Annotated in this window: 46 protein-coding genes and 1 pseudogene (1 of these 47 only partly in view); 19 read left to right on the top strand and 28 right to left on the bottom strand. The window is 61.3% G+C overall.

Annotated features, from left to right (window positions below; all coding sequences use genetic code 11):
* Both TU75_RS08795 and TU75_RS08790 read right to left on the bottom strand, forming a co-directional pair.
* On the bottom strand, positions 1 to 1,234 hold the start of the coding sequence (locus TU75_RS08795; protein ID WP_060548703.1) for an NEL-type E3 ubiquitin ligase domain-containing protein. The gene continues 3,791 nt to the left of window position 1, outside the view; 1,234 of the gene's 5,025 nt are visible here — the first part of the coding sequence; it begins with the start codon at positions 1,232 to 1,234; its stop codon lies off the left edge, out of view.
* 138 nt (positions 1,235 to 1,372) lie between these two features.
* On the bottom strand, positions 1,373 to 4,444 hold the full coding sequence (locus TU75_RS08790; protein WP_060548702.1) for a transglycosylase domain-containing protein: 3,072 nt from the start codon (positions 4,442 to 4,444) through the stop codon (positions 1,373 to 1,375).
* Between the two features lie 540 nt (positions 4,445 to 4,984).
* Between TU75_RS08790 and TU75_RS08785 the strand changes: the two genes are divergently transcribed.
* On the top strand, positions 4,985 to 6,397 hold the full coding sequence (locus TU75_RS08785) for an amino acid permease (RefSeq protein ID WP_003231484.1): 1,413 nt from the start codon (positions 4,985 to 4,987) through the stop codon (positions 6,395 to 6,397).
* Between the two features lie 45 nt (positions 6,398 to 6,442).
* Here TU75_RS08785 and TU75_RS08780 read toward each other — a convergent pair whose 3' ends face one another.
* A complete protein-coding gene (locus TU75_RS08780) occupies positions 6,443 to 7,567 on the bottom strand; it encodes an OpgC family protein (protein WP_060548701.1) in 1,125 nt (374 codons plus the stop codon).
* Positions 7,568 to 7,813: 246 nt separating this feature from the next.
* Between TU75_RS08780 and nosR the strand changes: the two genes are divergently transcribed.
* From nosR to TU75_RS08765, 3 genes are all read left to right on the top strand, one after another.
* Positions 7,814 to 9,145, top strand: coding sequence for a response regulator c-di-GMP phosphodiesterase, NosR family (gene nosR / locus TU75_RS08775; protein WP_003231482.1), 1,332 nt, complete (start codon positions 7,814 to 7,816; stop codon positions 9,143 to 9,145).
* Positions 9,146 to 10,117: 972 nt separating this feature from the next.
* The gene (locus tag TU75_RS08770) at positions 10,118 to 10,525 is read left to right on the top strand and encodes an NUDIX hydrolase (RefSeq protein ID WP_060548700.1); all 408 of its coding nucleotides are present in this window, start codon (positions 10,118 to 10,120) and stop codon (positions 10,523 to 10,525) included.
* Positions 10,522 to 11,028, top strand: a complete 507-nt coding sequence (locus TU75_RS08765) for a GNAT family N-acetyltransferase (protein ID WP_060548699.1) — start codon at positions 10,522 to 10,524, stop codon at positions 11,026 to 11,028. Before TU75_RS08770 ends, TU75_RS08765 begins: the two co-directional genes overlap by 4 nt.
* A gap of 21 nt (positions 11,029 to 11,049) precedes the next feature.
* Here the strand turns inward: TU75_RS08765 and metR are convergent, their stop codons facing one another.
* Positions 11,050 to 11,967, bottom strand: a complete 918-nt coding sequence (metR, locus tag TU75_RS08760; RefSeq protein ID WP_003231476.1) for a transcriptional regulator MetR — start codon at positions 11,965 to 11,967, stop codon at positions 11,050 to 11,052.
* A gap of 83 nt (positions 11,968 to 12,050) precedes the next feature.
* Complete coding sequence (locus TU75_RS08755) at positions 12,051 to 17,642, bottom strand: dermonecrotic toxin domain-containing protein (RefSeq protein ID WP_060548698.1); 5,592 nt, start codon at positions 17,640 to 17,642, stop codon at positions 12,051 to 12,053.
* A gap of 214 nt (positions 17,643 to 17,856) precedes the next feature.
* Between TU75_RS08755 and TU75_RS08750 the strand changes: the two genes are divergently transcribed.
* Both TU75_RS08750 and TU75_RS08745 read left to right on the top strand, forming a co-directional pair.
* Positions 17,857 to 18,876, top strand: a complete 1,020-nt coding sequence (locus tag TU75_RS08750) for an alpha/beta fold hydrolase (protein WP_003231469.1) — start codon at positions 17,857 to 17,859, stop codon at positions 18,874 to 18,876.
* Positions 18,877 to 18,929: 53 nt separating this feature from the next.
* Entirely contained in the window at positions 18,930 to 19,583 is a 654-nt protein-coding gene (locus TU75_RS08745; RefSeq protein WP_003231467.1) for a DsbA family oxidoreductase, read from the top strand.
* Between the two features lie 13 nt (positions 19,584 to 19,596).
* Here the strand turns inward: TU75_RS08745 and TU75_RS08740 are convergent, their stop codons facing one another.
* Complete coding sequence (locus TU75_RS08740; protein ID WP_015371342.1) at positions 19,597 to 20,358, bottom strand: MipA/OmpV family protein; 762 nt, start codon at positions 20,356 to 20,358, stop codon at positions 19,597 to 19,599.
* 230 nt (positions 20,359 to 20,588) lie between these two features.
* Here TU75_RS08740 and TU75_RS08735 point away from each other — a divergent pair, with 230 nt between their 5' ends.
* The 6 genes from TU75_RS08735 to TU75_RS08710 all read left to right on the top strand — a co-directional run bounded on the left by TU75_RS08735 (position 20,589) and on the right by TU75_RS08710 (position 27,925).
* A complete protein-coding gene (locus tag TU75_RS08735) occupies positions 20,589 to 21,290 on the top strand; it encodes an HAD-IB family phosphatase (protein WP_003231464.1) in 702 nt (233 codons plus the stop codon).
* Positions 21,283 to 22,677: an aspartate aminotransferase family protein gene (locus tag TU75_RS08730; RefSeq protein ID WP_003231463.1), complete on the top strand. Its 1,395-nt coding sequence runs from the start codon at positions 21,283 to 21,285 to the stop codon at positions 22,675 to 22,677. Before TU75_RS08735 ends, TU75_RS08730 begins: the two co-directional genes overlap by 8 nt.
* Positions 22,674 to 23,567 carry an alpha/beta hydrolase gene (locus TU75_RS08725; RefSeq protein WP_060548697.1) on the top strand — a complete coding sequence of 298 codons (894 nt, stop codon included), beginning with the start codon at positions 22,674 to 22,676 and terminating at the stop codon, positions 23,565 to 23,567. Before TU75_RS08730 ends, TU75_RS08725 begins: the two co-directional genes overlap by 4 nt.
* Positions 23,568 to 23,644: 77 nt before the next feature.
* On the top strand, positions 23,645 to 24,769 hold the full coding sequence (locus tag TU75_RS08720) for a GNAT family N-acetyltransferase (RefSeq protein ID WP_060548696.1): 1,125 nt from the start codon (positions 23,645 to 23,647) through the stop codon (positions 24,767 to 24,769).
* A complete protein-coding gene (locus TU75_RS08715; RefSeq protein ID WP_060548695.1) occupies positions 24,769 to 26,547 on the top strand; it encodes a sensor histidine kinase in 1,779 nt (592 codons plus the stop codon). Before TU75_RS08720 ends, TU75_RS08715 begins: the two co-directional genes overlap by 1 nt.
* Positions 26,537 to 27,925 carry a sigma-54-dependent transcriptional regulator gene (locus tag TU75_RS08710; protein ID WP_060548694.1) on the top strand — a complete coding sequence of 463 codons (1,389 nt, stop codon included), beginning with the start codon at positions 26,537 to 26,539 and terminating at the stop codon, positions 27,923 to 27,925. Before TU75_RS08715 ends, TU75_RS08710 begins: the two co-directional genes overlap by 11 nt.
* Before the next feature lie 32 nt (positions 27,926 to 27,957).
* Here the strand turns inward: TU75_RS08710 and TU75_RS08705 are convergent, their stop codons facing one another.
* From TU75_RS08705 to TU75_RS08655, 11 genes are all read right to left on the bottom strand, one after another.
* Positions 27,958 to 28,287, bottom strand: a complete 330-nt coding sequence (locus tag TU75_RS08705) for a GlpM family protein (protein WP_169896392.1) — start codon at positions 28,285 to 28,287, stop codon at positions 27,958 to 27,960.
* Between the two features lie 8 nt (positions 28,288 to 28,295).
* A complete protein-coding gene (gene aauR / locus TU75_RS08700) occupies positions 28,296 to 29,633 on the bottom strand; it encodes a two-component response regulator AauR (RefSeq protein WP_003231453.1) in 1,338 nt (445 codons plus the stop codon).
* On the bottom strand, positions 29,630 to 31,531 hold the full coding sequence (aauS, locus tag TU75_RS08695; RefSeq protein ID WP_060548693.1) for a two-component sensor histidine kinase AauS: 1,902 nt from the start codon (positions 31,529 to 31,531) through the stop codon (positions 29,630 to 29,632). Before aauS ends, aauR begins: the two co-directional genes overlap by 4 nt.
* A gap of 294 nt (positions 31,532 to 31,825) precedes the next feature.
* Complete coding sequence (locus TU75_RS08690; RefSeq protein ID WP_003231449.1) at positions 31,826 to 32,560, bottom strand: amino acid ABC transporter ATP-binding protein; 735 nt, start codon at positions 32,558 to 32,560, stop codon at positions 31,826 to 31,828.
* Positions 32,557 to 33,228 carry an amino acid ABC transporter permease gene (locus tag TU75_RS08685; RefSeq protein ID WP_003231447.1) on the bottom strand — a complete coding sequence of 224 codons (672 nt, stop codon included), beginning with the start codon at positions 33,226 to 33,228 and terminating at the stop codon, positions 32,557 to 32,559. The genes TU75_RS08690 and TU75_RS08685 overlap by 4 nt, the downstream gene beginning before the upstream one ends.
* Positions 33,228 to 33,974 carry an amino acid ABC transporter permease gene (locus TU75_RS08680; RefSeq protein ID WP_003231445.1) on the bottom strand — a complete coding sequence of 249 codons (747 nt, stop codon included), beginning with the start codon at positions 33,972 to 33,974 and terminating at the stop codon, positions 33,228 to 33,230. Before TU75_RS08680 ends, TU75_RS08685 begins: the two co-directional genes overlap by 1 nt.
* A gap of 195 nt (positions 33,975 to 34,169) precedes the next feature.
* Positions 34,170 to 35,096 carry a glutamate/aspartate ABC transporter substrate-binding protein gene (locus TU75_RS08675; protein WP_060548692.1) on the bottom strand — a complete coding sequence of 309 codons (927 nt, stop codon included), beginning with the start codon at positions 35,094 to 35,096 and terminating at the stop codon, positions 34,170 to 34,172.
* A gap of 284 nt (positions 35,097 to 35,380) precedes the next feature.
* The gene (gene glpD / locus TU75_RS08670; protein ID WP_060548691.1) at positions 35,381 to 36,916 is read right to left on the bottom strand and encodes a glycerol-3-phosphate dehydrogenase; all 1,536 of its coding nucleotides are present in this window, start codon (positions 36,914 to 36,916) and stop codon (positions 35,381 to 35,383) included.
* A gap of 273 nt (positions 36,917 to 37,189) precedes the next feature.
* Positions 37,190 to 37,945: a DeoR/GlpR family transcriptional regulator gene (locus tag TU75_RS08665; RefSeq protein WP_003231440.1), complete on the bottom strand. Its 756-nt coding sequence runs from the start codon at positions 37,943 to 37,945 to the stop codon at positions 37,190 to 37,192.
* A 95-nt stretch (positions 37,946 to 38,040) separates the two neighbouring features.
* The gene (glpK, locus tag TU75_RS08660; RefSeq protein ID WP_060548690.1) at positions 38,041 to 39,546 is read right to left on the bottom strand and encodes a glycerol kinase GlpK; all 1,506 of its coding nucleotides are present in this window, start codon (positions 39,544 to 39,546) and stop codon (positions 38,041 to 38,043) included.
* A gap of 76 nt (positions 39,547 to 39,622) precedes the next feature.
* On the bottom strand, positions 39,623 to 40,477 hold the full coding sequence (locus tag TU75_RS08655; protein ID WP_003231437.1) for an MIP/aquaporin family protein: 855 nt from the start codon (positions 40,475 to 40,477) through the stop codon (positions 39,623 to 39,625).
* A 328-nt stretch (positions 40,478 to 40,805) separates the two neighbouring features.
* Between TU75_RS08655 and ybaK the strand changes: the two genes are divergently transcribed.
* The gene (gene ybaK, locus TU75_RS08650) at positions 40,806 to 41,276 is read left to right on the top strand and encodes a Cys-tRNA(Pro) deacylase (protein ID WP_003231434.1); all 471 of its coding nucleotides are present in this window, start codon (positions 40,806 to 40,808) and stop codon (positions 41,274 to 41,276) included.
* 51 nt (positions 41,277 to 41,327) lie between these two features.
* Here ybaK and TU75_RS08645 read toward each other — a convergent pair whose 3' ends face one another.
* The 3 genes from TU75_RS08645 to TU75_RS08635 all read right to left on the bottom strand — a co-directional run bounded on the left by TU75_RS08645 (position 41,328) and on the right by TU75_RS08635 (position 43,941).
* Positions 41,328 to 42,377 carry an ABC transporter ATP-binding protein gene (locus tag TU75_RS08645; RefSeq protein ID WP_060548689.1) on the bottom strand — a complete coding sequence of 350 codons (1,050 nt, stop codon included), beginning with the start codon at positions 42,375 to 42,377 and terminating at the stop codon, positions 41,328 to 41,330.
* On the bottom strand, positions 42,374 to 43,294 hold the full coding sequence (gene argF, locus TU75_RS08640) for an ornithine carbamoyltransferase (RefSeq protein WP_003231428.1): 921 nt from the start codon (positions 43,292 to 43,294) through the stop codon (positions 42,374 to 42,376). Before argF ends, TU75_RS08645 begins: the two co-directional genes overlap by 4 nt.
* A 467-nt stretch (positions 43,295 to 43,761) precedes the next feature.
* A complete protein-coding gene (locus tag TU75_RS08635) occupies positions 43,762 to 43,941 on the bottom strand; it encodes a hypothetical protein (protein ID WP_032869921.1) in 180 nt (59 codons plus the stop codon).
* Between TU75_RS08635 and TU75_RS08630 the strand changes: the two genes are divergently transcribed.
* Complete coding sequence (locus TU75_RS08630) at positions 43,940 to 46,048, top strand: molybdopterin oxidoreductase family protein (RefSeq protein ID WP_060548688.1); 2,109 nt, start codon at positions 43,940 to 43,942, stop codon at positions 46,046 to 46,048. The genes TU75_RS08635 and TU75_RS08630 overlap by 2 nt on opposite strands.
* Before the next feature lie 86 nt (positions 46,049 to 46,134).
* Positions 46,135 to 46,473, top strand: coding sequence for a Grx4 family monothiol glutaredoxin (gene grxD / locus TU75_RS08625; RefSeq protein ID WP_003231422.1), 339 nt, complete (start codon positions 46,135 to 46,137; stop codon positions 46,471 to 46,473).
* A 68-nt stretch (positions 46,474 to 46,541) separates the two neighbouring features.
* Here the strand turns inward: grxD and bfr are convergent, their stop codons facing one another.
* Together bfr and TU75_RS26345 are read right to left on the bottom strand one after the other, a co-directional pair.
* Positions 46,542 to 47,012, bottom strand: coding sequence for a bacterioferritin (gene bfr, locus TU75_RS08620; protein WP_003231421.1), 471 nt, complete (start codon positions 47,010 to 47,012; stop codon positions 46,542 to 46,544).
* A gap of 201 nt (positions 47,013 to 47,213) precedes the next feature.
* On the bottom strand, positions 47,214 to 47,432 hold the full coding sequence (locus tag TU75_RS26345) for a bacterioferritin-associated ferredoxin (RefSeq protein ID WP_078047118.1): 219 nt from the start codon (positions 47,430 to 47,432) through the stop codon (positions 47,214 to 47,216).
* A 243-nt stretch (positions 47,433 to 47,675) separates the two neighbouring features.
* On the opposite strand from TU75_RS26345, the gene TU75_RS08615 reads away from it, so the two are divergent.
* Positions 47,676 to 48,278, top strand: a complete 603-nt coding sequence (locus tag TU75_RS08615) for a peroxiredoxin (protein WP_003231418.1) — start codon at positions 47,676 to 47,678, stop codon at positions 48,276 to 48,278.
* Positions 48,279 to 48,350: 72 nt separating this feature from the next.
* On the opposite strand, the gene rnt is transcribed toward TU75_RS08615, so the two are convergent.
* Both rnt and pyrC read right to left on the bottom strand, forming a co-directional pair.
* On the bottom strand, positions 48,351 to 49,022 hold the full coding sequence (rnt, locus tag TU75_RS08610; RefSeq protein ID WP_003231417.1) for a ribonuclease T: 672 nt from the start codon (positions 49,020 to 49,022) through the stop codon (positions 48,351 to 48,353).
* Positions 49,019 to 50,065 carry a dihydroorotase gene (gene pyrC, locus TU75_RS08605; RefSeq protein WP_003231414.1) on the bottom strand — a complete coding sequence of 349 codons (1,047 nt, stop codon included), beginning with the start codon at positions 50,063 to 50,065 and terminating at the stop codon, positions 49,019 to 49,021. Before pyrC ends, rnt begins: the two co-directional genes overlap by 4 nt.
* Before the next feature lie 156 nt (positions 50,066 to 50,221).
* Between pyrC and TU75_RS08600 the strand changes: the two genes are divergently transcribed.
* The 3 genes from TU75_RS08600 to TU75_RS08590 all read left to right on the top strand — a co-directional run bounded on the left by TU75_RS08600 (position 50,222) and on the right by TU75_RS08590 (position 53,716).
* Positions 50,222 to 51,130 (top strand): flagellar protein MotY, encoded by a 909-nt coding sequence (locus TU75_RS08600; protein WP_003231412.1) that lies wholly within the window; start codon positions 50,222 to 50,224, stop codon positions 51,128 to 51,130.
* Positions 51,131 to 51,259: 129 nt separating this feature from the next.
* Positions 51,260 to 52,477, top strand: a complete 1,218-nt coding sequence (locus TU75_RS08595) for an argininosuccinate synthase (protein WP_003231410.1) — start codon at positions 51,260 to 51,262, stop codon at positions 52,475 to 52,477.
* Between the two features lie 606 nt (positions 52,478 to 53,083).
* Entirely contained in the window at positions 53,084 to 53,716 is a 633-nt protein-coding gene (locus TU75_RS08590) for a response regulator transcription factor (RefSeq protein WP_060548687.1), read from the top strand.
* 74 nt (positions 53,717 to 53,790) lie between these two features.
* On the opposite strand, the gene TU75_RS08585 is transcribed toward TU75_RS08590, so the two are convergent.
* The 4 genes and pseudogenes from TU75_RS08585 to metG form a co-directional block, all read right to left on the bottom strand.
* The gene (locus tag TU75_RS08585) at positions 53,791 to 53,973 is read right to left on the bottom strand and encodes a PA3496 family putative envelope integrity protein (protein WP_003231405.1); all 183 of its coding nucleotides are present in this window, start codon (positions 53,971 to 53,973) and stop codon (positions 53,791 to 53,793) included.
* A 107-nt stretch (positions 53,974 to 54,080) separates the two neighbouring features.
* Positions 54,081 to 54,719, bottom strand: a complete 639-nt coding sequence (nth, locus tag TU75_RS08580) for an endonuclease III (RefSeq protein ID WP_003231403.1) — start codon at positions 54,717 to 54,719, stop codon at positions 54,081 to 54,083.
* Between the two features lie 35 nt (positions 54,720 to 54,754).
* A pseudogene (rsxB, locus tag TU75_RS08575) lies at positions 54,755 to 55,525 on the bottom strand (electron transport complex subunit RsxB); the annotation flags it as partial.
* A gap of 41 nt (positions 55,526 to 55,566) precedes the next feature.
* Positions 55,567 to 57,618, bottom strand: a complete 2,052-nt coding sequence (metG, locus tag TU75_RS08570; protein ID WP_003231399.1) for a methionine--tRNA ligase — start codon at positions 57,616 to 57,618, stop codon at positions 55,567 to 55,569.
* Positions 57,619 to 57,671 lie beyond the last annotated feature (53 nt).

Raw genomic sequence — 57,671 nt, 5'->3', positions numbered from 1 at the left:
GACGCGCCAGGCGGTCGACATAGGCAGTGGACACCGCCAGTTCGCGGGCGTCATTGACGATTTTGTTCAACTTGACCCGGTACAGGTAGTGCCAGGGAGTGTCCTTCTTCGGGTCGTCCGCGCGGTGGGCGGTGTCCTGGGTGATGTCCAGCAGGCTGAATTTCAGGTTGCTACCCGCTTTCACCTGCGCAAAGAAGGCACCGCGCTCGGCATGTGCCACGAATTGGCTGAAAAATACCGGGTAGTCAGGCCCACCGCGTAACTGGCGCGTCAGCGTTTCGACAAAGGCCTTGGGCGAGGCGTATTGCTTGAGCGGGTGTTCGGGGTCCTGGGGCACCCAGGCGATGACGCGCCCGTGGGCTTGGCGCTGCTCCGGGTCGGTGGTGAACAGCATGACCCCGGCCAATGGGCTGCCGGCCACGCTCAGCGAGTAGCAGCCCAAACGCTGGCCATCGAGTGTGAGGTTGACCGGGTTGTCGATAAAGCCCAGAAGCGCTTGATGCGCATCGGCCGGCAAATGCTCGCTGTGCAGGCCCAGGTGCGCGCTGCTGCGCAGGTCCGCCTTGAGCTGGCTGACCACTTCAGTGCGCACCACGCCGGCCACTGCCGGTTGATCGAAGCCCAGAACAGTCCTCAGTTCGGCCTGGTAACGCCCGCCGATATCCAGGGTGCGGCAGATCGCCTTGAAGTGATCGACCGTGAGTTTTTGCCCGGTGCTCTGATGCCGGATCGAGAGGATCTGGCGCTGGCCCCGGGCATCTTCCGGCCCCATGAAGGCGTGGTCGACGAAGCGGTCGCCGGCGGCGAAGTTATGCAGGGCCATGTCCAGCAATGACAGGGTCTTGCTGTGTACGCCGCCCTTGAGGTTGATCGCCCACCAGGCGACCGGCGCGTTCATATAGACACGCAGCGAGGTGTTGCGCACGTCCACGTCGCCGTAGTGGGGCAGCAACGCGCCCTTGAGCAGTGATTCAGCGAAGGCGCGCAGGTCGTTCAGCGGGCCGAGACGTTTATCCAGCGCCGTCTGGGCCTGCCAATGCTCGGCAACGGCGGTCTTGAGTGCCTGATGCTGCGCGGGCGTGGCCCTGGGGTAGGGCACCGGCGTTCCCAGGCCATTGCGCTGAAGGGCTTGAATGCGGGCCGGCGTGGTGCCCTTGATCCAATCGGGCAAAGCGTTTTGGATCAGCTCGAGATGGCGGCCCTGGAAGGGCGTGGCCGGTAAATCAGTAGGCATGATGTGAACCTGAATAGACCAGTGGAGTACCTGAGTCTATGCAGTCGAGGCGTCTGAAATAAGCTTGAAAATTAGTCGGTTACGCGTGCCTAACGGTCAATAATTCAGCGCTGAACACTACCCGGATGCCACCCTTTTTCAGCGCGCCACACACAGCGTGTTCGCGCCGGGTTGCAAGTACGGCGTGAGGATCGGTGCCATGCCTTTTAGCACCTGCACCGGCAAGGCCGAGGTGAAGGTGAAGCGCTCGGCCGAGGCGCCCGGCACGAAGGCGGTGAGCGTGCCGAAGTGGTGTTCGCCGATGTAGAACACGAACGTCGCCGTACGGTTGATGGCTTTGGAGCTGATCAGGCGCCCGCCCGAGCCCGTGGCCTGGATGCGGTTATCGCCGGTGCCAGTCTTGCCGCCCATCGACAGCGGCGTGCCGTCCGCCAATGTAAAACTGCCCGCCACGCGTTTGGCGGTGCCGGCGTCCACCACTTGCGACAGCGCGCCGCGCAAGGCGGTGGCGACTTCACTGGGCAGTACCCGCCGGGCGCGGTTCGGGTCGCTGACCAGGCGTGTTTCGTACGGGGTGTCGGCGGCAAAGGTCAGGCTGTCGATACGCACCACCGGCAGGCGCACGCCGTCGTTGAGGATGATGCCCATCAGGTCGGCGAGGGCGGCGGGGCGGTCGCCGGAACTACCAATGGCGGTGGCCAGCGACGGCACCAGATGATCGAACGGGTAGCCCACGTCTTGCCAGCGCTGGTGAATCTCCAGGAAGGCTTCGATCTCGAGCATGGTGCGGATACGGCTGTCGCGGGCGCTCTGGTGACGGCTTTTGAACAGCCAGCTGTAAACTTCCTGGCGCTCGAATTCGCTGGCCTTGACCGCGTCGTTGAAGGTTGCGTCCGGGTGGTTGAGCAGGTAACCGAGCAGCCACAGGTCCAATGGGTGCACCTTGGCGATGTAGCCCTGGTCGGGCAGGTCGTAAGCGCCGGGGCCGTAGCTCTGGTAAAGCTTGGCCAGGCGTTGGTCGCTGAGCGTGTCGCCGGTTTTGAGGTGCGCGCGCACAAAACTGTTGAAGCTGCTCTGACTGGCCCGGGGCAGCAGGTAGCGGTGCACGGCGGCCAGGCGGATGGCGGTGGGGTGCAGGCTGTCCATGAAGGTGTCGAGGCGCGCCTGGGTATCCTTGTTGCGGTATTTTTTCCAGAACTTGAGCAGGAACGCGCTGCCTTCGCGGTCGGCAAAGCGGGCCAGGTATTCCTGGCGGCGCGGGTCGCTGTCGTCCTTGAGCAGGCGCGCACTGTTGTCGGCGCCGGCGTAGGTGGTGTAGCGCACCAGGTCGCGCATCAGGCGAATGAACGGCAGGTTGATCGACTCGCGCAGGGCGTCGCGCAGGGTCGGGTTGCGGCCGTTGTCTTCGCTGCGAAAATTGTGAAAGCGGTGCAGGCCGCCGCCGGTGAAGAACGCTTCGCCGGGGTTGGCCGAATAGGTGCGGTCGAGCGCGGCGTCGAGCATCTTCGACAGTGTGCGGTCGGGGTTGCGTATCAGGTAATCCAGGGCCCAGCGCGACAACACATCCTGTTCGGTGGCCGCGACTTTTTTCAGCGTCGCGGCTGGTTGTGCGGCATAGCGCTCGTGCAATTCGCTGATGATCTGCAGGTAGGTGGTCAGCACCCGCAGCTTGGCGGTGGAGCCCAGCTCCAGCTTGCTGCTCTGGTTGATGTCGAAGGGCTGGTCGGTGTTGTCGGTCTGCACGCGCACGCGCGCGCCACCTGGGGTCAGTTCGAACAGGGTAAAGCTGTAGCGCACCTGGGGCGTGCTTTGGGCCGTGAGCAGGCGCGGGCCGAGCAGGCCGATTTGCCCGGCGAAGACCGGGTCTGCCAGCCGCTTGAGGTAGTCGGTGGTCCGGGTTTGCAGGTCATATTGCAGGGTGCTGGTGGCGGCCAGGTCGAGGCGGTCCAGGTCATACAGCGGGCGGTCGAGCAGACTGGCCAGGCGGCTGCGCGCGACGGTGATGGCCTTGTTGGTTTCCACTGGCTGCAGCGTCGGTTGCTGTTGCCAGTCGCGGTAGGTGACAGCGCCTGCGAGTGCGGCGTCGGCCAGCGCCGGGTCGATCACCTGGCTCTGTGCCAACAGGCGCAGGTGGCTGTCGGTCAAGTGCGCCAGTTCGTCACGGCCCTTGTTCAGGTAGTACGACGGGCGCCGTTGGGCAATCATCAGCGACAGCACCTGGCGCAGGGCCACGCCTTTTGGCGCGAGGTTCTGGGGCGCATCGTCGGCCAGCAGCGCATTGACCTGGTTGAAATCGGCGCCGAACCACACGCGCAAACCTTCGGCCATGCCGTGCACCTCACCGTGCCCCGGCACGGCCGAGAGCGGCACGGTGTTGAGGTAGTCGCGCACGATGTTCTGGCGGCTGCCCAGGGTATCGGCCCCCGGTTGGTAGGCCCTGACGCTGGCGGACAGCATCTGGCGCAGTTTCTCGCTGCCCGATGCGGTGAGGCCGTCGGGCGAGTGGCGATACTTTTCCAGCTGGGTGGCGAGGGTGCTGCCGCCGGCCGTTTGCCCGGGCAGGTGCAGCAGCCTGGCGACCTGTGACCAGGCCGCCCTGGCAAAGCGCGGCCAGTCCACCGCCGGGTTGGCGGTGGGGTGTGCGGGGTCGAGCAGGTCGCGGTCTTCGATAAACAGCAGGCTGTGCACCATCAACGGCGGGATCGTGCCAAAGCGTTCATACAACTGTTGCGGGTAGCTGAAGCTGTACAGCGGCGCCGCGCGGCAGTCGGTGAGGCTCAGGCCGGCCTGTGCTTTCTCGGCGTAGGGCACATAAAAGCCACGTTGGGCATACGTCATCAACGCCGGCGAGAAACGCGCCTGGGCCTCGATCAGGTAGTTGCGCTTGAGCAGGCGCGGCAGGAATTCGTCGAGGGCGCTGTAACCCAGGCGCTGATCAAACGGACCGGCGCCGGGGTACACCATCGCGTCGCTGGCACCGGGCTCCACGCCATAGCTCAGTGAGGTGGCGAACGGGCTCAAGTGTGCCGCTTGCAGACGCGAGCTGTGCATCTCCCTGACGGCGGCCCAAGACACTGCCAGCAGTGCGACCAACAACACCAGCCACCACCATCGCTTGCGCGAACGATGGCCTTTCGGCAATGGCGGCTGATCCGTGCTGTCGTCGAGTACCGCAGCTTTTTTCGAATCGGTTTGCCATAACGCGCCCATGGTCGATTGATCCATTCCCTCAGATTGATCGGACTTGGATGAAGCGTAGTCGCTGGTAGCGCGGTGTGAAAAATTACTCTTTGGCAGGCCCTGCTTCTGTGGCGAGCGGGCTTGCCCCAATGCCGTTCAGTCAAGCGCAGATTCCCTGTGGCGAGCAGGCTTGTCCTGCGTTGGGCTGCGCAGCAGCCCCAAAACCAGGCGCTGAGCCTTATCAGGTACACCGCGTTTTGCTGGAGTGAGGGCGCTTCGCACCCCAACGCGGGGCAAGCCCGCTCGCCACATTAAGCCCACACATTTTCCTTGACTGAACGGCATCAGGGCTTGCCATCGTGCCGGGTCGAAAAGGCATGAGCACAGGGTTCAGGCTTTGAAACAGGTAACTCTGTCTCGTAGAATGCTTTTTTATCCGGATTTATCGCTGAATTCTGTCGCTTATAGAGTGAAAATTCCTTCGTTCGGGTTTTTATACTGCATGCCCCATCGGTGTTGCGGTGTAACGCCCGTTGGCTCAATCCAATAACAAAATGAGGTTGTACCCTTATGCCTGTCGGCAACCCCCTGCCCCCTGGCGAGACCGTCCCGGACGGCCCGCTCAAACGTGAACTGGGCGAACGGCACATTCGCCTGATGGCCCTCGGTGCCTGCATCGGTGTCGGCCTGTTCCTCGGCTCGGCCAAGGCCATCGAAATGGCCGGCCCGGCGATCATGCTGGCCTACATCATCGGCGGCCTGGCGATTCTGGTGATCATGCGCGCCCTCGGCGAAATGGCGGTGCACAACCCCGTCGCCGGTTCGTTCAGCCGGTATGCCCAGGACTACCTCGGCCCGCTGGCGGGTTTTCTCACCGGCTGGAACTACTGGTTTTTGTGGCTGGTGACCTGCGTGGCGGAGATCACGGCGGTGGCGGTGTACATGGGCGTGTGGTTTCCCGACGTGCCGCGCTGGATCTGGGCGCTGGCGGCGCTGGTGAGCATGGGCACCATCAACCTGATCGCGGTCAAGGCGTTCGGCGAGTTCGAGTTCTGGTTTGCGCTGATCAAGATCGTCACCATCATTGCCATGGTGATCGGCGGCGTCGGCATCATCGCCTTCGGCTTTGGCAATGACGGTGTGGCGCTGGGGATCTCCAACCTGTGGGCCCACGGCGGCTTCCTGCCCAACGGCGTGCAGGGCGTGTTGATGTCGTTGCAGATGGTGATGTTCGCCTACCTGGGCGTAGAGATGATCGGCCTTACCGCCGGTGAAGCGAAGAACCCGCAAAAGACCATCCCCAATGCCATCGGCTCGGTGTTCTGGCGCATTCTGCTGTTTTACGTCGGCGCGCTGTTCGTGATCCTGTCGATTTACCCGTGGAATGAAATCGGCACCCAGGGCAGCCCGTTCGTGATGACGTTCGAGCGTCTTGGCATCAAGACCGCCGCCGGGATCATCAACTTCGTGGTGATCACCGCCGCGCTGTCGTCGTGCAACGGCGGCATTTTCAGTACCGGGCGCATGCTCTACAGCCTGGCGCAGAATGGCCAGGCCCCGGCGGCTTTTGCCAGCACGTCCAGCAACGGCGTGCCGCGCAAGGCGCTGCTGTTGTCGATTGGCGCGCTGCTGCTGGGCGTGCTGCTCAACTACCTGGTACCGGAAAAAGTGTTTGTGTGGGTGACGTCCATCGCCACGTTCGGCGCGATCTGGACCTGGGTGATGATTCTGCTGGCGCAGCTCAGGTTTCGCCGGGGCCTGAGCCCTGCCGAGCGCGACGGCCTCCAGTACCGCATGTGGCTGTTTCCGCTCAGCTCGTACCTGGCGCTGGCGTTTCTGGTGCTGGTGGTGGGCCTGATGGCGTACTTCCCGGACACGCGCATCGCACTGTACGTGGGCCCGGCATTTCTCGTGGTGCTGACTGTGTTGTTCTATGTGTTCAAGCTGCAACCGACCAGCAGGGCGATGCGCTCGGCCATCTGACGACCCTTGCACAACAAAAAGCCCCGTGATCGGGGCTTTTTTGTTTCAGGCGGGAACCGACTGGGGCCTCTGGCTCAAACGCTTGTTGAATTCCAGCCAGGCGGCGAGCGCGCCCATCAAGACGACCCCCGCCAGGGCGCTGCCAATCTGCACGTGCACGGCATCGCCGGCCAGCGCATTGACCATATCGGCCAACGGCGCCAGCAGCACGCCGAGGCAGAACACCTCCAGCGAATACCGGCCCATGCGACAGGTCTGCTGTGCCAGCCAGTTATGCGTCCAGGCCTCCCCCGGCAACAGTTTGGCGGTGACATAGGCAAGTGCCAGGAAGTGCAGCAGGCGCGCCGGTGAAAGGTCGGTCTTGCTCAGCGGGTACAGCCGTTCGCTGAGGGCCGCCGGCATCAACGCATCATGGAGGTCAGGCCAACGCCAGGCGAGCGTGATCACCGCCGCGACCAGTGTGTAAAACGCCGCCAACACGAACAACGGTTGTCTGGCCAGCGTCCGGGTTTGCACTGGACGCGGCCGGCTGGCATGAATCGCTGCGGCACCGCCCAATACAAACAGCAACTGCCAGGTGACCGGGTTGAAGTACCACACGCCGTCGGCGATCGCGCGCAGGTTCCAGCCCAGGTGGGGCGCCAACAGGTACACCGTCAATGACACCGCGACCACCGCTCCGGTGTAGCGCAGCAACAACGGCAGCACCAGCGACAGGCCTGCCAGCAGCACGATATACAGCGGCAACGGGTCCATCAGGTTGGGCTTGAAGCGCAGCAGCAATTCATCGGTGAGCGCCTGTTGCGGGTGGGTGACGAAATGCGTCAGGCCCATCTCCGCCACCAGATCGCGGGTTTCCACATGGCTGTTGGCAAAAAACACGATGCCCATCAGCATCGCCAGCAAAAAGATATGCACCACGTAGAGCACCCAGGTGCGCCGCAGGATTTTCAACGCGGCCATCCAGTAACCTTCGCGCTGCAGCACCTTGCCGTATGCCAGCACCGAGGCATAGCCGGCAAGGAACACGAACACTTCGGCGGCGTCGCTGAAGCCGAGGTTGCGCAAGGTGATTTGACCGAGGAGATTGTGGGGGACGTGATCCCAGAAAATGAAGATCAACGCCAGGCCCCGAAAAAAATCGATGCGCGGGTCGCGTCCGTTCAGCATGGCAGCGGGCTCTATGAACAAATGGTTTGTAGGGGCAGGCGCGCGGCAGGGTGGTGCACGCCGTGCGTCGGGCGGGCGCAGGTTGGCGGTATTTGTAAGCAATTGCAAAGTCTGGATATTACTGAATGTCTCAGGCGCTTCGCCTCGCTGGATTCGCTTCAGGAAAACCCAACTAAACTCTTGATATCCGCCAGGAGGCAGTTGCCCAGACCGTAAGGAGCGCACACCGACGATCCGAGGTATTCCATGGGAGAGTCCGTTACGTTCACCGATGCCGAGCGCCCGGTGGTGCTGTTGATCGATGCCCATCCCGACGTGCTGCAGCGCCTCACGCAGTTGCTGCGCCTTGAGCCGTTTTTGCTGCACAGCGCGACCTGTGCCGTCGAGGCGCTGGCCATTCTCGCTCGCCATCCCGTCGACCTGGTCATGAGCGCCGCGCGCCTGCCGGACATGGACGGCGCCTCATTGCTGGCGCATATCCACCAGGCGTACCCGCACACCGTGCGTATCCTGTTGACCGGCGAAACCGACCTGACCCTGATCGTCAAAGCCATCAACGAAGGCGAGATCTACCGCTACCTGAGTAAACCCTGGAAGGATGAAGAGCTGCTGCTGGCCCTGCGCCAATCCCTGGCCCACCAGCATTCCGAGCGTGAACGCGCGCGCCTGGAGCAGTTGATCCAGCAGCAGAACGACGAACTCAAACAGCTCAACGCCTCCCTGGAAAAACGCGTGGCGGCGCGCACCAGTGAGTTGCAGCAAACCGCCGACATGCTCGACCTGGCCTACGAAGAACTCAAGCACAGCTACGCCACCGGCACCGAGGTGTTTTCGCTGCTGGCCAACCTGCGCCTGCCGCGCGCCAAGCAGACCAACCGGCAGATCATCGAACTGGTGCGCACCTGGTGCGTGTCCCACGGCGTTGACAGCGCCAGCAACCGCGACCTGACCATGGCCGCCGCGCTCTACAACATCGGCAAGCTGAGTTGGAGCGACAGCATGACCGCCGCGCCCTCGGACCTGCTGCACGGCAGCGACCGCGAACGCTATCGAGCCTATCCCGGCCAGAGCGAATCGCTGCTGATGACCCTGGAGCCGATGAAAGATGCGGCGCGGTTGATCCGCCATCATCAGGAACGCTGGGACGGCAGCGGCTTTCCCGACCACCTCAAGGGGGATGCGATCCCCGCGGGTTCGCGCCTGCTCAAGCTGGCGGTGGACTTTATCGAACTGCAAAAGGGCCTGATCCTGGAACGCCAGATGAACAGTGACGAAGCGTTGCTGTACATCCGCAAATACGCCGGGCGGCTCTACGATCCGAACCTGGTGGAAGACTTCGTGCGGGTCTGCGCCACCTACCTCAATGACGTGACCCTGGGCGATCCCGGCGTCAGGGTGCTGGGCACCCGCGAGCTGGAAGAGGGCATGGTGCTGGCACGCAACCTCAATGCGGACAACGGCATGTTGCTGCTCAATGCGGGCAAGTCGCTCAATTTGCCGTTGGTGGACAAGTTGATTGCGTTCGAGACAATGGAGGGTGCGCGGTACAGCGTATTCATCAAGGCTGAGCCCGATTGAGGAAGGCGGCCGGTATGGCGGAGTGTGAGCGCGGTCAACTGTGGGACCTGCGGTGCGACGATTCTACTTGCCTGCGAAGGCGTCGGCCCGGCAAACATTGATGCTGACTGACCCACCGCTTTCGCTGGCAAGTTGTACCGCAGATCCCTGTGGCAAGCCACAATGCCGTTCAGTTAAGCGAACGCGATGCTCAAAGTAACGAAGATCAAATGTGGGAGCTGGCTTGCCTGCGAAGCGATTTTTCGGTGTACACATCCGGTGCTGCGGTAAAGGCGACTTAGGGTTCCGCCCTTACGGCGGCTCACTTTTGAAAAGCGCAAAAGTAAGCAAAACGCTCTTGCCCCAACACTCGGCACCTCGCCCAGGCTCGGTGTGCCCGAACGCAGGCTTTGGAGCGTGGGCCGCCGCGACGGGCCATCCTTGGCCCAGCGCGGCTAACCCGGCGTCCTGCCGGGTTACCCACGCTCCAAAGCCTGCGTTCGGCCAGCGTGTTTGACGGGGCGCCTAAGATCAAGAGCGCGGCGGCCTGAGAGCCGACCGAGATTGTCTGCCGAACCCTGTACACACTGTGGGAGGGGGCTTGCTCCCGATGACGTCGGCCCAGCAAACATTGATGTTGACTGACTCACCGCTCCCACAGTGGATCTGCGCTTAACTGACTGGCATTGGGGCAATCCCTAATGCCGTTCAGTTAAGGAAAATGTGTGGGCTTATTGTGGCGAGCGGGCTTGCCCCGCGTTGGGGTGCGAAGCGCCCCCCATCCAGCAAAATGCGGTGTACCTGATACGGCTCAGCGCCTGGTTTTGGGGCTGCTGCGCAGCCCAACGCAGGGCAAGCCTGCTCGCCACGGGGAATCTGCGCTTAACTGAACGGCATTGGGGCAAGCCCGCTCAGGCAGAAAGCCCCCCTGAATTTGCGATAAAGCCTTGGACCATGTGATCCTTGCGCCTTTGCATTCAAGGCAGCCTGTCCATGACCTCAACCATTCGCATTGCCGCCGCCCTGCTGATCGGCAGTGACGGCCAGACCCTGCTGGTGCGCAAGCGTGGCACCCAGGCCTTCATGCAGCCGGGCGGCAAGATCGACGCGGGCGAACAACCCGCACAGGCCCTGGCGCGGGAGCTGTTTGAAGAATTGAACCTGCGCATCGATCCCGACGCCGCCGTCTACCTTGGTCACTTCTCGGCACCCGCCGCCAACGAGCCGGGCTTCACCGTTGAGGCCGAGCTGTTCCAGGTAAACATCGATGTGGCCGTAACGCCCGCTGCGGAAATCGAGGAAATCCGCTGGATCGATCCGGCTGGCGATGGTGGCCTGCAGTTGGCGCCATTGACCCGAGACCTGATTCTGCCGTTTTATCGCGCCGCGCGTCCCGCATGATCCTGCGCCCGCTGCAGGCCCATGACGCCGAGACCTATCGCACGTTGATGCTGCAGGCGTATGACGCCTATCCCCAGGCGTTTACCTCCAGTGTCGCCGAGCGTGCGGCGATGCCCCTGAGCTGGTGGCAAAAACGCCTCGACAACCCGCTGGATCGGCTGCTCGGCGCGTTTGCCGGGGACATGCTCGCGGGCATCGTCGGCCTGGCGTTCGAGCCCCGGGAGAAGGCGCGGCACAAGGCGACCCTGTTTGGCATGTACGTCACCGAGGCGTATCAGCAGCAGGGCCTGGGCCGTCAGTTGGTGGAGGCGGCGCTGGCCGAAGCGCGCCGGCACCCGCGTCTCAAGGTGATCCAGCTGACCGTCACCGCCGGCAATGACGCAGCGTTTGCGTTATACCAGCGCTGCGGCTTTATCCAGTACGGCCTGGAACCGCTGGCGGTGCGGGTGGGTGTGGAGTATTTCGACAAGATCCACATGTGGCGCGAACTCGAGTCCGACTGAGGCAGTGGCCGATGTGATGGTTCAGCGCACGGCGCTCACGCCATCCAATGTTGAAAACGACGTGTCCTTGGCCGTCAGCAGAAAATCGCGCATATACGGCGCGTCCAGCATGTCGGTGCGCACCCCCGCATACAGCGTGGCAAACAGGCCTTTCTCGCCCAGGCGCTTGGCCTTCACGTAGCCGCGCGAGCTGTACTCATGCAGTGCCCAATGGGGCATGCCGCATACGCCACGGCCGCTGGCGACCAGTTGCATCATCATCACCGTCAGCTCCGAGGTGCGCACTTGCGCAGGCTCTACATCGGCGGGTTCCAGAAAGCGCGTGAAGATGTCCAGCCGGTCGCGCTCCACCGGGTAGGTGATCAGGGTTTCGCTGAGCAGGTCGTCGGGCACGATGTACGACTTGCCAGCCAATGCGTGCTGGTTGGCCACTGCCAGCATGGCTTCGTAGGTGAACAGCGGCACATAGGTGATGCCCGGCAGCTCCAGCGGGTCGGAGGTCACCACCAGGTCCAGGTCACCGCGGGCCAGCGCCGGCAGCGGTGCGAAGGCAAAGCCCGAGGCCAGGTCCAGCTCGACTTCCGGCCATGCATCGCGGAATTGGTCGATGGTCGGCATCAGCCACTGAAAACAGCTGTGGCACTCGATGGCCATGTGCAAGCGCCCGGCGGTGCCACCGGCCAACCGTGCAATATCGCGTTCGGCGCCACGCAACAGCGGCAGTGTGGCGTCGGCCAATTGCAGCAGGCGCAGGCCGGCGCTGGTGAAGCGCAGCGGCTTGGTCTTGCGCACAAAAAGCTGCATGCCCAGGCGCTCTTCCAACTCCTTGAACTGGTGCGACAGCGCCGATTGCGTCAGGTGCAGGCGTTCGGCGGCTTCCACCAGGCTGTCGGCTTCACGCAGGGCGTGCAGGGTCTTGAGATGACGGATTTCGAGCACGGACTCTCCATGAAAACAATTTGAGACACAATCAGATCGCGTGAGTTTGTCTCATGTTCTCATGGGTGTCGACCGCGCCATGCTTACAGGTTTTTGAAATGTTCGAGAAACAGTGCGCGGCTGATGTCGCCGCGCCAGATCGGCGTGTGGCCGGGCTGTTGTTTTTGCCATTCCAGCCCCAGGCGTCGTTGTTCCGGCAGTTTCAAATGCGCTTTGACCACGCTGTCGAACGGCGCTTTGGCTGAGTCGTAATGCGCATGGACATACCACAGCACCGGTTCACCGGGCTGGGTCAGGTCGTGTACGGCGTACTCCTGGAAAAAATCGCTGCGACCGTCCTGGCGCTTCCCGTTGACGGCACGCTCTCCCAGTTTGCTCAGGCGGATCGCTGGTCGATCATCCTTGTGGGGCGAAAGCAGGTAGTCGAGGAAACCACCGGTCGGCTGTTTGCTGCTCATCGACTGTTGGACGCGCAGTTGTCGGCCGGCCACGGTCAACTCATCGGCCTTGCTGCGCAGTTGGCCGATGATGGCTTCATCAGGGGCCACACGCTCGATGCGATTGGCGCGCACGTTCAACTCGGCGGCTTCGCTGACCAGCATGTGTTCCAGGTTCACGGGGCTCATGTTCTGCTGCGCATAGCTCTGCACCTTGCTCTGGTAGTTGTCCACGGCACCGAGCCGGGTCTGGGCTTCACTGACCAGCGTCGAGCGCGCAAGGCTGACTTCGGGGGGCGGCGTCGGTTGCTCGGGGGCGGCAAGGCGGGCGCGATTGGAGTGTGCATCGAGTTGCCAGGTTTCAACCGGGCCTGCGGGTGCCTCGACGATATATTGGCGGGCACTGGTCTGCGGGTTGATCGTTTCGGTGCCCACCAGCAATCGGTTTTCTTCGGTGGTAAAGACTTTGAGTTTGGGGTCTCGGGCAGCGCTGGGTTTGATACCCATATCGTTGCGCGCCAGCTCGAGCATTTTTTCCACGTCATCGAGCAGTGTGGCCAGACGAGGCTGATCGAAATGCTGCGGGTAACCCAGGTTCCAGGTTGTCAGATCGCGACTGAAGCTCTGGTAGTCCTGAATGCAGGCCTCCAGTATGGCCAGGCGTTGAGCGCGAGTGGCGGGAGAACGGTTCAGCAGGAAGTGAAGGGTGAGCGCGCGGGAAATATTGACATGGCTCTTGAGGGTCTGCTGGAACAGATAGAACCACGACACCTCACTGATGCCGTCGTAGCGATTGAAGCTCTCCAGACTGAAACTGAGTGTGAGGTGACGACGATAATCGGTGCCGAACTGGGTATTGAGCTCAGTGAGGTCGGTGTCCAGGGCCTTGTAGGCACTCAGGACGCCGGGATCGGTCTCGGTGAACGTGAAGTCCCGTTCGTGGAGGATTTTTTGATGCCAGGTGTTGGCCGTCTGTGCGCACTGTTCCACTTCATCGAGCGTTTCGCGAATCTTGAGGCTCAGGGCTTTACGTCGCACGGCGTGATTGATCAGGTCGCTTGCCTGGATTCGTTCAATGCTCAGCGCGGCGAACTGTTCGATCTGAGGCTGCATCTGCCGTCTCGCATAGTTGGCAAGCTCGATGTTGTTTCTGACGATGCTGGCAGCATTCGCGCGGCGCACGCCTTGACGAAAGGTGATGGCCTCACGGCTGACCGGGCGAGGCAGTTGCGCCAGTGTGCGGTCGTGCTGCAGGGCAAGCTCGATGGATTCTCGCAGGGCCTGGCGCAAGTCCGTCAGCGCAGCTGATTTGGCCGGAGCCTGGGCGTTCAGGTAGAGCAGTTCCAGGCGTTTTGTTCGCGTGAGCTGGTGACTGACGCGCTGACCGAGGGCCATGGCTTCATCGTGCAGGCGCAGTTGCTGGCGCCATGCGTGATCGGTCCACCAGCGGGGCAAGCGTTCACGGATCGCCAGAGGCCAGACGGGATCGAGGCGGTCTGCCAGATGCCCGAGCACACCGCCGCCGCCGGCGAGTCCACCGTTGACGAGGGTGCCGTATACCGCGCCGTGGGTAGTCCAGTCGCCGGCCTCGTCAAGCACGATGGGCTGTTTGTAGGTTTTGGTGCGCGTCCCTTTCAAGCGCAACGTGTGCAGGTTGTGGTCCAGCTCGACCTCGAACACACGGCCCTGGCTGAGCATGAAGTCCCCTTGTGCGTGTCGGTAGACGTTGCGGTAGATCCCTTCGCTGTGAGGTTGCAGGCCGTGCAGGGAAATCGGTTGTTCGTACTCGTACCCGGCAAAGCGTTCGACGATGGCTGACGACTTGCGCAACGACGGCGGCGACAGAGCAGCCGCGCTGCGGCCGAGCCGCTCCAGCTGCTGCAGGCGAACCCTGGGGCGGGTCGCGTTGGCAGAGATGCCAATCCCGGTGGCCAGGTCGACGCCGGCGTTGATCAGCGCGTGCAGACTGGACGCCAGGGCGTCGACTCCGCTCTGCACATCGCCGCGCAGGAACGCGGCAACGGCCATGTTCGCTTGCACCCACGCGTCATACAGGCCGACAGCCGTGCCGATAAACGGCACGAATCCCATCGCCAGTTTGATGAAGTACATGGCCTGCGCACCTTTGCTCGCCGATTCGCGCAGGCGCTGTGCGCTGTTGGAGCGTGACGTGTTGCGATGAGCGTCCAGCACCTGGCCCATATGGGCATTGAGCAGGTTTTTCGCGAGAGAGGTCGAGGCTGGCCAGGGGACGCCCACACCGATAATGGCGTCGTAGTGCTTGAGCAAGGCCTGCTTGATGCGGTAGGCGTGTCGCTCGGTTGTACCACCCAGTGCGCGGCCGGCCAGGTACTGGTGCATCTCTTCGCGAAAGCACCAATTGAACAGGGCTTTTCGAGCCGCTTCCAGGGTGTCGAAACGGTAGAAAAACTGACCGTCGAGGCGGTCGGGCAAGTACAGCAGAGTCACCCCGCTGTTCAATTCCTGAATAAAGGTTATGCCCAGCAGCGTTGAACTGAACTCTTGCGTGTCGCTGCCTCCGGCCGTCAGGTGTGCCGGCTTGAGGACGATTCGGCGGTTGCCCTGGCGCCAGGCCTGTTCAGTGCTGGCGTCGATGGCGATGTCGAGTATCTGCAGCGCGTCGTCCTTGAGGTGCCCGCGTACCTTGGCAATGCTGCGTTGCAGTTGCAGCAGCAAGCGCCAGTTTTCCAGCAGGGTTTCCTGCTGGTAGGCGTCGCTGAAGGTGGTCGCCGCAGGCTTGCCCAGGAACGTGAGGGTGATCAGGTCTTCATATTTTTGCGCGACGTCCAGTTCCCTGATGATCCTTTTGACGTAGGGCGCGGTAATGCCGGTGAGCAGTCGCTGGCGCTCGGCTTCGTCGTCGCCGATCACCTGGACTTTCATGAACTCCAGACGGTCCTTGAGGGTGTCTTCAACGGTGAACAGGGCCAGTTCGTGCAACGTGAGCATGCTGCGTGCGGCGCTGGCCTTGTTCACGGTGCGCGGTGAAAACGAGCCGGCAGCGCCTGAACCCAGCAGCGTTTGCTTTTCGACCGTTACCGGGAGGTCAAGCGTGAGGGTGAAGGGCTTGCGCAGCGAGAAGTCCTGGCGCAGACGCTGCTCGATCTGACCCTGGCTGAAGCGGCGGGCAGACGGGAGGTCGCGTTGTACCAGTACCTGCGATCGACGCAATGCGTCCACGCTGGCTGTGATCATCGGCTTGAGTTCGGCGGTCTGCGCGTCGGACAGTTCACTGACCCATTGCGGCTGCTGTTCGGCGCGCGTGACGCTGCGCTGTTGCTCAGCCAGTTGCGCGCAGGCGAGGTCCCGTGCGGCATGGCGGTGCACCTGCCATTCGAGCCGGCATTTTTCCGGCAGTGCGCGCAGCTCGGCCGCGCGTTCGTTCAGCACGACCGGGTCAGCGTGGCTTTCCATCAACAACGCGGCCTTTTGTGAGCACTGTTGTATCTGCGACTGCAGACCGTAATCGAGCGCTTCCTGCGGCACCTCGGCCAGTTGCAGGCTCAGCTCGGCATCATCCACCTGGATGTTGAGCAGCCCGGTGTGCAGTGCCTCTCGCGAGGCGAAGCGTTGCAGCCCGCCCGAGCGGCCTGGCCACCACAGCAGCACGCCGTCATCGCTTGGCGGGTCTTGCAGGTCAGCCGCATTGATGATCGCCAGCGGGCCTTGCAGCTCCTGGCTTTGCACCACGGTCTGGCCATGTTCACCGTTGGTGCTGCGCCTGCTCACGAGCAAGCGGCAAGCGGCCACTGGCAACGCGCGATCCTGGCGATTGGGATGGTTCAGGACCGCCTGCAACCGCAGGTATTCGTCGTTGCTGATCTGCTTGAGCAACCGTTGGATTTCGGCTTCTGCGCGCAAGCCTTTGACGCGGGCGGCGTAGAGGTCGCTTTTGGCGCGTGAGGCGGTTTTTTGCAGGGCCTGCAACTGCAAGCCTGTCTTGTTTTCCAACAGTGTGGTCAGTGCGCTGTCGGCCGATTGTTGGGCGGCGGTCAAGTCATCGAGGTGGGGTTTGAGTGTGTGCAGTGGGTCGGCCTGTCCAGGCTCCATCAGCGCCTCCAGGGCCTCACGCTGCTGCTTGAGCGTGGCCAGGCGGGTCGCCAGCGGCAGGTCGGCGCTGAGTAAACCGAAGGGTGTGGGCGCGATGTCGGGGTCGTTGGTCGGGAGCGGCGCGTCAGGCGGCGCCGGAAATAGTCCATTGCCGCTCAGCTGTTGGTAAAGCAAATCAGCAGCCTGCAACGCATACACGCCTCGTGTGGCGAAGTCCGCGCCGCTGGTTTGTTTCAGCGCAGCCACCAGGCGGGACTCGGCATCGGCGAGCCAGGCGTCCATTGCATCGGTAAAGGGGTTGTCGATCAGTTCATAGTCGATTTCCGACGCCAGGCTTTGGCGGTTCGATGCAATCAGTTGGCCCTGTTCGCCCAGCAGCCAGCTTTCCAGCGCGTTACGTTCCTTGAATATCTGGAACACGGGTTGCCGGAAGGGCGTGTAAAGCAACTGAGCGGTGAGGGGGACGGTGTCGATGGTCAGCACCAGTGCGGCGTGCCAGGGGACGGTGTGCTCGTCTGTCCACTTGAAACTCATTCGTTCTGCATAAACGGCCCTGTCGGAATTCTCCGGCAAGGCCAGTTTCGCCAGCGCTGGTTTGAGTTGCTCGGTGCTCAGTTGGGCGAGGGCGAATGCCACTTGGGCGGCGGCTTCGAAGTGGCCTTTATACAACTGGTTGGCGCGCGTGCGGCGCGACACGGGCGTGTGCGGCGCGCGGTCATCCCAGTAGCGTTTCCAGGCCTGGCTGATAAAGCCCTTCAGGTCCAGCGAGTCCAGGCGCTCAAGCATTTCGCCCGCCGTCAGCTCGAACAAGGGATGCTGGCTGCGCAGGCCCACCACAATGAAGTCCTGGTCAATCGAGTCCGGCACTTCGGGGCGCTGTTGCATCAGGGCAAGCGCTTTGTTCACGTTGATGAAGGGTTTATCCGTGCTGCGCAGGCCGACCGTGTTGCCGTCGAGGTCCAGTTTTTCAAGGATCAGTTGCGCCACAAGACTCTGGGGGGAGGGGATGTCGCGCATGAGATCGAGCATCGCCTGACGGCAGTCTGTCCATCGTTGCAGGGCTGAAAGCAGCAGGCTTTCGTCAACCCACAGGCGTCCCAGTCGGGTGGTGAAGTTGAAATCGTCCAGGCGTATTGCCGGGGTGGTTGGGGGATGTTCGTGGGGCATGATCAATGGCCTCGTCGGCAGGAGCGGGGTGCGCCTGCGCCAAGGTCGTCATTACAGGGGAGTGCGCGATGCGCCAGGCGGTATCCCTGTCTAGCATCCGGCGTAAATGACCGTTGGGCGCTCTTCATCAAACTGTCATGCAAGTGTGGCAGCGCGCTTGAACAAACTTCATCAGACTCGCGCTCTACTGGGGTTCTGCGTTTCGGTGTTTTCCATGCGTGTGTTGCTTTTACTGGCCGCTCTTTTAGTCGGCCTGCCGTGTTTTGCGGCGTCTCGATGCGATGTCAATGTCCCGACCCAAACCGTCGACCTGGCGCAGGTGAGCATCGCCTACCAGAGCATCGGCCGTGCGTCCGACCCTGCCTTGCTGTTGGTGATGGGCCTGGGCGGGCAATTGATCCACTGGCCTGACGAAGTGGTGGTCGCCCTGTGCGAGCAAGGCTTTCGGGTGATCCGCTATGACAACCGTGACGTCGGCTTGTCCACCTGGCGCCAGGCGCCGGCCAGCGCCAACCTGACGTTCGAGGTGCTGCGCTACAAGCTCGGGCTGCCGGTGTCGGCGCCCTATACGCTGACGGACATGGCCGATGACGCGCTGGGCTTGATGGACGCCTTGCACGTCCAGCAATTTCACGTACTCGGCGCGAGCATGGGCGGCATGATCGCCCAGCACCTGGCCGCCATGGCGCCGCAACGGGTGGAAAGCCTGACGCTGATCATGACCAGCTCCGGCGCCGAAGGCCTGCCGGCTCCGAACGCGGCGCTGGTGCAATTGCTGGCGCGGCGCAGCGCGCCCAACCGCGAAGTGGCGCTGGAGCAGCAGGCAGATCTGCTCGCGGCCCTGGGCAGCCCGAACGTGAAGGATGATCGCCAGATGTTGTTGCATCAGGCGGCGCTGTCCTACGACCGTGCCTTCAACCCCGAAGGCGTGAAGCGCCAGATCATGGCCATCCTCGCCGAACCGAGCCGCGTGCCGTTGCTCAACCAGCTGCGCGTGCCGACGCTGGTGGTGCACGGCACCGCCGACCCGCTGTTGCCGGTGATGCATGGCATCCACCTGGCCGCGCATATTCAGGGCAGCCAGTTGAAGCTGATTCCGGGCCTGGCCCATCGTTTCCAGGAAGCGTTCAAGGCGCCCCTGCTGGCGGCGGTGCTGCCGTACCTGCAAGCCCATCGCGAAGATACGGCGCACTGGGCGCAGATCGATGCGGTGGCGCCTTCGAAGGTGCTGTGACATTGGTGTATCGTGCAACCTTTGCGACACATTTGCCTGCGAGGTTGCCTGCCATGAGTACTCCCCTGAAAATCGATTTCGTCAGTGACGTGTCCTGCCCCTGGTGCATCATCGGCCTGCGCGGCCTGACCGAAGCACTGGACCAGCTCGGCGCCGAGGTGCAGGCCGAGATCCATTTCCAGCCGTTCGAACTCAACCCGAACATGCCGGCCATCGGGCAGAACATCGTCGAGCACATCACTGAAAAATACGGCTCCAGCGCCGAAGAGTCCCAGGCCAATCGCGCGCGTATTCGCGACATGGGCGCCGCGCTGGGCTTTGCCTTCCGCACCGATGGGCAGAGCCGTATCTACAACACCTTCGACGCTCACCGCCTGCTGCATTGGGCCGGTCTTGAAGGTTTGCAGTACAACCTCAAGGAAGCACTGTTCAAGGCCTACTTCAGCGATGGCCAGGACCCGTCCGACCACGCCACCCTGGCGATCATCGCCGAAAGCGTCGGCCTGGACGTGCAGCGCGCCGCCGAGATTCTCGCCAGCGATGAATATGCCGCCCAAGTGCGTGAGCAGGAGCAGCTGTGGATCTCCCGTGGCGTGACCTCGGTGCCGACCATCGTGTTTAACGACCAGTACGCCGTCAGCGGCGGCCAGCCGGCCGAAGCCTTCGTCGGCGCGATTCGCCAGATCATCCAGGAAGCCAAAGGCTGAGCCTTTGGGCGGGTCAGTCGAATTTGTAGCTGATCGCCGTCTGCAACTGGCCCTGGTTCACATGCCCGGCTTGCTTGACGAGGCTGCTGTTGGCCGCCGAACCGACGAGGTGCACCCAACTGGCGCTGGTCAGCAGCGACCAGTGTGCGGCCAGGGGGAATTCGAAGCTTTGGGTCAGCGTGAGGTTCTGGAACCCCGCGCTGGCGTTATAGGCGCGGATCCCAGAAGCGGCCGACTCCCGGGTATCCACGCCAAAAAAGGTCTGGGTCTGGCGCGCGTCGGCAAAGTGCGCCATCAGGCCGGTGCTGCCGATGACGCCGCCCAGTGGGTAGCCCAGCTCGCCGCCAAGCTTGCCCAGCACGCCACCTTGCTCGCGCCCGCCGCCGACGGCCTGGCCCACCTGCGCATACACGCGCCAGAAATCGGCCGGGGCGTACTGGACGAACCCGCCGACCTCGGCCATGTCCGGCACATCACGCAGGCCGCGCAACGGGCCGTTGCTTTCCCGGCCCTGCAGGTAATTGACATAGGGGCCGGCGCTGATGCCCCGGCTGTCGAGTGCGCGCCAGGTCAGGCCGTCATCGGTGTCCAGGCTGAGCGTGCCCCAGTCCAGGTCGAAGTAGGGGATGGGACGCGCTTCGTAGTGGTTGCCGCTGGGGTCGTGGGGCTGATAGGCGAGACCCGCGCCGACTTCACCGCTGATGCCGGCGGCCAGCACCGCGCTGGAAAACACCCACGATAATCCTGCAAGTACCGCCGTCGAAAACTGGCGCATGGTGCGCACTCCTTGATCGGAACATGCGCGCATTCACGCGCGAAGGGCCGCCCCGGCGCAAGCACTCATCTTGTTTGTAGCAAGCTACAAAAATTGTAGCTTTCACGCTGCCAATTCCTCGGTAATGTGTGCCAAAAGCCCGGCCCTGCTGGGCTTTGTCCACTTGGCACACTCCCTGCTCTACCCCTGGTGCAAGCGCACAGAGCGCGCTCTCACAAGGTACGACGCAGATGATCCACTGGCATATCGTGTGTGACTTCGACGGGACCATCACCCCCACCGATGTCATCGACAACGTCCTCCAACGCTTCGCCGGGCCCGAGTGGGAAACCATCGAACAGCAATGGCTGGACGGGCACATCGGTTCACGCGAATGCCTGAGCCGCCAACTGGCGCTGATCAAGGCCACGCCTGCCGAACTGCTGGCGTACTTCGACAGCGTCGAGATCGACCCGGACTTCCCGGATTTCGTCGATCACGTCATGGGCCTGGGCGCGACCATCGAAGTGGTCAGCGACGGCATCGAGCAAGGCATCGCGCGCATCCTCTCGCGCAATTACGTGACCCTGCTGCCGATCCTTGCCAACCGCCTGCGCCAGGTCGACCAGAACAGCTGGCGCATCGACTTTCCCTACTCAAGCGATGCCTGCCGCGCCGCCGCAGGCAACTGCAAATGCAAGTCCACGCCGGGCAACAAGCGCGTGCTGGTGATCGGTGACGGCAAGTCGGACATGTGCGTGGCCGCCACCGCCGACTTCGTGTTTGCCAAGGGCAGCCTCGCCGACTACTGCGTCGCCCACCAGATTCCTCATGCGCGCTTCGACACCTTTGCCCAAGTGACTGCATTGCTCGCGCAATTGCCCCAGGGCATTGCGGCCAACGCCACCTCCTTTACTGCTGCCGACAACCAGGAACTCTTCCACCATGTCTGATATCCGTATCGCCACCGCCGAAGACCAGATCCTTCTGGATAAAGAAGCCAAGTACTGCTCCTACGGCGACACTGTTCATTACATCGAGCCGCCGCGCATTTTCAGCCGTTGCGAAGGCTCCTACGTGTGGGACACCGAAGACCAGGCCTACCTCGACCTGCAGATGTGGTACTCGGCGGTGAACTTCGGCTACGCCAACCCGCGCCTGAACAACGCGCTCAAGCAACAGATCGACACCCTGCCGCAAATCGCCAGCCAGTACCTGCACAAGGGCAAGATCGAGCTGTCGGAAATGATCGCGGTCGATGCCAAGAAGAAGTTCGGCCTCGACGGTCGCGTGCACTTCAACGTCGGCGGTTCGCAGTCCATCGAAGACTCGTTGAAAGTGGTGCGTAACGCCTCCAACGGCAAGAGCCTGATGTTCGCCTTCGAAGGCGGTTACCACGGGCGTACCCTCGGCGCCTCGTCGATCACCTCCAGCTTCCGCTACCGTCGCCGCTACGGCCATTTTGGCGAGCGCGCCAACTTCATCCCGTTCCCGTACCACTTCCGTGGCCCCAAAGGCATGACCAAGGAAGAGTACGGCAGCCACTGCGTGCAGCAATTCGCCCGTTTGTTCGAGACCGAATACAACGGCGTCTGGGACCCGAAAACCAACCAGTGCGAATACGCAGCGTTCTACGTCGAGCCGATCCAGGGCACCGGCGGCTACGTGATCCCGCCGATGAACTTCTACCGCGAGCTCAAGCATGTGCTGGATCAGCACGGCATCCTGATGGTGTCCGACGAAATCCAGATGGGCTTCTACCGCACCGGCAAACTGTGGTCCATCGAGCACTTTGACGTGCAGCCGGACGTGATCGTGTTCGGCAAGGCGCTGACCAACGGCCTCAACCCGCTGGGCGGCATCTGGGCCCGCGAAGAGTTGATCAACCCGAAGATCTTTCCGCCGGGCTCCACTCACTCCACCTTCGCTTCCAACCCGCTGGGCACGGCGGTGGGCCTGGAAATGTTCAAGATGACCAATGAAGTCGACTACGGCGCCATGGTCATGAACAAGGGCAAGTACTTCCTCGAAGGCCTGCAGGATTTGCAGAAGCGCTTCCCGATCATCGGCGACGTGGACGGCCTGGGCCTGGCGCTGCGCTGCGAAATCTGCGGCCCGGACGGCTTCACCCCGGACAAGGCAACCCTGGACTACATGGTCGAGGAAGGCATGAAGGGCGACATGGTGGTGGACGGGCGCAAACTCGGGTTGATTCTCGACGTGGGCGGCTACTACAAGAACGTGATCACCCTGGCACCGTCACTGGAAATCAGCTACCCGGAAATCGACCTGGGCCTCAAGCTGCTCGAGCAACTGCTGGTGCGGGCAACCCGGCGGTGAACGGCGCAGAGATCGACCTCGGCGAAGGTACTGCCGGCTTCGTTCTCGGTGAAGGTCCGGTCGGGATCCTGTTGATCCACGGCCTGACCGGCACCCCGACGGAATTGCGCCAGGTCGCCAAGGGGCTGGTCAAGGCAGGCAACTGCACGGTGTACGTGCCGACCCTGGCCGGGCACTGCGGTGACAACAGCGACCTGCAGGCCACCGGCTGGCGTGACTGGTACGAAGGCGTGCGCAAGGCCTTCGTACAGATCAAACAGCGCCATGCACAGGTGTTTGTCGGCGGCCTGTCCATGGGCGCGGTGATGTCGATGTACGTCGCCGCCGAGCACCCTGGGCAGGTGGCCGGGTTGTTGATGTATTCCACGACCCTGAAGTACGACGGCTGGAGCATCAGCAAGCTGGCGTTTCTGTCGCCGTTGCTGATGAAGATTCCGTTCGGCGTGCATGTCTGCCGCTTCGAAGAAAAGCCGCCCTACGGCATCAAGAACAAGCGCCTGCGGGCTGTCGTTGAACGCCAGATGAAAGAAGGGGAGAGCAGCGAGGCCGGCCTGTTGACCATGGAGGGCATCACGGTGCGCGAGTTGCACCGCATGAACGCCGTGGTCAAAAAACGCATGCGCGAAGTCAAGGTGCCGGCGCTGGTGCTGCATTCCATCGAGGACGACATCACCAGCCGCTGGAACGCCGACTACGTGGAGCGTCACCTCGGCGGCCCGGTGACCAAGATCCTGCTGGACAACTGCTACCACATGATCACCGTCGACCTGCAATACCGGCGGGTGATCGAGTTGAGTGCCCGGTTCGTTGAGCAACACATGTCGACAAACACCACCTTGGTCAATGTGGGAGCTGGCTTGCCTGCGATTGCCTCACTGCGGTCCGCCTGACCCACCGAGGTGCCTGTAGCGCAGACAAGCCAGTTCCCACACGGGATCGGTGCTCGCCACACAAATAAGGGAAAACCGTGATCACCACGCAAGCCTTCTCGACCATCCGGGCCATCCAGCGCAGTGCCTGGAACGACTGTTTTCCGGGGGCGCTGGAGGATTGGGATTATTACGTCGTGGTGGAAAACGCCGCCATCGCCGATTTCACATGGCGCTACCTGGCGGTCTATGAGGACGGCACGCTGGTGGCGGTGGCGGCTGCATTCATCACCCGTTATCGCCTCGACACCACGGTATCGGGCGCCGGCAAGCGGTTTACCGAACGCCTGGAGCGCCTGTGGCCGGGTGTTTTGCAATTGCCGCTGTACGCCATCGGTTCGCCGATGGCCGAGCACTGTGACGCAGGCATTGCCAGCAGCGTGCCCCTGGCGCGGCGTCCGCTGTTGCTCAAGCAGTTGATCAAGGCCGCGCGCCAGGATGCCAGTGAGTTCGGCATCAACCTGGTGGCGGTCAAGGACGTCGCCTCACAGGATTCGCAGTGGGCCGCCAGTTGCCGCGGCGCGGGTTTCAAAAGCATGCCAGGCTTGCCCGGCGGCGTGTTGAGGGTGCCCTACGGATCGGTGGACGCCTACCTCGGCTCGCTGTGCAAGTCGACCCGCAAGGACCTGCGCCGCAAACTGCGGGCGCCGGGGCCGCGCCTTGAGTGGCGGCGCAACATCGATGATGTGCTGCCCGAGGTCATGCGCCTGTACGAGGCCACGCTCAGCCGCGCCGACCTGCAATTCGAGCGCCTGCCGGCCAGCTACTTCACCGGGTTGCTCGAACGGATGCAGGGGCGGGCGGTGTGCGTTTTGTATTGGGTGGGCGAACAGCTGGTGGCGTTCAACCTGATCCTGGTGGACGAACATCGACTGATCGACAAGTTTTTCGGGCATGACAGCGCGTTCGGGCGCGAGTACAACCTGTACTTTCGCAGTTGGCTGACCAATGTCGACTATTGTATTGCGCACCGGATCCCGCTCTATGAGTGCGGTCAGGAAGGCTATGCCAGTAAACTGCGCCTGGGTTGCGAGTTCCAGGGCAGATATTTGTTCTTTCGCCATCGCAACCGGGTGGTCAACGTGCTGCTCAACCTGGTGAAAGCGTTTCTGCGACCGGACCGTTCCGACCCTGCCATGGCTGCTGTGATAAGCGAAACCTGATGATCAACAAGACCCGCCAGAAAGCCCGTCCATTTGCCATTTCGCGCTGGAGTGTCCAGCGTAAGCTGGTGCTGGCGTTCTGGCTGGTCAGTGTTATTCCAACCATGATCGCCGCCGAACTGGCTGCGACCACGCTGTCGCAGATTTTCGACAGCAACGTGCGCATCTGGCTGCAGGAGTCGACCAAGATCGTCAAGGACGAGATTGGCGATATCCTTCACGACAATGCGCGCATGGCCAAACTGTTCCTGCGCTATACCAGCCCGCCGTCGAGCCCCCAGGCGGCGCGGCACGACCGGCTGACCGCCGACATCGCCGACGCCACCGATATCGATGTGGTCGCGCTGATCCGCAGCAGCGACCAGAAGGTGGTGTTCAGCACGGCGTCCGAAGACGTGGTCAGGCAGATCAACCTCACCAGCAAAGCGGTCCTGCAAACCGTCAAGGTCGCGGGGGTGATGACGGGCCTGGTGGTCTCGACCTTCGAAACCAACCGCGATGGCGTCGATTACCAACTGCTGGTGGCCACCTATCTGGACAGCAGTTTCCTGACCAGCGTGGCCGATGTGCATTCCCTTGATCTGCGCCTGTATCTGGCCAATCCGGAGGGCTTTTCGGAGATATTCTCGACCCAGCGCTTCGATGATCATCCGTTGCGCATCCCGGCCAATATCGAAACGGCCATGCGTGCCAGCCGCCAGCCGAGCGAGCAGTTCACCAGCAATTACAGCGGCCTGTACTGGCCGATCTTCAATGATGCCGGCGAACTGCAGGGCGTGATCTTCAGCGGCCTGCTGCGCCATACCAGCCTGGTGGGGCTGGTCAACCAGAGCAATTTGTTCTTGCTGATTTTCCTGCTCAGTTCGGCGCTGTCGCTGGCCGCCGGTGTGCTGGTCTCGCGGCGCCTGACCCGGCCGCTGCGCGACCTCTCCGAGGGAGTCGATGCGGTGATCGCAGGGGATTACCAGCACCGGGTGCGGACCAGCGGCGGCGATGAACTGGCGCAGTTGAGCAGCACCTTCAACCACATGACCGAGCGCCTGGGCGAGTTGCATCACCTTGAAGCCCAGTTGCGTCGGCGCGACCGGCTGCACGCCCTGGGCGAGGTTGCCATGGGCCTGGCCCACGAAATCCGCAACCCGCTGGGCATCATCAAGACCGCCACCCAGCTGCTGCACCGTCGCGTCGACCTGCCGGACAGCGACAAGCGCCACCTGGAATACGTGATCAACGAAGTCAGCCGTATCAATGAGCTGATCACTGAATTTCTCGATTTCGCCAAGCCCAACCCGCCGCTGCGGGTGCAGCAGGCGGCACGCCCGCTGGTGGAGGAAATCCTCGGCTTTTGCAGCCCGGAACTGACCACCCACAACATCGATGCGCATATCGACGATCAGGCGCCCGGTGCGACCTTGTATGCCGATGCCAAGCAGCTCAAGCAGGCCTGCCTCAACCTGATCCTCAACGCCATCGACGCGATGCCCGAAGGCGGCCGCCTGACCCTGGGCATCCGCAGCCAGGGCGGCAATACGGTGATCAGCATCACTGACACTGGCCAGGGCATTGCGGCGGATATGATCGAGCGTATCTTCACCCCCTTTGTCACCACCAAGGCGTCGGGCACGGGCCTGGGCCTGGCCAAAGTCTATTCGATCATGGAAAGTCACGACGGCAGCATCGAGTGCTCCAGCGAGAAAGATGCCGGCGCCACCTTCAGCCTGTACATTCCGGCTGACGGTGAAGACGACGGCGACGATGAGGAAGGTCATGACGCATAACGTATTGGTGGTCGACGACGAGCCCAAGCTCTGCGACCTGCTGTCGTCCGCCCTGAGCCAGAGCGGTATCCAGGTGTTTACCGCAGGCAACGGCCTGCACGCGCTCAAGGTATTGGAGCAGGAAGACATTGACCTGGTGATCAGTGACTGGCGCATGCCGGGCATGGACGGGCCGGCACTGCTGGCCGAAATCCGCGTGCGCTACACGCAGGTGCCGGTCATCGTGATGACTGCCTACAGCACCGTCAAAAACGCCGTGCAGTCGATGCGCAACGGCGCCTACGACTACATCGCCAAGCCGTTCGATATCGACGAGCTGGACATCACCGTGGCCAAGGCGCTGCAGTTTCGTGACATCACTCGCGACAATGCGCGCTTGCGCGCCGAGCTGGACGAACACGCCCAATTCGACAGCCTGGTGGGCGACAGCCCGGCGTTTCGCCAGGTGCTGCACGCGGTGGATTCGGTGCGCGACAGCACCGCGACCATCTTGCTGACCGGCGAAAGCGGCACCGGCAAGGAAATGGTCGCCCGTGCCATCCACAAGCACGGCAGCCGCGCGGACAAACCGTTCGTGGCAGTCAACTGCGCGGCCATTCCCGAAGGTTTGCTGGAAAGCGAAATGTTCGGCCATCGCAAGGGCGCTTTCACCGGCGCCGTGGCGGACCGGGTCGGGCGCTTCATGCAGGCTGACAAGGGCACGCTGTTTCTCGACGAAGTGGGGGATATGCCTTTGGCCTTGCAGGCCAAGATCCTGCGTGCCTTGCAGGAGCGGGTGATCGAGCCGGTGGGTGATCCGCGCGAGCGCAAGGTGGACGTGCGGGTGATCGCCGCCACCAATAAAAACCTGCTGGAGGCCGTGGCCAGAAAGGAGTTTCGCGAAGACCTGTATTACCGCCTCAATGTGTTTCCGATTCCGCTGCCGGCGCTGCGTGAGCGCGCGGAAGATATCGTGCCCCTGGCCCGTCACTTCGCCCACACCATCAGCGCGACGGCCGGCAAACGCATCACCGGCTTCAGCCCCGAGGCGTTGCAGGCGATGGCGGCGTATCACTGGCCGGGCAATATTCGAGAGCTGCAGAACTGCGTCGAGCGGGCGACGATTGTAGCGGCATCGCCGGTGATCGAAGATATCGACCTGCCGGGTTACCTGTATGCCTCCAGGCCCACCGAGACGGTGCTGCGCAGCGACGGTCCGGACGTGCCCCAGGATTTGGATGCGGCGCTGGCGGAGGTGGAGAAGGGCTACATTCTGGCGGCGCTGCAGGAGAGCAATGGCGTGCAGGCGGCAGCGGCGGCGAAGATCGGGATTTCCGAGAGAAGCTTCTGGTATCGGCTGAAGAAGCTGGGGATTCAGGTGGACAAAATAGTGCGCTGAGAGGGATTTCCCACATGGTTGACGGCAGTGTGTCAGGTGTGAACCCTGACCCATACGCTCACCAGCAGCGTCGCGGCGATCAGCCAGGCGACGGTGGCGACGGCCAGTGAGGCTTCCAGCCGCATCCGGTCGACCATCACATACAGTGTCGCCAGATACACAAAATACGGAATGATCGACCACATCCCGAACAGGATGGTGGTCTTCAAATCCTCCACCGAACGGCCCTTGCCGACGATGTAGTGGGCGATCAGCGCAAAGGTCGGGAACAGCGGTACCAGGCCGGCGATGTAATAGTTTCGGGTCTTGGCCAGTGCGGCAAGTATCACCACCACCGCCGCGCCGAGGGCGGCCTTCAACAATAGATCCATCAGTGGCTCAACCCGTATTTTTTGACCTTGTCGAACAGCGTGGTCTTGGCCATTCCCAGTTCCTGGCTGGCCTGGGTCAGGTTGCCGCCGCTGCGTTGCAGGGCGTCGTTGAGCAGGTTGCGTTCGAAGGCTTCCACCGCTTCGGTGAAGGCCAGGCCATGGTTGCTGCCTCCCGCGCCGGGCTTTTTGAAGGCCGGCAAGCCCAGGGCGAAGCGTTCGGCGACGTTGCGCAGTTCGCGCACGTTGCCCGGCCAATCGTGGCTCATCAGGCTCGACAACGTCTGGTTGTCCAGGTCCGGCACGCTGCGATCGAAGCGCAGGGATGATTGCTGCAAAAAGTGTTCGAACAGTTGCAGGATGTCTTCGCGACGCTCGCGCAGCGGCGGCAGTTCCAGGGTGACCACGTTGAGCCGGTAGTAGAGGTCGCTGCGGAACTGGCCGGCGCGGCTCAGTTCATCGAGGTCGGATTTGGTGGCGGCGATCACTCGGCAATCCACCGCCACGCTCTGGTTCGAGCCCAGGCGTTCCAAGGTGCGTTCCTGCAACACCCGCAGCAGCTTGATCTGCAGGTTGATCGGCATGCTTTCCACTTCATCGAGGAACAGCGTGCCTTGATGGGCGTGTTCGATCTTGCCGATGCGGCGCTTGCCCGCGCCGGTGAAGGCATTGGCTTCGTGGCCGAAAATCTCGCTTTCGAACAGGTTCTCCGGCAGGCCGCCGCAGTTGAGCGCGACGAACGGGTGGGAATGGCGGCGACTGAAATCATGCAGGCAACGCGCGACCAACTCCTTGCCGGTGCCGGTCTCGCCTTCGATCAGCACGTTGGCCGAGGTGTCGGCGACGTTGGCGATCAGGTCGCGCAGGTTCTGCATCGCCTGCGAACGCCCGATGATGCGGCCTTCCAGCGAGTCGCGCTCGGCCAGTTGGCGACGCAGCGCCCAGACCTCGCGCGCCAGAGCGCGCTGCTCCAGGGCACGACGGGCGACGTCGACCAGGCGTTCGGGAGAAAAGGGTTTCTCCATGAAGTCGTAGGCACCGTTGCGCATGGCGCCGACCGCCATGGCGATGTCGCCATGGCCGGTGATCAGCACGACCGGCAGGCTTTTATCCAGTGCCTTGAGGCGGGTCAGCAGTTCCAGCCCATCAATACCCGGCAGGCGAATGTCGCTGATGACGATGCCGGCAAAGTGCTCGTCGACGCGCTTGAGCGCCTCTTCGGCGCTGCCCACGCCGACGCTGGCAATGTCTTCCAGCGCCAGGGCCTGCTGGCAGCCGAGCAGTACATGGGGGTCGTCTTCGACGATCAGCACGGTGAGGTCTTGGGGCGTGATATTCATGTCGACTCAGTGGGTTGAATGCCCGCCAGCGGCAGGCTCAGGACGAAGGCCGTGCCACCACTGGCCGGGTGTTCCACGGCAAGGTTGCCGCCGGTGGCTGCCGCCAGGCTGGCCGACAGGGTCAGGCCAAGTCCCAGGCCTTGCTCGCCGGGCTTGGTGGTGAAGAACGGTTCGAACAAATGTTTGCGCGCCTCGGCGTCAACGCCGTGGCCGTTGTCGCGCACCCGCAGGCGATATTTGCCTTCGCTGCTGCTGCCTTCCAGCCACAGTTCCGGCGACGGTTGGTCTTGCATGGCATCCAGGGCGTTGCCGATCAGGTTGACCAGTATCTGCTCCAGGCGTGTCTGGTCAATCTGCAGCTGCACGGTGGCGAAATCGCGATGCACGCTCAGCGGCTGGCTGTCCACGCGTGCACCGAGCACCTGAAACGCGGCGTCTACCGCTTTGGTGAGGCTGGCCTGGCTCTGGTCATCGCCGCGCCGTGCAAACGAGCGCAGGCTGGCGGTGATGCGGCCCATGCGGTCGATCAGTTCGTTGATGGTCTTGAGGTTGGCGCTGGCGGTGTCCAGCGCGCCGCGTTCGAGGAAGCGCACGGTGTTGCCGGACAAGGTACGCAGCGCGGCCAGCGGCTGGTTCAGTTCGTGGGCAATGCTGGTGGACATCTGGCCGATGGCCGCCAGCTTGCCGGCCTGCACCAGTTCATCCTGAGCGCGGCGCAGGGTTTCTTCGGCCTGGCGGCGCTCGCGAATCTGGCCCTTGAGCCGTTCGTTGCTGGCGCGCAGGTCGCTGGTGCGCTCGGCGATCCGCCGTTCCAGCTGGCTGTTGGCTTCCTGCAAGGCTTCCCGTGCGGCGAGGCGGGTGGCGATCACTTTGCGCCGCTCGTTCCAGGCGATCAGCAGGAACGCCACCAGCCCAAAGGCGACGGCCACCAGGATGCCCTGGTTGATTGCAGCGCGGCGCAGATCGTTGAGCGGGGTGAGCAGGGTGAAATGCCACGGCGTATCGAGCAGCGGGCGGGTTTGCGCCAGGTAGCTCACCTCGTGGGCATCGTTGACCACTTCGCTGTTGGCCGGGAACGTCAGTGTTTCGCTGACCTCATTGAGGCGTTCGCGGGCCAGGGGTTCGAGTTCGTTCAGCGTCGCCCAGTAATATTGCAGGCTGTGGGCCAGGCGGTCGCGGGTGTCGTCGCTCAGTGGGCGCACGGCCTTGAGGCGCCGGGCCGGGTCGCTGGAGAGGATGATGATGCCATTCTCGTCACTGACGAACGCTTCGAGGCGCGCGCGTTGCCAGCGTTCTTCCAGGGCTTCGAGGCGCACCTTGACCACGGCCACGCCGATGATCTTGCCGTGCTCTTCCAGGCCATGGGCCAGGTAGTAGCCGGGTTCGCCGTTGGTGCTGCCGATGCCGTAGAAGCGCCCCGGCTGACCGCGCACGGCATTCTGGAAGTAGGCACGAAAGGACAGGTCTTCGCCCTGGTAACTGTCGGCATCGCGCCAGTTACTGGTGGCCAGCACGCGGCCGGTGGTGTCCATCACGTAGATGGCCCGACTGCGACTGCGTCGGTTCAGGCCTTCGAGGTAATCGTTGACGGTTTTGCGGGTTTCCTGATTCGGCTCGGCCAGCAGTTTGGACACGCTGGATTCCAGCTCCAGCAGGCTGGGCAGGTAGGTGTATTTGCCCAGTTCGCTTTCGACCGTGCGCGCATGCAGTTCAAGCTGGCGTTCACCGGTGTCGCTGAGGGTGCGGATGCCGTAGTACTCACTGATCCAGAAGCCGATGAAACCCAGGCCGATCATCAGGGCGACGACCAGTGGCGGCAGGAACAGTTGGCGTATCAGGCGAGTTTTCACGGCAAGTGATGGCGGTGGGGCGCGAAATTGGTTGGGGTCGCATTTCATCACAGATGCCTTGGGTCAACCAGTTGTGCTTACGGTGCTTGCCCGCTGGCGAGCGGGCTTGTTGTGGCGAGCGGGCAAGCCCTAATGCCGTCCAGTTAAGCGCAGATTCCCTGTGGCGAGCAGGCTTGTCCTGCGCTGGGCTGCGCAGCAGCCCCAAAACCAGGCGCTGAGCCGTATCAGGTACACCGCGTGTTGCTGGATTGGGGGCGCTTCGCGCCCCAACGCGGGGCAAGCCCGCTCGCCACAACAGGTGTGCTCACAACAAATAGCCACACCCACAAAGTGATGCAAGACTCAGTGCTGCAGGATTTTCTCGAGGAAGTGCTGTGCGCGTTCGGAGCGGGCGCTGATGTCGCCGAAGAATTCCTCTTTCGGGCAGTCTTCGATGATCTTGCCGGCGTCCATGAAGATCACGCGGTCGGCCACTTTGCGCGCAAAACCCATTTCGTGGGTCACGCACATCATGGTCATGCCTTCCTGCGCCAGTTGCACCATCACGTCGAGCACCTCGTTGACCATTTCCGGGTCGAGGGCCGAAGTCGGTTCGTCGAACAGCATGACGATCGGGTCCATGGCCAATGCGCGGGCAATGGCAACACGTTGCTGCTGTCCGCCGGACAGTTGGCCGGGGTGCTTGTGAGCGTGGGCCGACAGGCCAACCCGCTCAAGCAGTTGCAGGCCCTTTTGGGTGGCCTCTTCCTTGCTGCGGCCCAGTACCTTGATCTGCGCGATGGTCAGGTTTTCGGTGATGGTGAGGTGCGGGAACAGCTCGAAGTGCTGGAACACCATGCCCACCCGCGAGCGCAGTTTGGGCAGGTTGGTCTTCGGGTCGGCGATGGAGGTGCCGTCGACGACTACGTCACCCTTCTGGAACGGTTCCAGCGCGTTCACGCATTTGATCAGGGTGGATTTGCCCGAGCCGGACGGCCCGCACACCACGATCACTTCGCCTTTTTTAACCTCGGTGCTGCAATCGGTCAGCACCTGGAAGTCGCCATACCACTTGTTGATGTTCTTGATAGAGATCATACGGCAAACCTTTTTTGCAGACGCTTGACCAGCAGCGAGGCGGAAAAGCTGATGATGAAGTAGACGACACCGGCGAAGATCAGGAACTCATTGGAACGACCGATGATGTCGCCGTTGGAGCGGGCGGAGTTGAGGAAGTCCACCAGGCCCACGGTGTAGACCAGCGAGGTGTCCTGGAACAGGATGATCGACTGTTGCAGCAGCAACGGGGTCATCTTGCGGAACGCCTGGGGCAGGATGATCAGGCGCATGGTCTGTCCGTAGGTCATGCCCATCGCTTGTGCGGCGGCCATCTGGCCCTTGGGGATCGACTGCACGCCTGCCCGCACGATTTCGCAGAAGTAGGCGGCTTCGAACATCATGAAGGCCACGACGCAGGAGGTGAACGCACCAATGGGTGTGTCTTCGCCGGTGATCCAGCGCAACACGAACGGCACCGCCAGGTAGAACCAGGTGATCACCAGCAGCAGCGGGATCGAGCGGAAGTAGTTCACATAGGCGCCGGCCACACGCGAGAGCAGTTTGCTCGACGACAGGCGCATCAGCGCCAGTACCGTGCCCAGTGCGATGCCGCCGATGACGCCCATGACCATCAACTGCAAGGTCATGACCATGCCGTTCCACAGGCCCGGGATGGCGGGGATGATACCGCTGAAATCAAGTTCCATTATTTGCCCCCCACAGAGATCAGGCCGGGCACGGCGACTTTCTTCTCGACCACGCGCATCAGCAGCATCAGGCTCATGTTCAGGGTGAAGTAGATCAGCGTGGCCAAGGTGAAGGCTTCAAACAGGTTGGCCGAAAATTCGGCGGTCTGTTTGGTTTGCGCCAGCAGTTCCATCAGGCCGATCAGGGACGCCACGGAGGAGTTCTTGAAGACGTTGAGGAATTCGGAGGTGAGCGGCGGAATGATGATGCGGTAGGCCTGGGGCAACAGCACGTTCCAGTAGATCTGCGGCAGCTTGAAGCCCATGGCGCGTGCTGCGGATTCCTGGCCGCGTGGCAGCGCCTGGATACCGGTGCGCACTTGCTCGCAAACACGAGCGGCGGTGAACAGGCCCAGGCACACGACGACGCTGAGGTAGGCCGAGGTGGTCGGGTTGAGGTCCTGTTTGTACCAGTCCTGCAGGCCTTGCGGCAGCAGGTCGGGTATCAGGAAATACCAGATGAACAGCTGAACCAGCAGCGGCACGTTGCGAAACAGTTCGACGTAGCAGGTCGCAATGCCCGCCACGAGGCGATTTGGCACGGTGCGCATGACGCCCAGAATGGACCCCAGCAGCAAGGCGATAATCCATGCCACGACGGCGATGGCAATGGTCCAGCCCAGGCCCGCGATGTACCAGTCGAGATAGGTCTCGCTGCCAACGCCGGTGGACTTGAAGAACACGCCCCAGTCCCAGTTGTAATTCATTAGGGTCTCCCCTCGAAATCGATCGATGTACAAGCACCCGCTTGGGGAAAGTCCATTCCCGCCCGACATTGAATGCCAGGCACACGCGATCGGCTCGGAAACCGCCAGGTCGAGTGTTCCAAAAATACAGCCAGCAGGTAGTAACAGATGCCTGAGGGAGGGTGGGCTCCCTCAGGCGATAAGGTTAGTTCGGTGTCAGATTTTTACGTCGGGCGCCGGCTTGTCGCTTGGGTTGGCGATCAGCTCTTTAACCTTGTCACTCATCGGGAAGTTCAGGTTCAGGCCTTTGGGTGGAATCGGGCTTTCGAACCACTTGCTGTAGATCTTGTTGATCTCGCCGGATTTGAACAGGCCGACGATAGCGTCATCCACGGCTTTCTTGAAGGCCGGGTCTTCCTTGCGAACCATGCAGGCATAGGCCTCGAAGGATTGTGGCGTACCGGTGATGACCCAGTCGTCCGGCTTCTTGGCCTTGGCTTCTTCACCGGCCAGCAGGGCGTCGTCCATCATGAATGCTACGGCGCGGCCGCTTTCGAGCATCTGGAAGGATTCGCCATGGTCTTTGGCGGAGATGACGTTCATGCCCATCTGCTTGTCGGCGTTCATCGCTTTGATGATGCGCTCGGACGTGGTGCCGGCGGTGGTCACGACGTTCTTGCCTTTGAGGTCGGCGAAATCACCGTAGGACGGCTTGCCATCCTTGTCTTTCTTGACCAGCAAGCGGGTGCCGATTTCGAAGATGTTGGTGGTGAAGTCGACCTGTTGGGCGCGTTCGGCATTGTTGGTGGTGGAGCCGCATTCCAGGTCCGCGGTGCCATTCTGGATCAGCGGGATGCGGGTTTGCGAGGTGACCAGGTTGTACTTGGTCTTCAGGTCGGGCTTGTTCAGGTCTTTTTTCAGGGCTTCAACGATAGCCAGCTGAATGTCGTGGGAGTAGCCCACAGGTTTGCCCGAACCATCCGCGATGTAGGAAAACGGAATGGAGCTGTCGCGGTGCGCGAGAGTGATGGTGCCGGAGTCGTTGATTTTCTTCAGCGTGCCGGTGAGTTCGGCGGCGAACACTGGAGTGCTGATCAGAGCAGCAGCGATAGCTGCGCCCAGGATATGGGGAACGATGCGCATCAATACTTCCTCGACATTTGTTTTTTTTATGAAGCCGGATAGGCGGCTCTCTTGTACGGCGAATGCCCATAACGGCTGCTGGGAGGCCCTGGGCAATCGTTGGGAAGTGTAGAGCATGAGTCGTGCCAGACCGGCGGTAGAAGATTAATGCGCTGATTTATATAGGAATTAACTTTGTGTGACAGCGGATTTGCTGCGGGCAAGTACGGCAAACCGAATGGGGAGGGGGCGGGCGTTCGGAAAACCGAATGGTGCGGGAGCGAGTGCGCTCGCTCCCGCACAGGTCAGGCGGCTTCGATCTTGCGGTTTTGCTCGACCTTGGACAGATAACGCTGCAGGTTTTCCTGTTCTTCCGGGGTGGTGGAGAGGCCAAGTTTGGTCCGGCGCCACAGCACATCCTGGGGCTGGGTCACCCATTCTTCGGCGCACAGGTAATCGACCTCGCGGGTATACAGGCCGCCACCCAGGTGCTCGCCCAGGTCTGCCAGCGATTGCACGCCTTCCAGCAAACGCCAGGTGCGGCTGCCGTAGGTCACTGACCAACGGCGCGCGAGTTCACTTGGCACCCAGTCGAATTTTTTGCCAATGGCGTCGGCCAGCGCTTGCGGCGTGGTCATGTCTTCACCGCCCGGCAGGCTGGCGGTGGCAGTCCAGCTTGGGCGCATCTGCGCGAAGTAGGGGGCCAGTTGAGCCATGGCCGACTCGGCCAGCTTGCGATAGGTGGTCAGCTTGCCGCCGAACACCGACAGGATAGGCGCCTCGCCCGTGCCGCCGGACAGCGACAGGGTGTAATCGCGGGTGATGGCCGATGGGTTGTCCGACTCGTCGTTGCACAGCGGGCGCACGCCCGAGTAGGTGTGGACGATGTCGTCGCGGCTCAGCTGTTTTTTGAAGTGCGCGTTGACCACGTTGAGCATGTAGTCGGTTTCGCCTTCGGTGACTGCCACCTTGGCCGGGTCGCCGTCGTATTCACGGTCGGTGGTGCCAATGATGGTCAGATCGTTCAGGTACGGAATCGTGAAGACGATGCGCTGGTCTTCGTTTTGCAGGATGTGTGCGTGAGCGCCTTCGTAGAGTTTCGGCACGATCAGGTGGCTGCCCTGGATCAGGCGGATGCCATAAGGCGAATCCAGCTTGAGGTCGTCGCGAATGAACTTGGCAACCCATGGGCCGGCGGCATTCACCAGCGCCTTGGCACGAATCGAAAACAGGCTGCCGTCGGCGCGCTCCATGTTCATTTCCCACACGCCCTGGCTGCGGTGCGCGCTGACGCAGCGGGTCTGGGTGTGAATGTGCGCACCTTTCTCACGTGCGGCCATGGCGTTGAGCACCACCAGGCGGGCATCGTCGACCCAGCAGTCGGAATATTCGAAGCCTTTGGTGATTTCGCTTTTCAGCGGGCTGTCGGCGCCGAAGGTGAGGCTCTTGGAGCCAGCGAGTTTCTCGCGCTTGCCCAGGTTGTCGTAAAGGAACAGACCGGCGCGAATCATCCACGCAGGGCGCAGGTGAGGACGGTGCGGTAGCACGAAGCGCATCTGCTTGACGATGTGCGGTGCCTTGGCCAGCAGCACTTCACGTTCGGCCAGCGCTTCGCGCACCAGGCGGAACTCGTAGTGTTCCAGGTAGCGCAGGCCACCGTGGATCAACTTGCTGCTGGCTGAAGAGGTGTGGCTGGCCAGGTCGTCCTTTTCGCAAAGGAATACCGACAAACCGCGCCCGGCTGCGTCTGCTGCGATCCCGACGCCATTGATCCCGCCACCGATTACGGCAACGTCATAGACTTCGGCAAGGGGTGGAGCAGGCAAGGTAGAAGGGTTCATCGGCTGGCCTCGCAATCATTTTGTATTGGAATTCGAACATTAATGTTCATTTGCGAAAATGGTAGCTGATAAACGCGGGCACAGCCAGTCGACTTCGATTGAAAAAATTCATCGAAGGGCAGGCGAGGGGAAATTTGTGAACGTGGGCTTGAGGAAGGTTTTTGCATAGACCGCCTTCGCGGGCAAGCCCGCTCCCACCTTAACCCGCGTTCTCATGAGGGAACTCGGTCAAATGTGGGAGCGGGCATGCCCGCGAAGGCGGCGGTACAGGCGCTACACCACTTCCAGCCTGACCTTGTGCTCATTTAACAACTGCACCAATGCCGGCACCGGTTGTTGATCGGTTACCAGGCAATCCACCAGACTGATCGGCCCCAGGCGAATCATGGCATTGCGCCCGAATTTGCTGGAGTCCGCCGCCAGAATCACCTGGCGGGCGTTCGCAATGATCGCCTGTGACACGCGCACTTCCTGGTAGTCGAAATCCAGCAGGCTGCCGTCCTCGTCAATCCCGCTGATACCCACCAGCGCGAAGTCGACCTTGAACTGGTTGATGAAATCCACGCTGGCCTGGCCCACCACGCCGCCGTCACGGCGCACGTTGCCGCCGGTCAACAGCACGTCGAAGTCGTCCTTGGCACTCAGCATGGTGGCGACGTTGAGGTTATTGGTGATGATTTTCAGGTGGTTGTGATTGAGCAGCGCACGGGCGATGGATTCGGTGGTGGTGCCGATGTTGATGAACAGCGAGGCGTGATCGGGGATTTGCGCGGCGATGGCTTCGCCGATGCGCTGTTTCTCGTCGCGCATCTGGTCGGCTCGCATGGCGTAGGCGGTGTTTTCGACGCTGGAATCATAGGCTGCGCCGCCGTGGTAGCGGCGCAACAGATTGGCATCCGCCAATTGATTGATATCGCGGCGGATGGTTTGTGGGGTGACAACGAACAACTGCGCCATTTCCTCGATACTGACATAGCCGCGTTCGCGGACCAGTTCGAGGATGTGTTGCTGGCGGGGAGGCAGATTCATGGGGCGTCCTTTGGGCTGCCGTACAAAAGTGGCCCATGATGCCGCAGGAATCTGCTCCCGACCAGTTGGAACCCCGGCAGGGTCCCGCCTATGGCTTATTCAGCGCCTTCGTGCGGTTCCCAGTCGCGGGTGCGGCTCACCGCTTTTTGCCAGCCGGCGTAGAGCTTCTCCTTGGCCGCTTCGTCCAGCTGCGGTTCGAATTCGCGCTCTATCACCGCCTTGCCACGCAGTTCGTCCAGGCTGCTCCAGAAACCGCAGGCAAGGCCCGCCAGGTAAGCGGCGCCCAACGCTGTGGTTTCGCGCATTTGCGGGCGCTCTACCTGGGTGCCGAGGATGTCGGCCTGGAACTGCATCAGGAAATTGTTGGCCACCGCGCCACCGTCCACGCGCAGGGCCTTCAGGCGTTCGCCCGAGTCCTGCTGCATGGCGTCGAGCACGTCGCGGGTCTGGTAGGCAATCGACTCGAGGGCTGCACGAATGATGTGGTCCACGCGTACGCCACGGGTCAGGCCGAACAGCGCGCCACGGGCATACGGGTCCCAGTACGGCGCGCCCAGACCGGTGAAGGCCGGCACCAGGTATACGCCGTTGCTGTCCTTGACCTTGCCGGCGAAGTATTCGGTGTCGGTGGCGTCGGCGATGATTTTGAGTTCGTCGCGCAGCCATTGCACCGTCGAGCCGCCGTTGAACACGGCGCCTTCGAGGGCGTAAGCCACTTCGCCACTGGGGCCGCACGCGATGGTGGTGAGCATGCCGTGCTTGGATTTGACCGCCTTGTCACCGGTGTTCATCAGCAGGAAGCAGCCGGTGCCGTAGGTGTTCTTGGCCTGGCCGGGCTCTACGCACATCTGACCGAACAGCGCCGCTTGCTGGTCACCGGCGATGCCGCCGATGGCAATGCCGCTTTTGGTGCGGCCGTAGATTTCCGATGAGGATTTGACTTCGGGCAGCATTTCGCGCGGCACGTCGAGAATCTCCAGCATCTTCGCGTCCCACTCCAGCGTGTGGATGTTGAAGAGCATGGTGCGCGAGGCGTTGGTGTAGTCGGTGACGTGAGTCTTGCCGCCGGTAAATTTCCAGATCAACCAGCTGTCGATGGTGCCGAACAGCAGTTCGCCGTTGCGCGCACGCTCGCGGCTGCCTTCGACGTTATCGAGGATCCACTTGAGCTTGGTGCCGGAGAAGTATGGGTCGGTGACCAGGCCGGTGGCGTCGTTGATGTATTGCTCATGACCATCGCGCTTGAGCTGCTGGCAGATCTCGGTGCTGCGGCGGCACTGCCAGACGATCGCGTTGTAGATTGGGCGACCGGTGTTCTTGTCCCATACCACGGTGGTTTCACGCTGGTTGGTGATACCGATGGCGGCGACCTGGTCATGGTGCAGGCCGGCCTGTGCCAGCGCTTCGACCATCACTGCGCTCTGGGTGGCGAAGATTTCCATCGGGTCATGCTCGACCCAGCCGGCTTGCGGGTAATGCTGGGTGAACTCGCGTTGGGCGGTGCACACCACGTTGGCGTCACGATCGAAGATGATCGCTCGCGAACTGGTGGTGCCCTGGTCGAGGGCAATGATGTAGTTCTTATTCTGAATGTCGGTCATGTCAATTGCCTTGTACGAAAGAGGGAAGTCGGAAGTCAGCCTGGGCCGCAATGGGCAGGGGACCAGGCCGGCGCTTTCAGGAAATACGCGTGTTGCCGTTGACAGCCGTGTCAGGTGTTTCAGCTACAGCAGGGGCGGCGCTTGGCAAATGACGGGCGATCAGCCCACGGTAGGCCGCAGCACCCAGGCAAGCGCCGACAATCGGCGCGAAAATCGGCACCAGGAAATAGGGGATGTCGCGACCGCCAGTGAAGGCTATTTCACCCCAGCCAGCGAAAAAGGTCATCAGCTTGGGCCCGAAATCCCGCGCCGGGTTCATCGCAAAGCCGGTCAGCGGGCCCATGGCACTGCCGATGACCGCAATCAGCAGACCGATCAGCAGTGGCGCCAGCGGGCCGCGTGGCAGGCCGTTGTTGTCGTCGGTCAGGGCCATGATCACGCCCATCAGGATGGCGGTGATGACCATTTCCACCAGGAATGCCTGGGCCGTGCTCAACAGCGCGTGGGGGTAGGTGGAGAATACCGAGGCCAATTCCAGGCTGGCTTGGGTGCCGCGTACCAGGTGGTGTGTTTGTTCGTAATCGAAAAACAGGTTGCTGTACAGCGTGTACACCAGCGCCGCAGCGCAGAAGGCGCCGGCGACTTGAGCGAGGATGTAGAAAGGCAGTTTGCGCTTTTCGAAATCGGCAAACAGGCACAGGGCGATACTGACCGCCGGGTTGAGGTGCGCCCCGGAAATACCGGCGCTCAGATAGATCGCCATGCTGACGCCGATCCCCCAGATGATGCTGATTTCCCATAAGCCGAAGCTGGCACCCGCGACCTTGAGCGCAGCAACGCAACCGGTACCGAAGAAGATGAGCAGCGCGGTGCCGAGGAATTCGGCCATGCATTGGCTCGAAAGTGAAGGCTGTTGAAGAGCAGTTGTCATGGAAAACCTCATTTGTTGTTCTTGTCTGGCGTACGGCCTCGTTGGGCCTTGCGCGATTTTCACCAATGACGAGGATCCCCATCCACGCCACGGCTTACTGCTGCGATACTGCGGAAACCATTCCTACAGTATTCGGAAACGAAAAAATATAGACAAGAATGACGGCTGTCAAAGGTCGAAAGTGAACTGTCAGTCATTTTCCAACTATTGGTCTGATGAATGATCACGCTTGCAGCAGAAATTATCCGCGCACGCGGGGGCCGCACTAGAGCGTTTTACAGGGGCTTGGCTTAAAATCGACCCTCTGTTTGCCCCGACTGGAGACATCATGACCCCCGCATTGGATCTGTTGAAAAAAGTTCGCGCCGAACATCGCATCCACAGTTACGAGCACGATCCCAAGTCGGCTTCATATGGTCTGGAGGCCGCAGAGAAATTGGGCCTTGATCCGGCGCGGGTGTTCAAAACCCTGCTGGCCAGCAGTGAAAAGGGCGAGTTGCTGGTGGCGGTGGTGCCGGTCGTCGGAAGTCTGGACCTCAAGGCCCTGGCGCAGGCGGCGGGAGTGAAAAAAGTCGAAATGGCCGACCCGGCGGCGGCGCAGCGCTCCACCGGTTATTTGCTGGGGGGAATCAGTCCTTTGGGGCAGAAAAAGCGTTTGCGCACATTTATCGATGTGACGGCGCAGCCACTTGCGACGATTTTTGTGAGTGCGGGAAGGCGAGGGCTGGAAGTGGAATTGACAGCTTTGGCGCTGGCCGAAAACACCCAGGCCACCTTCGCGCCGATTGGCAGGATGTGATTTCGAGCCAATGAAAATCCACTATGGGAAGGCGCAAGCCCCCTCCCATATTCAGCGTGCTGCCTGAAACAGCACCAGATGTTCTGCCGCAACCCGGATGCCCACATCCACACCCACCTGATGGTCCGCATGGCTTGGGAAAATCGACTCCAGCTGCGCGCCGGTCGGCAACTGCAGGCGGTAGAGCGTCGAGGCGCCGAGGAAGGTCTTGCCGACGATTCGCGCTTTGAGGGCGCTGTCCGGCGCATGGACGATGTCGTCCGGGCGCAGCAGCACGTCCACCGCGCCTCCGGCAGGCCAGGTGTAAGCGCGGTTGCCGCGCAGCTCACCCAGTTCGGTGCGCACGGATTCCGGCGAGCTCAATTGGCCACGGATAAAGTAGCCCTGGCCAATAAAACTGGCGACGTAGGGCGTTTGCGGTTCGTGATAAAGGTTGTAGGGCGTATCCCACTGTTCCAGGCGGCCTTCCCTGAACACGCCCACCTGATCGCTTACGGCAAAGGCTTCTTCCTGATCATGGGTGACCAGGATCGCACTGGTGCCGCGCGCCTTGAGAATCTCGCGCACTTCATGGCTGAGCTTGCGCCGCAGTTCGCCATCGAGGTTGGAGAAGGGCTCATCCAGCAACAGCAGTTGCGGCTCCGGCGCCAGGGCGCGGGCAAGAGCGACGCGTTGTTGCTGACCACCGGACAATTCGTGGGGGAAGCGCTTGCCCAGGTTCTTGAGGTTGACCAGTTCCAGCAGTTCGGTAACCACGCGGTCTTTGTGCGGGTGCTTGCGAATGCCGAATGCGATGTTGTCGGCCACGCTGAGGTGGGGAAACAGGGCGTAGTCCTGAAACACCATGCCGATACGACGTTTCTCCGGTGCCAGGGTGAAACCGGCGCTGGAGATGACTTCGCCGGCCAGGCTGATTTCACCTTCGTGCACCGGTTCGAACCCGGCAATCGCCCGCAGCGTGGTGGTCTTGCCGCAGCCGGAAGAGCCGAGCAGGCAACCGATATCACCTGCATTGAGGTGCAGATTGAGGTTCTGTACCACCCGTTGATCGTGATAACCGCATGCCAGATTACGCAGGTTCAGCAGTAGGGGCTGGCTCATGCGTGGTGGTACGACGGCGGCACAAGAAATTCGAGCAGGGCCTTTTGCGCGTGCAGGCGGTTTTCGGCCTGGTCCCACGCCACCGAGCGCTGGTCGTCGAGCAGGTCGAGACTGATTTCTTCACCCCGGTGCGCCGGCAGGCAATGCATGAACAGCACGTCGGGCGCGGCCAGGTCGAGCAGGGCGCGGGTCACCTGGTACGGCGCGAAACGGGCCAGGCGCTTGGCGGTTTCTTCTTCCTGGCCCATTGAGGTCCACACGTCGGTGCTCACCAGGTGCGCGCCGGCGACGGCTTCACGCGGGTCGCGCACGAGGGTGACGCGGCTGCCGGCTTGTTCGAGGAAGCGCGCATCAGGCTCGTAGCCTTCAGGGCAGGCAACACGCAGCTGGAAGTCGAACTGGATCGCCGCTTCTATATAGCTGTTGCACATGTTGTTGCCATCGCCGATCCAGGCCACGGTCTTGCCCTGGATAGAGCCGCGATGTTCAAGGAAGGTTTGCATGTCGGCCAGCAGCTGGCAGGGGTGCAGGTCATCGGACAGGCCGTTGATCACCGGCACCCGCGAGTTGGCGGAAAATTCGGTCACGGTGCTGTGGGCAAAGGTCCGGATCATCACGGCGTCAAGCATGCTCGACATGACGATGGCGCTGTCGGCGACGGTCTCGCCCCGGCCCAGTTGCGTATCGCGCGAAGACAGAAAGATGGCTTGGCCACCCAGTTGAATCATGCCGGCTTCGAACGACACGCGGGTGCGGGTCGATGACTTTTCGAAAATCATCCCGAGCACGCGGTTTTTCAAAGGCTCGAACAGTACGCCGCGGTTACGCAGGTCTTTAAGCTCAATGCCTCGACGGATCACGCCGACCAGCTCTTCGGGCGTGCAATCCATCAGGGAGAGAAAGTGCCTAGCGCTCATCATTAACTACCTTTTGCAACAGACCGCAGATACTCAAAGCCTTGTTTATTGTGACAACGGGCGAGACCTGCGGCGAAAGCCGCACGGGGCGACGAAATAGGGGAAGGCGCGATCTTATAATTAAATGTCGCGTCTTACCAATAGGGCTACGGTTTTTAAGGGTGTTCAGCGGGGCGGCAAAGCGCGTTTGAAAACAACTTCCTGACAGCAGCGGGCCATTTGTACACTGGCGCCGCAACCTTTTGCAATGCGCGGCGGCGGGGCCAGGCCTAATGCCGTTCAGTCAAGCGCAGATTCCCTGTGGCGAGCAGGCTTGTCCTGCGTTGGGCTGCGCAGCAGCCCCACAACCAGGCGCTGAGCCGTATCAGGTACCCCGCGTTTTGCTGGAGTGGGGGCGCTTCGCACCCCAACGCGGGGCAAGCCCGCTCGCCACAATAAGCCCACACATTGTCCTTAACTGGACGGCATTATGGGCAGGCCAGGCTGTGTCGGTTTCCCGCGACGATGCGCGCACCTTTGAAACATTTGCTCATGCTCTTGGCCATGGCCTGGCCTGATGCCAGTCGATTCATGCCGCGAAGGTTGCTGGTGCACCAGGCCACGGCGGCCCATAGTTGGCCCAATGCCCCTATAAAGAGACTGGCCATGACCAAGACTCTCCACCACCGTGCTTGCCATCTGTGTGAAGCCATTTGCGGCCTGACCCTGGAAACCACCCAGGCCCACGACGGCAGCCTGGCGATCACGTCCATCAAGGGCGACGCCCAGGACAGCTTCAGCCGTGGGCACATCTGCCCCAAGGCCGTGGCGTTGCAGGATATCCAGAATGACCCGGACCGCCTGCATCAGCCCATGCTGCGCGTCGGCAGCCAATGGCAACCCATCCCTTGGGAAGATGCCTTCGCGCTGGTGGCTGAACGTCTGTCGGGCATTCAGGCGCGTCATGGGCAGAATGCGGTGGCGGTCTACCAGGGCAACCCCAGCGTGCACAATTATGGGCTGATGACCCACAGCAACTATTTTCTGGGGTTGTTGAAGACGCGCAATCGGTTTTCCGCAACCTCAGTGGATCAACTGCCCCATCACCTCACCAGCCACCTGATGTACGGCCATGGTCTGTTGCTGCCGATCCCGGACATCGACCACACCGATTTCATGCTGATACTCGGCGGCAATCCGCTGGCCTCCAATGGCAGCATCATGACCGTGCCGGATGTGGAAAAACGCTTGAAGGCCGTTCAGACGCGGGGTGGCAAAGTGGTGGTGGTCGACCCTCGGCGCAGCGAGACGGCGGCGATAGCCGACCAGCATCTGTTCGTGCGGCCTGGGGGGGATGCGGCGTTGCTGTTCGGTCTGCTCAACACCCTGTTTACGGAGAATCTGACCCGTACCAGCCATTTGCCGGTTGAAGGCCTTGAGGCGGTGCGCCGCGCCATCGCCGGGTTCACCGCCGAGGCCATGAGCAGCCAATGTGCCGTGCCCTCTGAGCAGATCCGCCAGTTGGCGCGTGATTTTGCCGCTGCGGACAAAGCGGTGTGCTACGGGCGCATGGGGGTGTCGACCCAGGCGTTCGGCACGCTGTGTCATTGGCTGGTGCAGTTGATCAACCTGGTGACCGGCAATCTCGACCGGGTGGGTGGCGCGCTGTGCACTACGCCGGCCGTGGACCTGGTGGCGTCCACCGGTGGCGGGCATTTCAATCGTTGGCAGAGTCGGGTTTCCGGGCGTCCGGAATACGGGGGGGAATTGCCGGTATCGGCCCTGGCTGAAGAAATGCTCACCGCCGGCGACGGGCAAATCCGCGCGCTGGTGACGGTGGCCGGCAACCCGGTGCTGTCCACGCCCAATGGTCGCCAGTTGGAGCAGGCGCTGGAGGGGCTTGAGTTCATGGTCAGTGTCGACCTGTACATCAACGAGACCACGCGCTATGCCGACTTGATCCTGCCGTCCACCTCGGCGCTGGAGAATGATCATTACGACACCACGTTCAATATGTTCGCGGTGCGCAACGTTACCCGTTTCAATCGCGCGATCCTGCCAAAGCCTGCGGGTGCGTTGCACGACTGGGAGATTTTCGTCGGTTTGGCCAAGGCCTTTGCCGCGCAGACGGGCGTTGCGCTGAAGCCGACGATGGCGCCGGCGCAGATGATCGATGCCGGCCTGCGCGCCGGGACTTATGGTGATGCCTCCGCTCACAAGCTGTCGGTGGCAATGCTGGCGGAACATCCCCATGGCCTGGACCTGGGGCCGCTGTCGGCCAATCTTGCTGCGCGTTTGAAAACCGCAGATGGCAAGGTGCAGGCCGCACCGGCGGTGATTCTTGCGGACTTGGTGCGTTTTGCGGCACAGCCGGCGCCTGTGGTTGACGAGCTGCTACTGATCGGCCGTCGCCATGTGCGCAGCAACAATTCGTGGATGCATAACTATCACCGGCTGGTGAAAGGCAAGCCACGGCACCAGTTGCATATGCACCCCGATGACCTGGCGAGCCGGCAGTTGGGCGATGGGCAGCGCGTGCGCGTCAGCTCGCGTATCGGCATGATCGAAGTTGAGGTAGTCGCCAGTCTGGAGATGATGCCCGGCGTGGTCAGCCTGCCCCACGGTTGGGGTCATGGCCGCCCTGGCGTGCGGATGACAATCGCCAGCAGCCAGCCCGGAGCGAGCGCCAACGACTTGACTGACGAGCGGCAGTTGGACGAATTGTCTGGCAACGCCGCGTTGAACGGGGTGCCGGTGCAGGTTTCGGCCGCATAAGGAGCCAGAGCATTGTGCCGGGATTTTGCGTTACAATGCGCCACCGTGCCGACCTGTGAGTCGCAAAGTTCCAGCCGAGGTGTTCCATGGATATCATCGAAACGATCAAAGAGCAGATTGCCAACAACACCATTCTGCTTTACATGAAGGGCGCACCGAACGCGCCTCAGTGCGGTTTCTCCGCAAAGGCATCCCAGGCCATCATGGCGTGCGGTGAAAAATTCGCCTACGTGGATATTCTGCAGAATCCTGAAATCCGCGCCAATTTGCCAAAGTACGCCAACTGGCCGACCTTCCCGCAATTGTGGGTAGCCGGCGAACTGGTCGGCGGCAGTGACATCATCACTGAAATGGCAGCGGATGGTTCGTTGCAGGCGCTGGTCAAAGATGCAGCAGCCAGTGCAGCGGCCAAGACCGACGCTTGATTGGCCTGCATTAAAAAGCCCCGCTTCTCGAAAGAGAGCGGGGCTTTTTTATACCGGCGTGCTGTGGGTTATTCGCCCATCTGCGACTGCAGGTAATTCTCCAGGCTGACTTTGACGATCAGGCCCAGTTGGGTTTCGAGCCAGTCGATGTGTTCTTCCTGATCTTCCAGAATATCTTCCAGAAGCTCGCGGCTACCGAAGTCACCGTGGGTTTCGCAGTGGGCAATGGCGGCCTTGAGGTCGCTGTGACTCTTGCGTTCAAAGCCCAGGTCGCTGTTGAGCATTTCCTGAGTGTGTTCGCCGATGTTCAGCTTGCCCAGGTCCTGCACGTTCGGCAGGCCTTCCAGGAACAGGATGCGCTTGATCAGCGCATCGGCGTCTTTCATGGCCTTGATCGACTCTTTGTATTCGCGCTTGCCGAGCTTTTCCAGGCCCCAATCGTCGTACATGCGTGCATGCAGAAAGTACTGATTGATCGCGACCAGTTCATTGGCAAGGATTTTGTTGAGCTGCTGGATGACTGAGATGTCGCCTTTCATGACTGGGGTCCTGCCCTGTAATAGCTGTGTATAGGGCGGAGTTTGAGCGGCGGAAACCTTAGTGTCAAACCTAAGTTATTGAATAATAAATGAAAATTAATCGGAATAAGAATGTTTGTGTTCCGCGTCTCGGCGCTAACTGATTGAATTACAGACATAAAAAAACCGGACTCCAGGTCCGGTTCTTTAAAACACGCTTATTTAAGCGTGTGTAAATTCTGCTGAGTAGGGGAGCGCGCTCTGCGCTGTTTGCAGTTGCGTCAGGGTTTCCCGTACCACTTGCTTGGCGAGGCAGGCACATTTACCACACTGGCTGGCAACGCCCGTGGTTTCGCGCACTTCCTTGTAGCTGCAGCAACCTTCATAGATTGCTTCGCGGATTTGTCCGTCGGTGACGCCAGTACAAAGGCACACATACATAGGGAGAACCATCGCGGTGTGAGGCTTGAATGCATTGGATCTTAATGTTAACGAGAATGATTGTCAAAGTACATTCGCTGGGTATTTCACCAGCACGGGCCTCGCGCTGACGAACGGTTTTTTCAGTGTATGATGGCCGGTCTTCACGAAGCGTGACTGCGTCACAGGCCTGTCGCTTAAATACGGCAGACTCAACACCGGTCCTGTTACTTCAATCTTCACCCTTACATCAGGAGATACCCAATGAGCGTACTCGTCGGCAAACAAGCCCCGGATTTCGACGTACCTGCAGTGCTCGGCAATGGCGAAATCGTAGACAGCTTCAAGCTGTCTGAAGCCATCAAAGGCAAATACGGCCTGGTGTTCTTCTACCCGCTGGACTTCACTTTCGTCTGCCCGTCCGAGCTGATCGCTCTGGACCACCGCATGGACGACTTCAAGGCGCGCAACGTTGAAGTGGTTGCCGTGTCCATCGACTCCCATTTCACCCACAACGCGTGGCGCAACACGGCCATCAACGATGGCGGCATCGGCAAAGTCAAATACACCATGGCTGCCGACATGAAGCACGAGATCGCCAAGGCCTACGACGTTGAGTCCGAAGGCGGTGTAGCGTTCCGTGGCGCGTTCCTGATCGACGACAAGGGCGTTGTGCGCTCGCAGATCATCAACGACCTGCCGCTGGGCCGTAACATGGAAGAGCTGATCCGTCTGGTCGACGCGCTGCAGTTCCACGAAGAGCACGGTGAAGTCTGCCCTGCCAACTGGAAAAAAGGCGACAAGGGCATGACCGCTTCCACCGAAGGTGTTGCGGCTTACCTGACCGAGAACGCTGGCAAGCTGTAAGCCTGATTCCAGGTACAAAAAAACCGGCCTGTGAGGGCCGGTTTTTTTGTGGGAGGAACGCCCGGAAGAGTCTCAGTCGCCGAAATCTTCCCAGCCGCCCATCTGCTTCCACCGGTTGACGATGCCGCAGAACAGCTCTGCGGTTTTCTCGGTGTCGTAACGCGCCGAGTGGGCTTCGCGGCCGTCAAAGTCGATACCGGCGGCCTGGCAGGCCTTGGCCAATACCGTTTGACCGTAAGCCAGGCCGGCGAGGGTAGCGGTATCGAAGCTGGAGAAGGGATGAAACGGGTTGCGCTTCATGTCCAGGCGCGCCACGGCGGCGTTCAGGAAGCCCAGGTCGAAGCTGCTGTTGTGGCCAACCAGGATCGCGCGTTTGCAGCCATTGGCTTTCAATGCCTTGCGTACGCCACGGAAGATATCGGTCAGCGCCGCCTCTTCACTTACCGCCATGCGCAGGGGGTGATCGAGCTTGATGCCGGTGAATTCCAGGGCGGCGGCTTCGATATTCGCGCCTTCGAACGGCTCTACGCGGAAGAAATGCGTGTGTTCGGCAAACACGAATCCCTGCTCGTCCATACCGATGGTGGTGGCGGCGATTTCCAGCAAAGCGTCGGTGGCGCAGTTGAAACCACCGGTTTCTACGTCGATGACAACCGGCAGATAGCCACGAAACCGCTCGGCCATTGGATGACGGGAGCCGCCACCGCTGTGCTCGTGTTCGTCGTCGTAATGGTCTTCACTCACTTGCTTTCCTCCAGCAGGCGCCAGCGCAGTGTTTCACCGGCGCGCAGCGGGATGACGGTCAGCTCGCCGAACGGCAGGCTGGCGGGGGCGGTCCAGTCTTCGCGGACCAGGGTGATGCGGTCGGTATTAGCCGGCAGGCCGTAGAAGCGCGGCCCGTTGAGGCTGGCAAAAGCTTCAAGCTTATCCAGCGCATTGCGTTGTTCAAACGCTTCGGCGTACAGCTCGATGGCAGCAAACGCGGTGTAGCAACCGGCGCAGCCGCAGGCGGCTTCCTTGGCGTGCTGGGCGTGGGGTGCCGAGTCGGTGCCGAGGAAGAACTTCGGGCTGCCGCTGGTGGCTGCGTCCAGCAAAGCCACCTGGTGGGTGTTGCGCTTGAGGATCGGCAGGCAGTAAAAATGCGGCCGAATCCCGCCCACCAGCATGTGGTTGCGGTTGTACAGCAGGTGATGAGCGGTGATGGTCGCGCCGACGTTTTCCGAGGCCTCGGTGACGAACTGCACGGCATCAGCGGTGGTGATGTGCTCGAACACCACCTTGAGCGTCGGGAACAGCTCGACCACGCGACGCATGTGCTCGTCGATGAAGATCTTCTCGCGGTCGAACACATCCACGTCGCCACGGGTGACTTCACCGTGGATCAACAACGGCATGCCGACATCCGCCATGGCTTCGATGGCCGGCAGGATCTTGTCGATGCTGGTCACGCCGGAGTCGGAGTTGGTGGTGGCGCCCGCCGGGTACAGCTTGGCGGCGTACACAAAGCCGCTGGCATGGGCTTCGCGAATTTCTTCAGGCAGGGTGCGGTCGGTGAGGTAGAGCACCATCAACGGTTCGAAGCGGCTGCCAGCCGGTCGCACGGCGAGGATGCGCTGGCGATAGGCATCGGCTTGCGCGGCATTGCGCACCGGAGGTACCAGGTTGGGCATGATGATGGCACGGCCAAACGTGCGCGCTACATCGGCCACGGTGTGGGGTAACGCAGCACCATCGCGAAGATGAATATGCCAGTCGTCGGGACGCAGCAGGGTCAGGCGGTCGGACATTGGGGATTCCAGGCGGGTCAATCTGGTGGGAATGCTACCGGAAAAGACTGTTGCAGGCACTCGCTATCAAGTTTTGCAGGATACGACCGATAGCAGGGGGTATGCCTTAACGATGTATGACGCCTTGATGTGTTGTAGAAACCAGTGGAGCCGCCCGTGCGCCAGCATTATCTAGCCCTGCTCAGTGTGTTCGCCAGCCTGCCTGCAATGGCCCTCACGTTCCAGACCCGTCTGGAGAACATTGAGTGGAAGGTGGAAGGCGATCAGTTCGAGTGCCGTCTGACCCAGCCGATCACCGATTTCGGCTCGGGTGAGTTCGTGCGCCGGGCCGGCGAGCAGGCGACGTTTCGCCTCAAGGCCTATAACGGTGCACTTGGCGCAGGCTCGGCGACGCTGCTGGCGGCCGCTGCACCGTGGCAGCCGGGGCGCGGCGATATCAATCTGGGCGCGGTGCGGGTTGGCAGCGGCGATGTGCTGTTCAACAGCTCCCAGGCACAGGCCGGGCGTCTGTTCACGGGTCTTCTGGAAGGGCGCAGCCCCACGGTGCGCCATTACGGGCGCGAGGGCGGTTACTCGGAAGTTCGCCTGTTGCCGGTGAAATTCAACAAGGCTTTCAACGACTATCAGCTGTGCACCGCCAAGCTGTTGCCGATGAATTACGATCAGGTCAAACAGACCGAAGTCGGCTTCCCCGGCGGTGGCGTTGAGCTGGATGCCGCCGCCAAGCAGAAGCTGTCAGTGATTCTGGCGTACCTTAAGGCCGATCCCACGGTTAACCATATGGAGTTGAACGGTCACTCCGACAACAGCGGCAACCGCCTGACCAATCGCGATGTTTCGCGCCGCCGCGCCCTGGCGGTGATGGACTACTTCAAGGCCAATGGCATTGCGGAGTCGCAGATCACCCTGCGATTCCATGGTGAAAGCTATCCCTTGGCGCCCAACACCAATGCGGCCAACCGCGCGCGCAACCGTCGCGTGAACATTCAGCTTGAGCGCGTGGCTGCCCCCGAGAAACCGGCACCGCAGGCCGCCGCTCCGGGCAATCCGGCACACACCTCATAAGGTGCGACCCCCGGTCGCGCCGTCGACATAATCTGTCGCTTTATCTTCATTTGCTGTCGCGCCCCTGTAAATTCACGGTTTTGAACGGTAGAATCGTCGCCTTTCCGTACAACCCCGTGGAGTGATGGCATGGCCGACGTAAACAAGGTCGTTCTCGCGTATTCCGGCGGCCTGGACACTTCGGTGATCCTCAAGTGGCTGCAGGATACTTATAACTGTGAAGTGGTGACCTTCACCGCTGACCTGGGTCAGGGCGAAGAAGTCGAACCTGCACGCGCCAAGGCGCAAGCCATGGGCGTGAAAGAGATCTACATTGACGACCTGCGCGAAGAGTTCGTCCGCGATTTCGTCTTCCCGATGTTTCGCGCCAACACCGTCTACGAAGGCGAGTACCTGCTGGGTACCTCCATCGCCCGTCCGCTGATCGCCAAGCGCTTGATCGAAATCGCCAACGAAACCGGCGCCGATGCCATTTCCCATGGCGCGACCGGCAAGGGCAACGACCAGGTGCGCTTTGAACTGGGCGCCTACGCCCTCAAGCCAGGCGTGAAAGTGATTGCACCGTGGCGTGAATGGGACCTGCTGTCCCGTGAAAAACTGATGGATTACGCTGAAAAGCACGCCATCCCGATCGAACGCCACGGCAAGAAGAAGTCTCCGTACTCGATGGACGCCAACCTGCTGCACATCTCCTATGAAGGCGGCGTGCTGGAAGACACCTGGACCGAGCACGAAGAAGATATGTGGAAATGGACCGTCTCCCCGGAGAACGCTCCAGACAAGCCGCAGTATCTGGAACTGACCTACCGCAACGGCGATATCGTCGCGCTGGACGGCGTCGAGATGACCCCGGCCACCGTGCTGGCGACCCTCAACCGTATTGGCGGCGAGCACGGTATCGGCCGTCTCGACATCGTCGAGAACCGTTACGTGGGCATGAAGTCCCGTGGCTGCTACGAGACCCCGGGCGGCACCATCATGCTGCGTGCGCACCGCGCCATCGAGTCCATCACTCTGGACCGCGAAGTGGCTCACCTCAAAGACGAGCTGATGCCCAAGTACGCCAGCCTGATCTACACCGGTTACTGGTGGAGCCCTGAGCGTGTGATGCTGCAACAAATGATCGACGCCTCCCAGGCCCATGTGAACGGCGTTGTGCGCCTGAAGCTGTACAAGGGCAACGTGATCGTCACCGGGCGCAAGTCCGATGAGTCGCTGTTCGACGCCAACATCGCCACCTTCGAAGAAGACGGCGGCGCCTATAACCAGGCAGACGCGGCGGGCTTCATCAAGTTGAACGCACTGCGCATGCGCATTGCGGCCAATAAAGGTCGCAAGCTGTTCTGAATGTTCCAGGTGATCTGAAAAAAAGGCCCCTTATTCAAGGGGTCTTTTTTTTGAACGCAATGAATATATAGCGAGTAATGTGTTTAACGCTTGTTTGTTACTCATCATAAGATTCTTGATGTGTTTTTTTGTGCTGAAGTGTCACGAACGCAATGAAATGTTTACACCCTGGCAGGAACTATCTCCTACAGAAAAATCACTCAAAGAAGCACGGCGTGGATGTAGTGCGCTGAAATTTCTGTAGGAATTTTACGGTGTAAACACTTATGTTAAATGGAACTGAATCAAAGGGAATGTTTTCACCTGCCCATTCTTTTAAACGGCGCAAACAAGGGGCATTTCCTGAAAGTCCTGTACGCCACGTTTACGGACCGCCCTTTGGCCGGTGCTTATTTCACTCAAGATATGTACCGGTACGGAAAGGTCTGAAAGCCTGCATAAAATCGAATGCATCCTCATTGTTGTTTTTTTGTAGGCTGATTCCGATATCTTTGTGGCTTGGGTCTCTGCTTGCTGTTGCTCGGGGGGGAACACTATGCCAACTAGGAAACGACTAGGCTATTGTGTTTGCTCTGAATAATTCGAACAGCGAAATTGGACTTTCTTATGAATAAAGTGCTGATCGTGGATGATCATCCCGTGATTCGTCTTGCTGTGCGCATGCTGATGGAACGTCATGGTTATGAGGTCGTTGCAGAGACCGATAACGGTGTCGATGCGTTGCAACTTGCGCGCGAGCATATGCCGGACATTGTGATACTGGATATTGGAATTCCCCAGCTCGACGGGCTGGAAGTTATTTGCCGACTGTCCTCCAGCAAACAGCCATCGCCGTTCAAGGTGCTGGTGATCACCTCGCAGGCGCCTGGCCATTTCTCCATGCGCTGCATGCAGGCTGGGGCGGCGGGCTACGTGTGCAAGCAGCAGGACCTTACCGAACTGCTGAGTGCCATCAAAGCGGTGCTTTCCGGCTACAGCTACTTCCCGAACCAGGCATTGAACTCGGTGCGCTCCACCATCGGCAACGCCAGTGAGGCGGACATGGTCGAACGCCTGTCCGGGCGCGAAATGATGGTGTTGCAACAATTGGCCCGGGGCAAGACCAACAAGGAAATCGCAGACGGCATGTTCCTCAGCAACAAGACCGTCAGTACCTACAAAACGCGGCTGCTGCTAAAGCTCAACGCGCGCTCACTGGTGGACCTGATCGAACTGGCCCAGCGCAACGGGCTGGTCTGAGGCACGCATTGCCCCCCGCTATACCGGCAGAAAAAAGCCTCCGTAAGGGAGGCTTCTGGCCGTTTCCGGTTGTATCAGAGGTCGAAGTCGTAGTCGGCCAACTGTTTTTGCAAGCGTCGCTCTTCCAGGAGGTTGTCGATGGTGCGGCGTTTGCTCAAATTGGTCTTGGCCACCTCAACCACAGGCGTCTCTGCCACGTCGTCATCCGACTCAACAAGGTCGTCGTCCACTTCCAGTTGTTCTTTGCCAGTGCTCATAAAGTTAACTCCGGGCTAAGACTGCCGTTGGCGCTCCTTATAACGATAATCCACGGGCGGGTAAAAAAGATTTTTTCAATCGTCGAATCGATAAAAGCAATGATTGCTCAATCGTCGGAGGTTTTTTCTTTGTACTCACACAGGTCTTCGATGCGACAGCTGCCGCAACGGGGCTTGCGTGCCTGGCAGACATAGCGACCGTGCAGGATCAGCCAGTGATGAGAATCGAGCAGATACTGCCTGGGCACAAACTTCATCAGCTGCTTTTCCACTTCCACCACGTTTTTCCCGCGGGCAATGCCAGTGCGGTTGCTGACCCGAAAAATATGCGTATCCACCGCCATGGTCAGTTGCCGGAACGCGGTGTTCAGTACCACGTTGGCAGTCTTGCGTCCCACGCCGGGCAGGGCCTCCAGGGCCTCGCGGGTTTGTGGCACTTCACCGCCATGCAGCTCCATCAGCATCCGACAGGTCTCAATGACGTTTTTTGCCTTGCTGTTGTACAAGCCAATGGTCTTGATGTATTCGGACAAACCTTCAACACCCAGCGCATGAATCGCTGCCGGCGTGTTCGCGACGGGATACAGCCTGGCCGTGGCCTTGTTGACGCCGACGTCCGTGGACTGCGCCGAGAGAATCACCGCAATCAGCAACTCGAATGGCGATGAGTAGGCCAGTTCGGTCTTGGGTTCCGGGTTGTCTTCGTGAAGCCTGCGGAAAATTTCCAGGCGTTTGGCGGCGTTCATCGGGCGGGTGTTCCTTGCTCGGATCAGCGTGAGGTTGAGGTGGGTGCAAGCAGTGCGGCCAGTACGCGTTCCGCCGCCTCGAATTGCTGCTGCAGGATGATCAGTTGTGACTGCTGTTCAAACGTCGGCGGGTGACCGAAGGCCTTCAGGGATTTATGCAACTGCGCGCGACTCATGGCGACGCCCACTTTGGCTTTCTTGACGGCCGCTTCAGCGGCATCGATCGGTTTGGGGGCGGCCGGGAGTGGCCGCTGGACCCGCGCCAGGCGCTCGGCAATCCTGTGTGTGTCTTCGCGCTTCAGGCGTGCGTTGCGTTGTTCAAAGCGACGCCGCGCTCGGTCGCGCTTGATGCTACGCAGATGGCGTTGATGATCGTTGGCGGCGAGGTCGCCGACAATCGGCAGCGCGGTGGTCAAGGGACGCATTTCAATGCAATCGACCGGGCAGGGCGCAACGCACAGGTCGCAGCCTGTGCACTCATCGATGATCACGCTGTGCATCAGCTTTGCGGCGCCGACAATGGCATCCACCGGGCACGCCTGAATGCACTTGGTACATCCGATGCACTCGGCTTCGCGGATGTAGGCAACCTGTGCAGGTGCCTCGCCACGTGTCGTGTCCAGATCCAGCACTGGCACATTCAGCAGGTGCGCCAGCCCGACGACGGTCTCCTGCCCGCCGGGCGGGCACTTGTTGATCGCCTCGCCCAAGGCGATGCCCTCGGCGTAAGGCTTGCAGCCCGGGTGTCCGCACTTGCCGCATTGGGTCTGCGGTAACAGCGCGTCGATACGTTGAATCAGGCTCATGCGTTGAAACCCGGTTGGTTACGGCTGCTCTACAGTTGCCACTACTTGATGCGCTGACCCGGCTTGGCGCCGCTGTCAGGGCTCAGCAGGTAGATTTCCTCACCGCCAGGACCGGCAGCCATCACCATGCCCTCCGAGATGCCGAACTTCATTTTTCGCGGCTTGAGGTTGGCGATCATCATGGTCAGGCGTCCATCCAGCTTGGACGGGTCCGGGTACGCGCTCTTGATGCCGGAGAACACGTTGCGCTGTTCGCCACCCAGGTCCAGTGTCAGGCGCAGCAGTTTGTCGGCGCCTTCCACGGCTTCGGCCTTGATAATCAGTGCCACACGCAGGTCCACGGCGGCAAAGGTGTCGAAGTCGATTTCCGGCGACAGCGGGTCTTTGGTCAGCTCGCCGTTGCCGGCAGGCGCTGCGGCTCCGGTATCGGTCTGGCTGGCGATGAGGTCTTCCTTCGAGGCGTCGGTCATGGCCTGGACTTTCACTGGATCGATGCGAGTCATCAGCGGCTTGAACGCGTTCAACTGATGATTAACAAGCAGTGTGGCGTGATCGTTCCAGGTCAACGGAGCGACGTTGAGGAACGCCTCGGCGTCGGCCGCCAGCAATGGCAGCACCGGCTTGAGGAAGATCACCAATTGGCGGAACAGGTTGACGCCGGTGGCGCAGATCGCCTGCACCTCGGCTTCCTTGCCTTCCTGCTTGTTCAGCGACCACGGTGCCTTGTCGGCGATCCACGCATTGGCGCGGTCGGCCAGGCCCATGATTTCGCGCATGGCGCGGGCGAAGTCGCGGGCTTCATAAGCGTCGGCGATGCCTGGTGCAGCGGCCAGGAAAGCCTCGGTCAGCTCCGGCGCGGCATTGTCTGCCACCATGACACCGGCGTTGCCCTTGTGGATGAACCCGGCGCAGCGGCTGGCGATGTTGACGACTTTGCCTACCAGGTCGGAGTTGACCTTCTGTACGAAGTCTTCCAGGTTCAAGTCGAGGTCGTCGACGCCACGGCCCAGTTTGGAGGCGTAGTAATAGCGCAGGTATTCCGGCGACAGGTGGTCCAGGTAGGTACGCGCCTTGATAAAGGTGCCACGGGATTTGGACATTTTCTGGCCATTGACGGTCAGGTAGCCGTGCACGGCAATGCCGGTCGGCTTGCGGTAGCCCGAGCCTTCGAGCATCGCCGGCCAGAAGAGGGCGTGGAAGTTGACGATGTCCTTGCCGATGAAGTGGTACAACTCGGCGGTGGAATCCTTGGCCCAGAAGGCATCGAAGTCCAGCCCGGGCGTACGGTCGCACAGGTTCTTGAAGCTGGCCATGTAGCCAATTGGCGCGTCCAGCCACACGTAGAAATACTTGCCCGGCTCGCCCGGAATCTCGAACCCGAAATACGGCGCATCGCGGGAAATGTCCCACTGTTGCAGGCCTGCATCCAGCCATTCGGCAATCTTGTTGGCGACGGCATCCTGCAGGGTGCCGCTGCGCGTCCAGGTCTGCAGCATCTGCTGGAAATCCGGGAGCTTGAAGAAGAAGTGTTGCGAGTCCTTGAGCACCGGCGTGGCGCCGGAGATGGCCGACTTCGGATTCTTCAGGTCGGTCGGTGCATAGGTGGCGCCGCACTTCTCGCAGTTGTCACCGTACTGGTCGTCGGTGCCGCATTTGGGGCAGGTGCCCTTGATGAAGCGGTCGGCCAGGAACATTTTCTTTTCCGGGTCGAAATACTGGGTGATCGAGCGCGTATCAATGTGCCCGGCATCACGCAGCCGCGTGTAGATCTGGCTCGACAGCTCACGGTTTTCTTCGGAGTGGGTCGAGTGGAAGTTGTCGAAATCGACCAGGAACTCGGCAAAGTCGGCGCTGTGTTCAGCCTGTACGTTGGCGATCAGTTGTTCCGGGGTGATCCCTTCCTTTTCGGCGCGCAACATGATGGCCGAACCGTGGGCGTCGTCCGCGCAGACATAAATGCATTGATTGCCGCGATGCTTCTGGAAGCGCACCCACATATCGGTCTGGATGTACTCAAGCATATGGCCAAGATGGATGGAACCATTGGCATAGGGCAGGGCGCTGGTGACGAGGATCTTGCGTGGCTCGGACATGGGGCTCGGCTACTTGATGAAACGGAGGTCGGCCACTATAAAGCGCCGGGCAA

It is taken from the genome of Pseudomonas poae (genome assembly GCF_001439785.1).
Classification (GTDB): domain Bacteria; phylum Pseudomonadota; class Gammaproteobacteria; order Pseudomonadales; family Pseudomonadaceae; genus Aquipseudomonas; species Aquipseudomonas poae.
This window is presented reverse-complemented; position numbering and strand designations above follow the sequence as displayed.

Excerpts from the sequence above, each read along its gene's own strand:
- glpD (WP_060548691.1), bottom strand. The coding sequence starts at position 36,916 with ATGAACCCTTCTACCTTGCCTGCTCCACCCCTTGCCGAAGTCTATGAC.
- TU75_RS08590 (WP_060548687.1), top strand. The coding sequence starts at position 53,084 with ATGAATAAAGTGCTGATCGTGGATGATCATCCCGTGATTCGTCTTGCT.
- TU75_RS08740 (WP_015371342.1), bottom strand. The coding sequence starts at position 20,358 with ATGCGCCAGTTTTCGACGGCGGTACTTGCAGGATTATCGTGGGTGTTT.
- TU75_RS08665 (WP_003231440.1), bottom strand. The coding sequence starts at position 37,945 with ATGAATCTGCCTCCCCGCCAGCAACACATCCTCGAACTGGTCCGCGAA.
- glpK (WP_060548690.1), bottom strand. The coding sequence starts at position 39,546 with ATGACCGACATTCAGAATAAGAACTACATCATTGCCCTCGACCAGGGC.
- TU75_RS08780 (WP_060548701.1), bottom strand. The coding sequence starts at position 7,567 with ATGCTGAACGGACGCGACCCGCGCATCGATTTTTTTCGGGGCCTGGCG.
- TU75_RS08790 (WP_060548702.1), bottom strand. The coding sequence starts at position 4,444 with ATGGGCGCGTTATGGCAAACCGATTCGAAAAAAGCTGCGGTACTCGAC.
- TU75_RS08675 (WP_060548692.1), bottom strand. The coding sequence starts at position 35,096 with ATGCGCATCGTTCCCCATATCCTGGGCGCAGCTATCGCTGCTGCTCTG.
- TU75_RS08595 (WP_003231410.1), top strand. The coding sequence starts at position 51,260 with ATGGCCGACGTAAACAAGGTCGTTCTCGCGTATTCCGGCGGCCTGGAC.
- TU75_RS08750 (WP_003231469.1), top strand. The coding sequence starts at position 17,857 with ATGCGTGTGTTGCTTTTACTGGCCGCTCTTTTAGTCGGCCTGCCGTGT.
- TU75_RS08645 (WP_060548689.1), bottom strand. The coding sequence starts at position 42,377 with ATGAGCCAGCCCCTACTGCTGAACCTGCGTAATCTGGCATGCGGTTAT.
- aauR (WP_003231453.1), bottom strand. The coding sequence starts at position 29,633 with ATGAATATCACGCCCCAAGACCTCACCGTGCTGATCGTCGAAGACGAC.
- TU75_RS08630 (WP_060548688.1), top strand. The coding sequence starts at position 43,940 with ATGACCAAGACTCTCCACCACCGTGCTTGCCATCTGTGTGAAGCCATT.
- TU75_RS08745 (WP_003231467.1), top strand. The coding sequence starts at position 18,930 with ATGAGTACTCCCCTGAAAATCGATTTCGTCAGTGACGTGTCCTGCCCC.
- TU75_RS08710 (WP_060548694.1), top strand. The coding sequence starts at position 26,537 with ATGACGCATAACGTATTGGTGGTCGACGACGAGCCCAAGCTCTGCGAC.
- TU75_RS08685 (WP_003231447.1), bottom strand. The coding sequence starts at position 33,228 with ATGGAACTTGATTTCAGCGGTATCATCCCCGCCATCCCGGGCCTGTGG.
- TU75_RS08770 (WP_060548700.1), top strand. The coding sequence starts at position 10,118 with ATGACCTCAACCATTCGCATTGCCGCCGCCCTGCTGATCGGCAGTGAC.
- TU75_RS26345 (WP_078047118.1), bottom strand. The coding sequence starts at position 47,432 with ATGTATGTGTGCCTTTGTACTGGCGTCACCGACGGACAAATCCGCGAA.
- TU75_RS08690 (WP_003231449.1), bottom strand. The coding sequence starts at position 32,560 with ATGATCTCTATCAAGAACATCAACAAGTGGTATGGCGACTTCCAGGTG.
- pyrC (WP_003231414.1), bottom strand. The coding sequence starts at position 50,065 with ATGTCCGACCGCCTGACCCTGCTGCGTCCCGACGACTGGCATATTCAT.
- ybaK (WP_003231434.1), top strand. The coding sequence starts at position 40,806 with ATGACCCCCGCATTGGATCTGTTGAAAAAAGTTCGCGCCGAACATCGC.
- bfr (WP_003231421.1), bottom strand. The coding sequence starts at position 47,012 with ATGAAAGGCGACATCTCAGTCATCCAGCAGCTCAACAAAATCCTTGCC.
- metG (WP_003231399.1), bottom strand. The coding sequence starts at position 57,618 with ATGTCCGAGCCACGCAAGATCCTCGTCACCAGCGCCCTGCCCTATGCC.
- TU75_RS08730 (WP_003231463.1), top strand. The coding sequence starts at position 21,283 with ATGTCTGATATCCGTATCGCCACCGCCGAAGACCAGATCCTTCTGGAT.
- grxD (WP_003231422.1), top strand. The coding sequence starts at position 46,135 with ATGGATATCATCGAAACGATCAAAGAGCAGATTGCCAACAACACCATT.
- TU75_RS08635 (WP_032869921.1), bottom strand. The coding sequence starts at position 43,941 with ATGGCCAGTCTCTTTATAGGGGCATTGGGCCAACTATGGGCCGCCGTG.
- TU75_RS08785 (WP_003231484.1), top strand. The coding sequence starts at position 4,985 with ATGCCTGTCGGCAACCCCCTGCCCCCTGGCGAGACCGTCCCGGACGGC.
- TU75_RS08755 (WP_060548698.1), bottom strand. The coding sequence starts at position 17,642 with ATGCCCCACGAACATCCCCCAACCACCCCGGCAATACGCCTGGACGAT.
- TU75_RS08715 (WP_060548695.1), top strand. The coding sequence starts at position 24,769 with ATGATCAACAAGACCCGCCAGAAAGCCCGTCCATTTGCCATTTCGCGC.
- TU75_RS08585 (WP_003231405.1), bottom strand. The coding sequence starts at position 53,973 with ATGAGCACTGGCAAAGAACAACTGGAAGTGGACGACGACCTTGTTGAG.
- nosR (WP_003231482.1), top strand. The coding sequence starts at position 7,814 with ATGGGAGAGTCCGTTACGTTCACCGATGCCGAGCGCCCGGTGGTGCTG.
- TU75_RS08735 (WP_003231464.1), top strand. The coding sequence starts at position 20,589 with ATGATCCACTGGCATATCGTGTGTGACTTCGACGGGACCATCACCCCC.
- nth (WP_003231403.1), bottom strand. The coding sequence starts at position 54,719 with ATGAACGCCGCCAAACGCCTGGAAATTTTCCGCAGGCTTCACGAAGAC.
- argF (WP_003231428.1), bottom strand. The coding sequence starts at position 43,294 with ATGAGCGCTAGGCACTTTCTCTCCCTGATGGATTGCACGCCCGAAGAG.
- TU75_RS08655 (WP_003231437.1), bottom strand. The coding sequence starts at position 40,477 with ATGACAACTGCTCTTCAACAGCCTTCACTTTCGAGCCAATGCATGGCC.
- TU75_RS08680 (WP_003231445.1), bottom strand. The coding sequence starts at position 33,974 with ATGAATTACAACTGGGACTGGGGCGTGTTCTTCAAGTCCACCGGCGTT.
- TU75_RS08615 (WP_003231418.1), top strand. The coding sequence starts at position 47,676 with ATGAGCGTACTCGTCGGCAAACAAGCCCCGGATTTCGACGTACCTGCA.
- TU75_RS08765 (WP_060548699.1), top strand. The coding sequence starts at position 10,522 with ATGATCCTGCGCCCGCTGCAGGCCCATGACGCCGAGACCTATCGCACG.
- aauS (WP_060548693.1), bottom strand. The coding sequence starts at position 31,531 with ATGAAATGCGACCCCAACCAATTTCGCGCCCCACCGCCATCACTTGCC.